General features: G+C 64.1%; 50 protein-coding genes and 1 riboswitch (1 of these 51 running past the window's edge). Of the genes, 26 read left to right on the plus strand and 24 right to left on the minus strand.

The window, feature by feature from the left end:
* Positions 1–194: 194 nt before the first annotated feature.
* Entirely contained in the window at positions 195–1112 is a 918-nt protein-coding gene (locus tag AB1286_RS08905) for a copper resistance D family protein (protein ID WP_430362929.1), read from the minus strand.
* A gap of 672 nt (positions 1113–1784) precedes the next feature.
* On the opposite strand from AB1286_RS08905, the gene AB1286_RS08910 reads away from it, so the two are divergent.
* The 3 genes from AB1286_RS08910 (at position 1785) to AB1286_RS08920 (ending at position 5729) form a co-directional block, all read left to right on the plus strand.
* Positions 1785–2516, plus strand: coding sequence for a c-type cytochrome (locus AB1286_RS08910; RefSeq protein WP_430362930.1), 732 nt, complete (start codon positions 1785–1787; stop codon positions 2514–2516).
* A gap of 20 nt (positions 2517–2536) precedes the next feature.
* A complete protein-coding gene (locus AB1286_RS08915; RefSeq protein WP_430362931.1) occupies positions 2537–3832 on the plus strand; it encodes a c-type cytochrome in 1296 nt (431 codons plus the stop codon).
* A 196-nt stretch (positions 3833–4028) separates the two neighbouring features.
* Positions 4029–5729: a DEAD/DEAH box helicase gene (locus AB1286_RS08920; RefSeq protein WP_430362932.1), complete on the plus strand. Its 1701-nt coding sequence runs from the start codon at positions 4029–4031 to the stop codon at positions 5727–5729.
* Between the two features lie 102 nt (positions 5730–5831).
* Here the strand turns inward: AB1286_RS08920 and AB1286_RS08925 are convergent, their stop codons facing one another.
* The 3 genes from AB1286_RS08925 to AB1286_RS08935 all read right to left on the minus strand — a co-directional run bounded on the left by AB1286_RS08925 (position 5832) and on the right by AB1286_RS08935 (position 9123).
* Positions 5832–6404: a hypothetical protein gene (locus AB1286_RS08925; protein ID WP_430362933.1), complete on the minus strand. Its 573-nt coding sequence runs from the start codon at positions 6402–6404 to the stop codon at positions 5832–5834.
* A complete protein-coding gene (locus tag AB1286_RS08930; protein ID WP_430365021.1) occupies positions 6388–7191 on the minus strand; it encodes a ferritin-like domain-containing protein in 804 nt (267 codons plus the stop codon). The genes AB1286_RS08925 and AB1286_RS08930 overlap by 17 nt, the downstream gene beginning before the upstream one ends.
* Before the next feature lie 294 nt (positions 7192–7485).
* Positions 7486–9123, minus strand: coding sequence for a gamma-glutamyltransferase family protein (locus AB1286_RS08935; protein WP_430362934.1), 1638 nt, complete (start codon positions 9121–9123; stop codon positions 7486–7488).
* Between the two features lie 96 nt (positions 9124–9219).
* Here AB1286_RS08935 and AB1286_RS08940 point away from each other — a divergent pair, with 96 nt between their 5' ends.
* The gene (locus AB1286_RS08940) at positions 9220–10005 is read left to right on the plus strand and encodes a DeoR/GlpR family DNA-binding transcription regulator (RefSeq protein WP_430362935.1); all 786 of its coding nucleotides are present in this window, start codon (positions 9220–9222) and stop codon (positions 10003–10005) included.
* 279 nt (positions 10006–10284) lie between these two features.
* Positions 10285–10482, plus strand: a complete 198-nt coding sequence (locus AB1286_RS08945) for a hypothetical protein (RefSeq protein WP_162878202.1) — start codon at positions 10285–10287, stop codon at positions 10480–10482.
* 94 nt (positions 10483–10576) lie between these two features.
* Here the strand turns inward: AB1286_RS08945 and AB1286_RS08950 are convergent, their stop codons facing one another.
* Positions 10577–10939, minus strand: coding sequence for a hypothetical protein (locus AB1286_RS08950; RefSeq protein ID WP_430362936.1), 363 nt, complete (start codon positions 10937–10939; stop codon positions 10577–10579).
* A gap of 198 nt (positions 10940–11137) precedes the next feature.
* Between AB1286_RS08950 and glpD the strand changes: the two genes are divergently transcribed.
* The 4 genes from glpD to AB1286_RS08970 all read left to right on the plus strand — a co-directional run bounded on the left by glpD (position 11138) and on the right by AB1286_RS08970 (position 16041).
* A complete protein-coding gene (gene glpD / locus AB1286_RS08955) occupies positions 11138–12691 on the plus strand; it encodes a glycerol-3-phosphate dehydrogenase (protein ID WP_430362937.1) in 1554 nt (517 codons plus the stop codon).
* A 107-nt stretch (positions 12692–12798) separates the two neighbouring features.
* Entirely contained in the window at positions 12799–14298 is a 1500-nt protein-coding gene (glpK, locus tag AB1286_RS08960) for a glycerol kinase GlpK (RefSeq protein ID WP_430362938.1), read from the plus strand.
* Between the two features lie 134 nt (positions 14299–14432).
* Positions 14433–15140 carry an MIP/aquaporin family protein gene (locus AB1286_RS08965; protein WP_430362939.1) on the plus strand — a complete coding sequence of 236 codons (708 nt, stop codon included), beginning with the start codon at positions 14433–14435 and terminating at the stop codon, positions 15138–15140.
* Positions 15141–15354: 214 nt separating this feature from the next.
* Positions 15355–16041 carry an HAD family hydrolase gene (locus tag AB1286_RS08970; protein ID WP_430362940.1) on the plus strand — a complete coding sequence of 229 codons (687 nt, stop codon included), beginning with the start codon at positions 15355–15357 and terminating at the stop codon, positions 16039–16041.
* Positions 16042–16091: 50 nt separating this feature from the next.
* Here the strand turns inward: AB1286_RS08970 and ribB are convergent, their stop codons facing one another.
* Positions 16092–16793, minus strand: a complete 702-nt coding sequence (gene ribB / locus AB1286_RS08975) for a 3,4-dihydroxy-2-butanone-4-phosphate synthase (RefSeq protein ID WP_430362941.1) — start codon at positions 16791–16793, stop codon at positions 16092–16094.
* 126 nt (positions 16794–16919) lie between these two features.
* A riboswitch (FMN riboswitch) is annotated at positions 16920–17092 on the minus strand.
* Positions 17093–17330: 238 nt separating this feature from the next.
* Complete coding sequence (locus AB1286_RS08980; protein ID WP_430362942.1) at positions 17331–18518, minus strand: MFS transporter; 1188 nt, start codon at positions 18516–18518, stop codon at positions 17331–17333.
* Between the two features lie 104 nt (positions 18519–18622).
* On the opposite strand from AB1286_RS08980, the gene AB1286_RS08985 reads away from it, so the two are divergent.
* From AB1286_RS08985 to AB1286_RS09005, 5 genes are all read left to right on the plus strand, one after another.
* The gene (locus AB1286_RS08985) at positions 18623–19561 is read left to right on the plus strand and encodes a LysR family transcriptional regulator (protein WP_430362943.1); all 939 of its coding nucleotides are present in this window, start codon (positions 18623–18625) and stop codon (positions 19559–19561) included.
* A 246-nt stretch (positions 19562–19807) separates the two neighbouring features.
* Positions 19808–21172: a tRNA (N6-isopentenyl adenosine(37)-C2)-methylthiotransferase MiaB gene (gene miaB / locus AB1286_RS08990; protein WP_430362944.1), complete on the plus strand. Its 1365-nt coding sequence runs from the start codon at positions 19808–19810 to the stop codon at positions 21170–21172.
* Between the two features lie 16 nt (positions 21173–21188).
* Positions 21189–22244, plus strand: coding sequence for a PhoH family protein (locus AB1286_RS08995; protein ID WP_430362945.1), 1056 nt, complete (start codon positions 21189–21191; stop codon positions 22242–22244).
* A 32-nt stretch (positions 22245–22276) separates the two neighbouring features.
* Positions 22277–22759, plus strand: coding sequence for an rRNA maturation RNase YbeY (ybeY, locus tag AB1286_RS09000; RefSeq protein WP_430362946.1), 483 nt, complete (start codon positions 22277–22279; stop codon positions 22757–22759).
* A gap of 11 nt (positions 22760–22770) precedes the next feature.
* Positions 22771–23433: a gamma-glutamylcyclotransferase gene (locus AB1286_RS09005; protein WP_430362947.1), complete on the plus strand. Its 663-nt coding sequence runs from the start codon at positions 22771–22773 to the stop codon at positions 23431–23433.
* Positions 23434–23495: 62 nt separating this feature from the next.
* Here the strand turns inward: AB1286_RS09005 and AB1286_RS09010 are convergent, their stop codons facing one another.
* A complete protein-coding gene (locus AB1286_RS09010) occupies positions 23496–24107 on the minus strand; it encodes a DUF4337 domain-containing protein (protein WP_430362948.1) in 612 nt (203 codons plus the stop codon).
* 191 nt (positions 24108–24298) lie between these two features.
* Here AB1286_RS09010 and AB1286_RS09015 point away from each other — a divergent pair, with 191 nt between their 5' ends.
* Entirely contained in the window at positions 24299–25192 is an 894-nt protein-coding gene (locus tag AB1286_RS09015; RefSeq protein WP_430362949.1) for an HlyC/CorC family transporter, read from the plus strand.
* A gap of 117 nt (positions 25193–25309) precedes the next feature.
* Entirely contained in the window at positions 25310–26989 is a 1680-nt protein-coding gene (gene lnt / locus AB1286_RS09020) for an apolipoprotein N-acyltransferase (protein WP_430362950.1), read from the plus strand.
* On the opposite strand, the gene AB1286_RS09025 is transcribed toward lnt, so the two are convergent.
* Entirely contained in the window at positions 26970–27272 is a 303-nt protein-coding gene (locus AB1286_RS09025; protein WP_430362951.1) for a type II toxin-antitoxin system RelE/ParE family toxin, read from the minus strand. The two genes, lnt and AB1286_RS09025, sit on opposite strands and share 20 nt — an antisense overlap.
* Before the next feature lie 33 nt (positions 27273–27305).
* Entirely contained in the window at positions 27306–27584 is a 279-nt protein-coding gene (gene relB, locus AB1286_RS09030) for a type II toxin-antitoxin system RelB family antitoxin (RefSeq protein ID WP_430362952.1), read from the minus strand.
* Between the two features lie 355 nt (positions 27585–27939).
* Between relB and glyQ the strand changes: the two genes are divergently transcribed.
* The 5 genes from glyQ to AB1286_RS09055 are packed head-to-tail and all read left to right on the plus strand — an operon-like array spanning position 27940 to position 33376.
* Positions 27940–28947 carry a glycine--tRNA ligase subunit alpha gene (glyQ, locus tag AB1286_RS09035; RefSeq protein ID WP_430362953.1) on the plus strand — a complete coding sequence of 336 codons (1008 nt, stop codon included), beginning with the start codon at positions 27940–27942 and terminating at the stop codon, positions 28945–28947.
* Between the two features lie 15 nt (positions 28948–28962).
* On the plus strand, positions 28963–31071 hold the full coding sequence (gene glyS / locus AB1286_RS09040) for a glycine--tRNA ligase subunit beta (protein ID WP_430362954.1): 2109 nt from the start codon (positions 28963–28965) through the stop codon (positions 31069–31071).
* Between the two features lie 22 nt (positions 31072–31093).
* Positions 31094–31651 (plus strand): D-glycero-beta-D-manno-heptose 1,7-bisphosphate 7-phosphatase, encoded by a 558-nt coding sequence (gmhB, locus tag AB1286_RS09045; protein ID WP_430362955.1) that lies wholly within the window; start codon positions 31094–31096, stop codon positions 31649–31651.
* 51 nt (positions 31652–31702) lie between these two features.
* Positions 31703–32500 carry a lysophospholipid acyltransferase family protein gene (locus AB1286_RS09050; protein WP_430365022.1) on the plus strand — a complete coding sequence of 266 codons (798 nt, stop codon included), beginning with the start codon at positions 31703–31705 and terminating at the stop codon, positions 32498–32500.
* 6 nt (positions 32501–32506) lie between these two features.
* Positions 32507–33376 (plus strand): M48 family metallopeptidase, encoded by an 870-nt coding sequence (locus tag AB1286_RS09055; RefSeq protein WP_430362956.1) that lies wholly within the window; start codon positions 32507–32509, stop codon positions 33374–33376.
* Positions 33377–33404: 28 nt separating this feature from the next.
* Here AB1286_RS09055 and gloA read toward each other — a convergent pair whose 3' ends face one another.
* Complete coding sequence (gloA, locus tag AB1286_RS09060) at positions 33405–33794, minus strand: lactoylglutathione lyase (protein WP_430362957.1); 390 nt, start codon at positions 33792–33794, stop codon at positions 33405–33407.
* Between the two features lie 203 nt (positions 33795–33997).
* Between gloA and AB1286_RS09065 the strand changes: the two genes are divergently transcribed.
* A complete protein-coding gene (locus AB1286_RS09065) occupies positions 33998–34951 on the plus strand; it encodes a DMT family transporter (RefSeq protein ID WP_430362958.1) in 954 nt (317 codons plus the stop codon).
* Positions 34952–34963: 12 nt separating this feature from the next.
* On the opposite strand, the gene rsmA is transcribed toward AB1286_RS09065, so the two are convergent.
* The 4 genes from rsmA to AB1286_RS09085 all read right to left on the minus strand — a co-directional run bounded on the left by rsmA (position 34964) and on the right by AB1286_RS09085 (position 40679).
* Entirely contained in the window at positions 34964–35785 is an 822-nt protein-coding gene (gene rsmA / locus AB1286_RS09070) for a 16S rRNA (adenine(1518)-N(6)/adenine(1519)-N(6))-dimethyltransferase RsmA (RefSeq protein ID WP_430362959.1), read from the minus strand.
* Between the two features lie 63 nt (positions 35786–35848).
* Positions 35849–36850, minus strand: coding sequence for a 4-hydroxythreonine-4-phosphate dehydrogenase PdxA (gene pdxA, locus AB1286_RS09075; RefSeq protein WP_430362960.1), 1002 nt, complete (start codon positions 36848–36850; stop codon positions 35849–35851).
* Between the two features lie 11 nt (positions 36851–36861).
* Complete coding sequence (locus AB1286_RS09080) at positions 36862–38232, minus strand: peptidylprolyl isomerase (RefSeq protein WP_430362961.1); 1371 nt, start codon at positions 38230–38232, stop codon at positions 36862–36864.
* An 83-nt stretch (positions 38233–38315) separates the two neighbouring features.
* Positions 38316–40679, minus strand: a complete 2364-nt coding sequence (locus tag AB1286_RS09085; protein WP_430362962.1) for an LPS-assembly protein LptD — start codon at positions 40677–40679, stop codon at positions 38316–38318.
* Between the two features lie 226 nt (positions 40680–40905).
* Between AB1286_RS09085 and AB1286_RS09090 the strand changes: the two genes are divergently transcribed.
* Complete coding sequence (locus AB1286_RS09090; protein WP_430362963.1) at positions 40906–41940, plus strand: aminoglycoside phosphotransferase family protein; 1035 nt, start codon at positions 40906–40908, stop codon at positions 41938–41940.
* Between the two features lie 16 nt (positions 41941–41956).
* The gene (gene murU, locus AB1286_RS09095) at positions 41957–42685 is read left to right on the plus strand and encodes an N-acetylmuramate alpha-1-phosphate uridylyltransferase MurU (RefSeq protein WP_430362964.1); all 729 of its coding nucleotides are present in this window, start codon (positions 41957–41959) and stop codon (positions 42683–42685) included.
* Positions 42686–42696: 11 nt separating this feature from the next.
* Here murU and AB1286_RS09100 read toward each other — a convergent pair whose 3' ends face one another.
* Positions 42697–44586: an ABCB family ABC transporter ATP-binding protein/permease gene (locus tag AB1286_RS09100; RefSeq protein ID WP_430362965.1), complete on the minus strand. Its 1890-nt coding sequence runs from the start codon at positions 44584–44586 to the stop codon at positions 42697–42699.
* Between the two features lie 165 nt (positions 44587–44751).
* Here AB1286_RS09100 and AB1286_RS09105 point away from each other — a divergent pair, with 165 nt between their 5' ends.
* Positions 44752–45150, plus strand: a complete 399-nt coding sequence (locus AB1286_RS09105) for an acyl-CoA thioesterase (RefSeq protein ID WP_430362966.1) — start codon at positions 44752–44754, stop codon at positions 45148–45150.
* A 42-nt stretch (positions 45151–45192) separates the two neighbouring features.
* Here the strand turns inward: AB1286_RS09105 and AB1286_RS09110 are convergent, their stop codons facing one another.
* Together AB1286_RS09110 and AB1286_RS09115 are read right to left on the minus strand one after the other, a co-directional pair.
* Positions 45193–48306, minus strand: coding sequence for a sensor domain-containing protein (locus tag AB1286_RS09110; protein ID WP_430362967.1), 3114 nt, complete (start codon positions 48304–48306; stop codon positions 45193–45195).
* 237 nt (positions 48307–48543) lie between these two features.
* The gene (locus AB1286_RS09115; RefSeq protein ID WP_430362968.1) at positions 48544–49020 is read right to left on the minus strand and encodes a nitrate reductase associated protein; all 477 of its coding nucleotides are present in this window, start codon (positions 49018–49020) and stop codon (positions 48544–48546) included.
* Positions 49021–49146: 126 nt separating this feature from the next.
* Here AB1286_RS09115 and fdhD point away from each other — a divergent pair, with 126 nt between their 5' ends.
* Entirely contained in the window at positions 49147–49989 is an 843-nt protein-coding gene (fdhD, locus tag AB1286_RS09120; RefSeq protein ID WP_430362969.1) for a formate dehydrogenase accessory sulfurtransferase FdhD, read from the plus strand.
* A 97-nt stretch (positions 49990–50086) separates the two neighbouring features.
* Here the strand turns inward: fdhD and AB1286_RS09125 are convergent, their stop codons facing one another.
* The 6 genes from AB1286_RS09125 to AB1286_RS09150 all read right to left on the minus strand — a co-directional run.
* Complete coding sequence (locus tag AB1286_RS09125; protein ID WP_430362970.1) at positions 50087–50524, minus strand: hypothetical protein; 438 nt, start codon at positions 50522–50524, stop codon at positions 50087–50089.
* A gap of 73 nt (positions 50525–50597) precedes the next feature.
* Entirely contained in the window at positions 50598–51026 is a 429-nt protein-coding gene (locus tag AB1286_RS09130) for a hypothetical protein (RefSeq protein WP_430362971.1), read from the minus strand.
* Between the two features lie 388 nt (positions 51027–51414).
* Positions 51415–52182 carry an enoyl-CoA hydratase gene (locus AB1286_RS09135; RefSeq protein WP_430362972.1) on the minus strand — a complete coding sequence of 256 codons (768 nt, stop codon included), beginning with the start codon at positions 52180–52182 and terminating at the stop codon, positions 51415–51417.
* Positions 52183–52268: 86 nt separating this feature from the next.
* On the minus strand, positions 52269–53468 hold the full coding sequence (locus tag AB1286_RS09140) for an acetyl-CoA C-acyltransferase (RefSeq protein WP_430362973.1): 1200 nt from the start codon (positions 53466–53468) through the stop codon (positions 52269–52271).
* A 16-nt stretch (positions 53469–53484) separates the two neighbouring features.
* Positions 53485–55923 carry a 3-hydroxyacyl-CoA dehydrogenase/enoyl-CoA hydratase family protein gene (locus AB1286_RS09145; protein ID WP_430362974.1) on the minus strand — a complete coding sequence of 813 codons (2439 nt, stop codon included), beginning with the start codon at positions 55921–55923 and terminating at the stop codon, positions 53485–53487.
* 135 nt (positions 55924–56058) lie between these two features.
* On the minus strand, positions 56059–57232 hold the 3' portion of the coding sequence (locus AB1286_RS09150) for an acyl-CoA dehydrogenase C-terminal domain-containing protein (protein ID WP_430362975.1). It continues 614 nt past the right edge of the window; only the last 1174 of its 1788 coding nucleotides appear in the window; its start codon lies beyond the right edge, outside the window; its stop codon occupies positions 56059–56061.

Consider the following 57232-nt stretch of genomic DNA (forward strand, 5'->3'; position numbering starts at 1 on the left):
CCACGTCCCCGAGCGCTCGCGCCCGGACCGGCCAAGGGCGCCGGCGGCAAGCCCTCTCGCGCCGCACCGCTCGCTTGGCTACGACCGCCGGCGCAAGGCGCATCGGCTCGCGGGCATGCTCGCGCGTCTCGTCGTCTCGCTACTGAAACAGTGCGGACCGCCCCTCGGCGTTACGACGGTCCCGGGGCGAGCGTTCAAAACGACGACATGTCCGCGGGCGGCATCTGCGCAAGGACCGCCGCCGCGATGAAAATGCCGATCATCACGAACGCCTCCAAGTGCAGGACGTTCTTGAACGTATGCGCATCCTCGGTCGAGGCGCTGCGACGCAGGCGCGGCAAGGCGGACGTCCGGTTCAAGGCCCCGAGCAAGACGGCCAGCAAGACGAGCGCGCCCTTTAACGTAAGCACATGGCCCCAACCGCTGCCCGAAAGCGGCTCAAGTGCGCCGCCCAGTCCGCGCAGCGCATTGAACAGGCCGGTTGCGAGCACCACCGCGAGCGCCATGCCCGCCATATAGGAGATGCGGCCGGCGACGCGAATGAAGACGCCGCGCGTCGTCGAGGAATCGAGCGCAGGCAGTACCGTCAGCCCGCCCGCGAGGGCAATCCCGCCCCAGAGCCCCGTCGCCATCAAGTGCAACGCCTGCACGGCAACCGCGAGCGACCACGGACCCGCGTCGGCCGCGTGTCCCATGGCGGCCTTACCGAGGGCCACGACCAGTGCCGCGAGCACGAACAGGGCACCGCCCGCTTTGCCGCCGCGTCCCGTCAGCGCCGCGACGCAGGCGAGCACGGCACCGCCGAACGCAATGCACCAGGCATGGCCGACTTGAGTTTGCCCGACCACCGTGGGCACCTTTGAAAGCGCGGACAGCAAGGGAAGGCCGCTCATCTCGGCGGACTGATACAGCAGCCACAGCACATCCGCCAACGGTAGGGCGAAGCAGGCCGCGACGAGCGAGGCGCGAGCGCGTTCTCGCGCGCCGCGGGCCGGCTGGCCCTCGAGCGCCAGCCAACGGTCGAGCAGCGCCGAGCCGATCGCGAATGCATAGGCGATGTCCATGAGCGCCGCGAGCGCCACCTGTCCGATCGACAATCCCGTTGCATTCATCGGCCGAGCCCCCCTCGCCGCGAGGAAAGAAGAAGCGGCATGCCGCACGCACGGCCGGATAGCGCGAAAAGAAACGTCATCGGATCGGAACGAAATCGAAAGGAAATTGAAAACGATGCTGCCGAACGAGAATTGGCGTGAAGCACGGCGTAAAGCACGCCGTAAGGCAGCAGGCGACGCGCCGCAGGCGAGAGTGTACGTGCGAAGGCCGCCGCGCGCGATGCCCGCCGCGAAAGCGCCCCGGCCATGCGCGGCACGGCGCGTGCGCAGTGAGTGACCCACGCCCCGCCGGCGCCGCGCTTACGCTGCGGTGCCACGCACGCGGCTTCGATTGCATGCGAGCGAGCCGAATTTTTCCCCGTTCCTCGCGCCGTTGTGCAAAAAGGAGACAGCGATGCCCGATCCGGGCGCTCGAGCGAAACGCGCGCCGCGACTGCTTTACGCGCGGCAAATTGTCACGCCGTCGCCCACGGACGGATTCCCGGCGGTTGCGGTAAATAGCCTCAGCCCCCCATCGATGATAGAATGCTGCGTCGCAGCGCCTGGCTCGGCCCGCGCGGCCCAGCCGGCAGCCCGCCTGCCGCGACCGCTGCAACATCGCGCATCGAACAGTCAATACCAAGCCCCAAAGCCATACCGAGCCGATCGCAGCCCGGTAGGTCCCCGATAACGATGGAGTTACGCGTGTCTTCCAGACGCATTTTTCGCCCGCTACTCGCCCTTCTCTTGATTGGCAGTGCCGGTGTCTACAGCGCGGCGCAAGCGCAGAGTCAGCCCCAGGCCCCCGACACGATGGAGCAGCGCGTGCAAGGTTGCACGGCCTGCCACGGTTCGCACGGCCAAGGTACCGACAACGACTACTTCCCGCGTCTCGCGGGCAAGCCGGCGCAGTACTTGTACAACCAGCTCGAGAACTTCCGTGAGGGCCGGCGCAAGTACCCGCCGATGAACTACCTCGTCACGTACCTCTCGGACGACTACCTGCGCCAGATCGCCACCTACTTCTCCGAGCAACGTCCGCCATACCCGACGCCGGCCAAGCCGACCGTCTCGAACGACGTGCTCGCACGCGGCAAGCAGATCGTCCTGAACGGCGACTCGGCCCACAACATTCCCGCTTGCGCGGCCTGCCACGGCAAGGGACTCACGGGTATGGAACCCGCGATTCCGGGTCTCGTCGGCCTGCATAGCGATTACATCAGCGCGCAGCTCGGCGCATGGCGCTCGGGTACGCGCCACGCGATCGCGCCCGATTGCATGCACGAAGTCGCTTCGCGCCTGACCGACGCCGACGTAACCGCCGTCGCGGCCTGGCTGTCGACGCAACCCGCCCCGTCCAATCCGGTTCCGGCTCCGGCCCGCTCGATGAAGACTCCGCTTGCCTGCGGTAGCGAACCACAGTAAGCGCGAGGAGAGACACAGTTATGAAACGCAAGTCCCTGTTCGCTCTGTCGGCGCTGGTCGTTGCCGCCGCCGCGCTCGTGCCCGTCCTCTGGTCGGGCAGCGACAATCTGCACAACGGCTCGGCCGAAGCGGCAACGCCGGCCGATCAAGCCGCGCTGATCAAGCGCGGCGAATACCTCGCCCGCGCCGGCGACTGTATCGCGTGCCACACGGTGCGCGGCGGTCAGCAATTCGCGGGCGGTCTGCCGATGGCGACGCCGTTCGGCACGCTGTACACGCCGAACATCACGCCCGACGACCAAAACGGCATCGGCAAGTGGTCTTCGGACGACTTCTACCGCGCGCTGCATACGGGCCGCTCGAAGGACGGCAGCCTGCTCTATCCGGCGTTCCCGTTCGCCAGCTACACGAAGGTCACGCGTGCCGATTCGGACGCGATCTACGCGTACCTGCGCTCGGTACCGCCGGTTGCCGTACCGAGCCGTCCGCACGAGCTGCGCTTCCCGTTCAACAACCGCAATCTGCTGATCGGCTGGCGTACGCTGTTCTTCCGTGAAGGCACGTACAAGGACGATCCGACGAAATCGGTCGAGTGGAACCGCGGTGCGTATCTCGTCGAAGGCCTCGGCCACTGCACGATGTGCCACACGTCGATCAACCTGATGGGCGGCCCGGTGAATTCGTCGGCGTTTGCAGGCGGCTTGATTCCGCTGCAAAACTGGTACGCCCCGTCGCTCACCTCGAACAAGGAAGCGGGTCTCGGCGATTGGGATACGAAAGACATCGGCGATCTGCTCAAGAACGGCGTGTCGCAGCGCGGCGCGGTGTTCGGTCCGATGGCCGAAGTCGTGCACAACAGCTTGCAGTACATGTCGGACGACGACGTTCGTGCGATGGCGACGTATCTGAAGACGATCCCGCAGAAGCACGAAGCGCCGGAGACGATGCAGTACGAAACGTCGGAGAAGTTCGGCGACGAGTTGCTGCAAACGGGTAAGAAGATCTACGCCGACGCCTGCGCGAAGTGCCACGCGGAGAACGGCTTGGGCAAGCCGCCGGCCTACCCGCCGCTCGCGAACAATCAGTCGATTCAGATGCCGTCGGCCGTCAACCCGATCCGCATGGTACTGAACGGCGGTTATCCCCCGAGCACGGTCGGCAACCCGCATCCGTACGGCATGCCGCCGTTCGCGCAATCGCTGTCGAACGAGGAAGTCGCGGCGGTCGTCACGTACATTCGGATGTCGTGGGGCAACCACGGTACGCCGGTGTCGCCGCAGCAAGTGAGCGATCTGCGCTCCGCGCCGCTCGACTAATTGCATAACCCTTCAGGGGGCGCGGCCACGCGGGCAACCGCGGCCGCGCCCTTTCTCATTTCCGGCGTCGGCCGACCTGCCGCGCCAGGACCCAAGCGGCCCACGGGCGCCACGAGCGCTCGAACTCGCACGCGCGCACGTCCAGCTTGCGCGCAAGACGAGCGGCGGCCGCCTCACCGCATTGCAAAGAAACGTTATGTCATTCGATTCCCTGGGCTTGTCCGAAGCGTTGGTGCGAGCCGTTCACGAGCTCGGCTATACGTCGCCGACGCCGATTCAGCAACAAGCCATCCCTGCCGTACTGTGCGGCGGGGATTTGCTCGCCGGCGCTCAAACGGGCACCGGTAAGACGGCCGGCTTCACGCTGCCGATCTTGCAGCGCTTGAGCACCGCGCCGGCGCCCGCGGGCGCCAGCGGCAAGCGCATGGTGCGCGCGCTCGTGCTTACGCCGACGCGCGAACTCGCCGCGCAAGTCGAAGAAAGCGTGCGCGCTTACGGCAAATATTTGAAGCTCAAATCGACCGTGCTCTTCGGCGGCGTGGGCATCAACCCGCAAATCGATGCACTGAAGCGCGGCGTGGACATCGTCGTCGCGACGCCGGGCCGCTTGCTCGACCACATGCAGCAAAAGACGATCGACGTCTCGGGCCTCGAAATTCTCGTGCTCGACGAAGCCGACCGCATGCTCGACATGGGTTTCATCCACGACATCAAACGCGTGCTCGCGCGCTTGCCCGCAAAGCGGCAAAACCTGCTGTTCTCGGCCACGTTCTCCGACGAAATCAAAGCGTTGGCCGACGGCTTGCTCGACACGCCGGCGCTCATCGAAGTCGCACGCCGCAACACGACGACCGAACTCGTCGCGCAAAAGATCCATCCGGTCGATCGCGACCGCAAGCGCGAGTTGCTCACGCATCTGATCCGTCAGCACAACTGGTTCCAAGTGCTCGTCTTCACGCGGACGAAGCACGGCGCCAACCGCCTGGCGGAGCAACTGACGAAGGATGGCATCAGCGCGCTCGCGATTCACGGCAACAAGAGCCAATCGGCGCGCACGCGGGCCCTGGCCGAATTCAAGGACGGAACGCTGCAAGTACTCGTCGCGACCGACATCGCGGCGCGCGGCATCGATATCGATCAACTGCCTCACGTCGTCAACTTCGATCTGCCCAACGTACCGGAAGACTACGTGCACCGAATCGGCCGCACGGGACGCGCGGGCGCGACGGGCGAGGCGGTGTCGCTTGTCTGCGTCGATGAAAAGCAGCTGCTCAAGGACATCGAAAAGCTGATTAAGCGGACGATCGAGCAGGAAGTGATCGCGGGCTTCGAACCGGATCCGAACGCCAAGCCCGAGCCGATCCAACAGCGTCGAGGGCAAGGCAACGCGGGCCGTCAGCCGCGGGCGACCGAGCAGTCGAAGCACAACGCCCGCACTCAGACGGGCCAACCGGCATCGCGGCCCACCGCGGCTCGCCGCGACGGACAGCCATCGAACGGGCAGCCCGGTCGCGCCGCCAAGCCGGCAGCGCAACCGGTGAAGACGTCGCAGCCCCAAGGCAAACCGCAAGGACAAGCTCAGGGCCGGGGTCAGGGCAAACCGCAGGGCCAAGCCAAGCCGCAAGGCCAGGCCAAACCGCAAGGCCAAGCCAAACCGCAGGGCCAAGGCCGTCCGCAATCGCAGGGCAAGCCGCAAGGTCGCCCCCAGCAGCCGCAGGGGCAAGGGCAACAACCCACTCGCGCAAGCGGGCAAGAGCGCGGCGAAGCACCGCGCCGCAATGCGGGCGAGGCACCGGCCGGGCAGGCGGATCGTCACCGCCGGCAAAACGACCCGGGTGCGCTGTTGGGCGGCAAGCCCCGCAGCGGCGGACCGAACCGCGGTGCACAGCGCGGCTGATCGCCGGCACCGAGCCGGAGGTTCAACGCGAAGTGCAACGGCAAGCCGCAGATAACCGGCTTGCCGACCTACCGTCTCTTAGACGATCAACCGATCAATCGATCAATCGCCCTCTAGCGACCGACGATTCGCCGCTTCGCGCAGCGCATCGACTTGGCGTTCCCATCGCGAGAACACGGACTGCCGCTCCGGCACCGTGCCCGCGAGCTCAAAGGTAATGCCGCCCGTCAGGCGCGCATACCCGACGCGCTGCGCTTCGCCCGCCTCGATCGAGGCGGCGAAGAGCGCAAGGCCGCAACCGGCTCCCGCCTCATCGCTGCGCAACGGCTCCACCGCCAACTGCACTTGGTGGAACGCCTCCTCGTGCACGAACGTGAGCGCAGCTTGTGCGCGCAGCCGTCGCGGATCGCCGCTCGAGCTCGTGAGCGTACGCGCGGCGCGCGAGCTCGGCCACAACGCGAACGCGATCGAGCGCGAGTCGGGAGCATAGAGCTCGCCGATGCCGAGCAGCGACGTACGCAGATGCCCTCCGGCATCGCACGTGATCAGCGACGCCGTAAAGCCGGCTTTGGACGTCAACGCGGTGCCGTCGAACAGCGCCCGCAACGTGCTCGGCCATTCGTCGTACGTGAGCTGATCGAGCGCGCGCGCCGCGGGCTCAGCGGAAGAAGACATGCTGAGCGACCTTCGCGAGCGGATAGTGGACGCCGGACTGAAGGCGCGCGGGAATATCGAGCGGTTTGAGCAGCATCTTCACGCACATGTCGGCCGACAAATTACGCCGCACGAGCGAATTGATTCGCGCCGCCCGTTCGCGGTTGTAAGCGGAATCGTGGACCCGTTCCGGGTACCGGATCGCGAACACATGACGCAGCGCGATCTCGGAATCCTCGCTCTTGATTTCCATCACGCGGCGCATCAGCGCGCCGAGCACGGCAAGCCGTCCATTGCCTTCGATTAAGTTGTACTTTTTGAAGTACTTGAAAAAGTGCTTGTAATGGCGCACTTCGTCGCTGCGGATATGGTCGGTGAGCTCTTTGAGCACGGGTTCGTCAGAGCATTCGTTGATGGCGCGGTACAGCGTGGCCGTGCCCGTTTCCACGACGCAACGCGCAACCATTTCGAGCGCGCGCGTCTTCTCGAACTCTTCCACGGAGCATGTCTTGGAATACTCGTCGAAGAAGTTCCGAAAAGCCGTGTCCCAATCGAATTCTGGCCAAACGTATGCGATATACGCTTTCAGCGCTCGGCCGTGCTGGAGCTCTTCCGGCTCCCATTCGCCGTTCAACCAGGCCGACACTTCCGGATCGCCCTGGAAATAGGCGGTCAGATTGCTCGTATAAAGATCGGTGCCGCTCTCGATGAAGGAAGCCGCGCACAGCAACAACAACAAGTCCTCGTTTGCCGCGGCACGCTGCCGGTCGATGCGAGTGAGGTCGATATCTTCGATGCGCCAAGGCATCACATGGCCGGAGTCGATAGTCATGACGTTGCGCTCCAAAAACCGCATCCGTTCATCCGCATTGCGCGGCATGTCCACGCGCAAAAGCCGTTGCGGATGGCGAGATGCGGTACGTTGAATGTCGTTGAACTTATATCTCCGGATCTTAGCCGGAGTCCCGCGAAACTGCTTTCACAGTGCACAGACCGTCATGAGCAAGGACGGTTCCGAAAACGCCGCGAACGGGAGAAACGAACGCATTACCGTCTATTTTGAAGATAGATTCGAATTACGAGATATTACAAATGGGCCCGCTCAGAACCCGGCCGCCAATCCGTCGCGCCGCGTGTCGCTCGCCGCGACGTACCCCCTTTCGGGCTCGTCGTGCGACAACTTCCAAATGTATTGCCCCGAACCGAAATCCATATAAGGATCGTCGATCGCCTTGATCCGATGGCCACGTGCTTCGAGCGCATGGGCGACGCCGCGATCGAACGTCGATTCGATATCGAGCGTGAAGTCGCGATTGACCTTCCAACGCGGCGCGTCGCAAGCCGCCTGCGGCTGCTGGCCGTAGTCGAGCATACGCACGATGGATTGCAGATGTCCCTGCGGTTGCATGTCGCCGCCCATCACGCCGAAGCTCATGACGGGCACTTGCCTGCCGTCGATGCGCTCGGTCACGAACGCCGGAATGATCGTGTGAAACGGCCGCTTGCCGCCCAATACGACGTTCGGCGAACGCGGATCCATCGAAAAGCCGCAGCCGCGGTTTTGCAGCGCGATGCCCGTGCCCGGCACGACCACGCCCGAGCCGAATCCCATGTAATTCGATTGGATAAAGCTCACCATCATCCCGCGCTCGTCGGCGCACGTGAGGTAGATAGTGCCGCCCGCCGGGGGCAAACCGAAGTCGAAATGCGTCGCGCGCTTGGGATCGATCAACGCGGCGCGCGACGCCAGGTAGGCTTCGTCGAGCATCTGTTCGGGCGTCACCTCCATGGCGCGAGGATCGGCCACGTAGCGGTAGACGTCGGCGAACGCAAGCTTCATGGCCTCGATTTGCAGGTGCTGCGAATCGACGGCATCGCGCGGCAATGCGCGCAGATCGAATCGTTCGAGAATCCCTAGTGCGATCAGCGCCGCAATGCCCTGGCCGTTCGGCGGAATTTCGTGGACCGTGTAGCCTCGGTACGCTTTGCCGATCGGCTCCACCCACAGCGGCCGGTACGCAGCCAGATCGTCGGCCGTCATGGCCCCGCCGCCCTCGCGCGCATAGGCGGCGATACGCTCGGCCGGCTCGCCCTCATAGAACGTTCGCGGCCCTTTCGCCGCCAATAGCCGCAACGTGTGCGCATGGTCGGGCAAACGGACGAGTTCGCTTACGAGCGGCGCGCGTCCGTGCGGCATGAACGTGCCGGCAAAACCCGGTTGATTTTGCAATTCGGGCACGGCCGCGGCCCATTTTTGCGCGACGATGCTCGCCACGGCATGGCCGCGCTCGGCGATGTCGATCGCGCTCACCATCAAATCGCCGAACGGCAAGAGGCCGAATTTCGCGTGCAGCGCCTCCCAGCCGGCAACGACGCCGGGCACCGTCACCGTATCCCAGCCACGCTTCGGTTGCCGGGCGAGGCCCCCGGCTTCGCCGTGCCGCTGCTTGAAGTACTCGGGACTCCAAGCCGCCGGCGCCACGCCCGATGCATTGAGCCCGTGCAGCTTCGTACCGTCCCAGACGAGTGCGAACGCATCGCCGCCGAGCCCGCAGGAGACGGGCTCCACAACCGTCAACGTGGCCGCTGCCGCGATTGCGGCGTCGACCGCATTGCCCCCTTGCCAGAGCACCCGCAAGCCCGCCTGGGCCGCGAGCGGGTGCGAGGTCGAGACCACGTTGCGGGCGAATACCGGCAGACGCGGGGTGGGATAGGGGTTGTGCCAGTCGAAGCGGTTCATGTCGTATTCTCGCTGTGAAAACGTTTCTTTCGTCAAAAGCGGGATGCGCGAAGGTTTTACAATAGCTTTCCTTTGACTGCCCTGCCGACGTACGCCATGAGCCGAGACCCCCGTTTGAGCTTGAACGCCCGCCAACAGGAATTGCTCGATTGGGTGCAGCGCGACGGCTTCGTGACGGTCGACGACTTGGCCTCGCACTTCGCCGTGACGCCGCAAACCATTCGGCGCGACGTGAACTGGCTTTCCGACATGAACCTGCTGCGCCGCTACCACGGCGGCGCCAGCTTGCCGACGAGCTCGGAGAACGTCTCCTATACGGCCCGTCAACGCATGTTCCATGACGAAAAGCGCCGCATTGCCACGCTCGTCGCCACGCATATTCCCGACCAGGCGTCGCTCTTCATCAACCTCGGCACCACGACCGAGGAAGTCGCGCGCGCCCTGAACCGCCACCGGGGCCTGCGCGTCATCACGAACAACCTGAACGTCGCCAACATGATGAGCGGGTATCCCGAGTGCGAGGTGCTCGTGACGGGCGGCATCGTTCGCCCCTGGGATAAAGGCATCGTAGGCGAACTGGCGATCGAGTTCATCCGTCAATTCAAGGTCGACTTCGCGATCATCGGCACCTCGAGCATCGAGCTCGACGGCACGCTGCGCGATTTCGACACCCGCGAGGTGCGTGTGGCGGAAGCGATCATCGAGCACGCGCGCACCGTCTTCCTGGCTGCCGACCATTCGAAATTCGGCCGCCCCGCCCTCGTTCGCCAAGGCCATTTGAATCAGATCGACGCGTTGTTCACCGATCAACCGGCGCCGCCCGAAATGACGGAGACGCTCGCCGCGGCCGGTACCCAAGTCTACGTCGCCGGATCCGAATGAGCGCGCGGCGCCTTATTCCATGCTGCGTCGCACGCGAAACTTAAAGTAGATTCGCGAAATTGCCCCGCCAAGGGAACCGCTTCTCCGAACGAGCGCTGTCAAACGGAAAATTTTCAGGGGACGATTTGGATATGAACGGGCGCTTGACTACACTCCAGTTCCCCGAAGCACGTGTCTGAGACGCGTGCCTAGGCGATCGCTTCCCTACTCCCGATAGGTTGAGCGCACGGTAGCCGAGTATCCGTTGCCGAGGCAATCCGATTGCCCATGGAGAGAACAATGCTGAGTCCGCATGAATTCGCCACGTTGCTACTCGTCAAGGACGCTCCGAACCAAGTCGATATGGACCGTGAAGAACTCGACGCCCTCCTCGAGCAGCAACTCGTGCGGCTCGAGAGTCTAGGTTCGGGGCACCAGCAATGGCGCCTGACCGAGTCCGGCGACTCGGCCATTCGCGCAATCAAACGCTTTTCCTAGCTCTGCCCGCTCTGCGGCTTTCCCGGGCGCGCGCGCGCGAGACATGACGCGCCTGCGCCTCGCGCAAGCGCGCGGCATGAAGCCGTGCCGGCGACTATCCTCCGCGCAATGTCGGATCGATCGGCGCGCGCCAGTCGATCGCCTTCACCCGCTGCGCATTGAAGTACTCGGCCCATGCGCGCTGCGCATCCGGCCCGCCCGCCGCACGCATGCGGTAGTGGCTCGCGATATCACGCTCGAACGCACAGTAGTCGGCCTGCGATAAGCGCCGGTGGCGATACGCCACATAGGCGTCGGTCAGCGTCGCGTAGACCGATTGCGCGTCCGCGCCATAGTCCGTATCGGCACCGCATCCCGATTGCAGCGTCGCGAAGCTCGAGCCGCTCGGCAGCACACCGGCGCAGCCCGTCAGCCACATCGTCCCCGCGCACGCCGCCGCCGTCATCCATCCACGCATCGCACACCTCTTTCGTCGTTTTCCAGATGGTAGCCGCTTCGCGGACCCGCCACACCGGCTAGCGCATGAGCAGTTCGAATCCGAAACCTAAAAGGGCCCTTTACTTTTTCGAATATGTTCGTTAGATTTCGCAAACGAACATTGATAGGTTTGCTTTATCTAGACGATAGGCGATCCGCATAATAGGGGACAGGGCAAGTGACGCAAGGCAGCCGATACGATCTGCTCGTCGTGGGCGGCGGGATCAATGGCGCGGGCATCGCACGCGACGCCGCGGGACGCGGCTTGTCCGTGCTGCTCGTCGAGCAGCACGATTTGGCCTCCCATACCTCGTCTTCGAGCACGAAGCTCATCCATGGCGGGCTCCGCTACTTGGAGTACAAGGAATTCGGGCTCGTGCGCAAGGCGTTGCAAGAGCGCGAAACGCTGCTGCGCGCGGCGCCGCACATCATGTGGCCGCTGCGGTTCGTGATGCCGCATATGCCCAACCTGCGCCCGGCCTGGCTGATTCGCGCGGGCCTGTTCCTCTACGATCATCTCGCCCGGCGGGAGCTGTTGGCCGGCTCGCGCGGCATCGACATGCGCCGCCATCCGGCCGGCGCGCCGCTCGTCGATTCGATCGCGCGCGGCTTCGTGTACTCGGACGGTTGGGTCGACGACGCTCGCTTGGTCGTACTCAATGCGCTGGACGCCTGCGAGCGCGGCGCAACCGTGCTTACCCGCACCAAGCTGACGAGCGCCGTGCGCGCGGGCGGCGAATGGCACGCGCAGTTGCAGCGCGCAGACGGTACGTCGATCAACGTCCGCGCGGGCGCGATCGCCAACGCGGCGGGCCCGTGGGTCGGGCAATTGCTGCATGACGCGCTCGGCCGCGGCGCGCATCACAGCGTGCGGCTCGTCAAAGGCAGCCACATCGTCACGCGGCGCCTGTTCGATCACGACCACGCCTATATCTTCCAAAACCCCGATAAGCGCATCATTTTCGCGATCCCCTACGAGCGCGAGTTCACGCTGATCGGCACCACGGACGTCGAATATCGCGGCGATCCGTCCGTCGTCGGCATCGACGAGGACGAAACGCGCTATCTGTGCGAATCGATCAACCGGTACTTCAAGAAAAAGATCACGCCGGCCGACGTGTGCTGGACCTACTCAGGCGTGCGCCCCTTGCTCGAAGAGGAAGGCGCCGACAACCCGTCCGCCGTCACGCGAGATTACCGGCTCGAACTCGACGCGAACGCCGGCGAAGCGCCGCTGCTCTCCGTGTTCGGCGGCAAGATCACGACGTTCCGCAAGCTCGCTGAAGAGGCCGTGGACCGCCTGGCCTCGGTCGTGCCGGTCGCCAAGGGACCCTGGACGGCACGCGTGCCGCTGCCCGGCGGCGACATCGCCCATGCGAAATTCGAACCGTTCGCGGCGAAGTTCGCAAACGAACATCCGTGGCTGCCGGCCGACGTGGCCCGGCGCTATGCACGCGCTTACGGCACGCGCGCGCGCAAGGTGCTCGGCGCGGCCACGAGCCTGGCCGAGCTTGGGCGCGAATTCGCGCCGGGCTTGTTCGAACAGGAGTTGCGCTATTTGCGCGACGTGGAGTGGGCGCGCGATGCCCAGGACGTACTCTGGCGCCGGTCGAAACTCGGCCTGCACTTGAAGCCCGACACGAAAGACGAGGTGAAGCGCGAAATCGACGCATGGTTCGCGCACACACCCGTATCGAGTTCGCCGCGCGCCTCTTCCGCACTGACGGGCTGACGCCCGGCGCTCGGACCGAGATTGGCAGTACCCGCAAGACCCGTAGTACCCCGGAGCCGCTCGTCAGACGGGCGCTGTACCTCACGACAACACATGGAGAAGAGACAATGCAGGATCAATACATCCTCGCGCTGGACCAAGGCACCACGAGTTCACGTGCGATGCTATTCGACCGCAAGGGCAACATCGTCTCGGTCGCACAAAAAGAATTCCGCCAAATCTATCCGCAGCCGGGTTGGGTCGAGCACGACCCGCAAGAGATCTGGTCGACGCAAGCAGGCGTCGCGGCCGAGGCCGTGACGCGCGCCGGCCTGAACGGCACGTCGATCGCCGCCATCGGCATCACGAACCAACGCGAAACGACGATCGTCTGGGACCGCGAAACGGGCCAGCCGATCTATAACGCGATCGTTTGGCAAGACCGCCGCACCGCCGGCCTGTGCGATCAACTGAAAGCACAAGGCCTCGAAGAGAAAGTGCGCGCGAAGACGGGCCTGCCGATCGACGCCTACTTCTCGGCCACCAAGATCCGCTGGATCTTGGACAACGTCGACGGCGCACGCGAAAAGGCCAAGCAAGGCAAGCTCGCGTTCGGCACCGTCGACAGCTGGCTCGTCTGGAACTTCACGAAACACGCCCAGCACATCACCGATGTCACGAACGCGTCGCGCACGATGCTGTTCAACATCCACACGATGCAATGGGATAACGATCTGCTCGAAGCCCTCGACATTCCGCGCAGCATGCTGCCCGAAGTGCGCGCGTCGTCGGAGATCTACGGCAATACCGTGACGACCGTCTTCGCCTCGAAGATTCCGCTCGCCGGTATCGCGGGCGATCAGCAAGCCGCACTGTTCGGCCAGATGTGCACGAAGTCGGGCATGGTCAAGAACACCTATGGCACAGGCTGCTTCTTGATGATGAACACGGGCGAAAAGCCGATCGAGTCGAAGAACAACCTCGTCACGACGCTCGCCTGGAAGATCGGCAACGAAGTGAACTACGCGCTGGAAGGCAGCATCTTCATCGCGGGCGCGGTCGTGCAATGGCTGCGCGACGGCCTCGGCATCATCAAGAGCGCCTCCGAGATCGAAGCGCTCGCAGGCAGCGTCGAGCATTGCGACGGCGTCTACCTCGTACCCGCCTTCGCGGGCCTCGGCGCGCCGCACTGGAATCCGCGCGCTCGCGGCACGCTGTTCGGCGTGACGCGCGGCACGACGAGCGCGCACATCGCGCGCGCGGCGCTCGATTCGATCGCCTATCAGTCGCTCGACGTGCTCAAGGCCATGGAAGCCGACTCGGGCATCAAGATCGGCGAGCTGCGCGTGGACGGCGGCGCCTGCGCGAACAATCTGCTCATGCAGTTCCAATCGGACTTGCTCGGCGTGTCGGCCGTGCGTCCGCGCATCAGCGAAACGACGGCGCTCGGCGCCGCCTATCTCGCGGGTCTGGCGGTGGGCTACTGGAACAACGTGGGCGAGCTCGAAAGCCAATGGCAACTCGATCGGCGCTTCACGCCGGCGATGCAGCAGGCCGACGTCCAGCAGTGCACCGCAGGCTGGCAGCGTGCGATCAACGCCGCCAAGGCTTGGGCAGACGCGAAATAACTCGGCGCGACTCGGCAAGCGCGGGCACGCGCGGCGATCCGCGCCGCGTCCGCCCCGCCCGCCGGCGTCGCCCTTTCATTGACCACTATCGACCAACGCTCGACCAACAATAGTTATCCAGGAGACACACCAACATGTCACCCCTCATCGCGGAATTCCTCGGCACGGCCCTGCTCGTGCTGCTCGGCAACGGCGCCGTCGCCAACGTGCTGCTCGCGCGCACCAAGGGCAAGGGCGCCGACCTCATCGTCATCGTCTGGGGTTGGGCGATGGCCGTATTCGTCGCCGTCTACGTGACGGCATCGTTCAGCGGCGCGCATCTGAACCCCGTCGTGACGATCAGCCTCGCGCTGGCCGGCAAGTTCGCCTGGGCTAAGGTGGCCGGCTACATCACGGCGCAGATGCTCGGCGGCATGGCCGGTGCGTTCCTCGTTTGGCTCGCGTACCGCCAGCACTTCTCGACCACGGAAGACGCCGATATCAAGCTCGCCTGCTTCTGCACGGCGCCCGCGATCCGCAGCATTCCGCAAAACGTGTTGACGGAGATGATCTGCACGTTCGTCCTGATCCTCGGCGTGCTTTATCTGGCCTCGCCGCAAGTCGGCCTCGGCGCACTCGACGCCCTGCCGGTCGGCCTGCTCGTGCTCGGCATCGGCATCTCGCTCGGCGGCCCGACGGGCTACGCGATGAGCCCCGCGCGCGATCTCGCACCGCGCATCATGCACGCCCTGCTGCCGATCCCCGGTAAGCGCGGCAGCGACTGGCGCTACGCTTGGGTGCCCGTGTTCGGTCCGCTGATGGGCGGCGCGATGGCATCGTGGGTGTACGTGCACGCACATTGAGCATGACGCGATGCGGCTTACTGCCGCATCGACCCAGAACCGGCGCGGCATCGACTCCCGCAGCGCCCGGCTAGTCGGGCCGATCGTCACAATAGTCGGACCGAATGAAGAAAAAGAGCGCCAAGGCGCCAATGACCGTATCATTGGCGTCTCATTACACAACAAAGTGCGCTACGGGGCTTGGGCCGGCCACCGAGCGCGCGCCATTTTCTTCATGTTCGACCATCTCATTTGCGACTGCGACGGCGTGCTCGTCGACAGTGAAGTGATCGCCGAGCGGGTGCTGCTACGCGCCTTGTCGGCAACTTTCCCCAGCATCGACTTCGGCGGCGTCTCCCATCTGGCTTTCGGCCAGCGTACGTCGACCTTTCTCGCCGATCTCGAGAAACGATTTCAGATTGCCATTCCCGAGGGTTTTCTCGCCGGCGTCGAGCGCGACGTAGATATAGAACTGAAGTCCGCGCTCGCGCCGGTAGCGGGCGTGCGCGATGCGCTCGCGCAGGTGCCGCTGCCCGCGGCCGTCGTCTCCAACAGCCGGCTCGCTCGCGTTGCCGCGTCGCTCTCGCGGGTCGGGCTCGCCGAGGTTTTCGGTCCCCGCGTTTTCAGCGCCGAGCAAGTCGCCCGGCCCAAGCCCCACCCCGATGTCTATCTGCATGCGGCGCGCGAATTGGGCGTCGCGCCCGAGCGATGCCTCGTCGTGGAAGACAGCGTGACGGGATTGTCCGCGGCTCGGGCCGCGGGTATGAAGACCATCGCGTTCGTCGGCGCGAGCCACGTGCCCAAAGGCTATGCGCAAGTGCTGCGCAACTTGGGCGTGACGCGCATCGTCGAACGGATGGAGCAATTGCCCGCGTTGATCGCCGCCGGATTGCGCGGCGAGTTCGGGCAAGTGCTGTCCTAGCCGCCGGCGCCCGCCCGGCGCAATCGCGCGATTGCCGCTCGCGCTTACTCTTAGGCTTCGCTCTCGCAGCAATCGCGCTCGCGCGCGGCGGCCAGCGTCTGCCGGAAGGCGACGAGCTCCTCGATCGTCAGCATCGGCAAATCGTGCTTGGCGGCGAAGCGCTCGACATCGGCGCCGCGCGTCATGGTGCCGTCCTCGTTCATGAGTTCGCACAGCACGCCCGCCGGCGACAAGCCCGCGAGCACCGCCAGATCCACCGTGCCCTCGGTGTGGCCGCGGCGCTCGAGCACACCGCCCGAGCGCGCGCGCAACGGGAAGACATGCCCGGGGCGCACGATGTCCTCGGGCACCGCCGTTTCGGCGATGGCCGCGCGAATCGTCGTCACGCGGTCGGCAGCCGAGACGCCCGTGCTCACCCCATGGCGCGCCTCGATCGAAACGGTGAAAGCGGTGCCGTGCCGGCTCTCGTTTTGCGAGACCATCGGCGGCAATTCGAGCGCGCGGATTTTTTCGTCGGGCAAGCACAAGCAAACGATGCCGCTGCACTCGCGAATCAAGAGTGCCATCGTCTCGACGCTCAAACGCTCGGCGGCGACGATGAGATCGGCCTCGTTTTCGCGGTCGTGATCGTCTTGCAAGACGACGGCGCGGCCCTCGCGCAATGCGGCCAGCGCCGCGGCGATGCGTGGCGGAACCGATGCGGAATCGAGAAAGGGAAGTTCGGCAATTGCCGTGGAAACGGGTAGAGACATGTGAAACGCTCCTCGCGAGAGAAAAATAGCGAAAAACGTTTCAGGGCATCGCAAACAGCACGAACGCCTCCCTCCTCGACGCGGCAAGGCATGCCGAGCCGAGCGAGGCGGCAAAGCGGGCAGTCTGCGCATCTTCTTTCATCCGGACTCTCACCGTCGGCTCTGGCATCGCACCAGATCTGCTGACCCCGCGCGCGGGGCGCCGCCGGGGCGGCTCTCGCTTGCGGGCGCTCGCGGGCTCGCCGGCACATGGCCGACATACCGCCGGTGGGGAATTGCACCCCGCCCTGAAGACGCACTAGATATAAAAGCCGGCTCTTACGCCGGCCCGAAGGAGCATACACGAGGCCCGAACGCGTTGCAGCCAAAGGCCCTCGCGCTCGCGCGGGCTCTAACGGCAAGAGCGCCTGCGCAGGCGCCCTTCGGAGCTAGACGGCGCTCGACACCGAGAGCAGGCTCTAGGCCCCTAAGCGCTAGGCCTCTAAGCTTTAGGCGACATCGCATCGCATCGCCGTGCCTTCGCCCCCCACATCGCGTTCAAGAGGATGACGCGCATTGCGCGGCCGCGCCCGGTGCATCCTCGCGACGCCCGTCGAGATAAGCCGCCAGGGCCGTGACCACGAGTGCCGCGACCGTGACGGCGACGGCAACCCACGGCAGCGCGTCGAGTTTCGCGCCGTGCGTCAGCGCCACGCCGCCGAGCCAAGCGCCCAAAGCATTGCCGACGTTGAACGCGCCGATATTGAGCGTCGACGCCAAGTGCGGCGCATGGCTCGCCTTTTCGACGACGCGCATTTGGAGCGGCGGAACCGTGGCGAACGCAGCGACGCCCCAAACGAAGACCGTGATCGCGGCGGCTACCGGCAGATGGCTCGTTTTTGCAAATACGGCCATGACGAGCGCCAGCGCCACGAGGATGCCCATGAGCGAGCGCATCAGCGCGCGATCGGCCAGCTTGCCGCCGACGACGTTGCCGACCGTCAAGCCCGCGCCGAACAGCACGAGGATCAACGTGACGGCGCGCGGCGAAAAGCCGCTGATCTGCTCGAGGATCGGGGCGATATAGGTGAAGACGACGAACACGCCGCCGAAGCCGAGAATGGTCATCAACAACGCGAGCCATACCTGCGGCTCTTTCAACACGCGCACTTCGCTCGCAAGCCCCACGGGGCCCGAGTCGTGCCGATTCGGCACGAGCGCTGTGATGCCCGCGAGCGAGAGCACGCCCAGGCCGGCCACGATCCAAAACGTCAAACGCCAACCCCACGCTTGTCCAACGAACGTCCCGAACGGCACGCCGAGCACGTTTGCGAGCGTGAGCCCCGTGAACATGAGTGCGATCGCGCTCGCCTGTTTTTCGCGCGGCACGAGCGATGCGGCAACGACGGCCCCGATCCCGAAGAACGATCCGTGCGCGAACGAAGTCACGACGCGCGCGATCATCAGCATGCGATAGTCCCCCGCGAGGGCGCACAGAATGTTGCCGACGACGAAAACGAGCATCAGCGCCTGCAACGCAGCTTTGCGGGGCAATTTACTCGTGAGCACCGCGAGCAAGGGCGCGCCGGCGGCGACGCCGAGGGCGTAACCCGACACGAGCAAGCCCGCCGACGGGATGGAAACGGACAAATCGCGGGCGACATCGGGCAACAGCCCCATGATGACGAACTCTGTCGTACCGATGGCGAACGCGCTCAAAGCGAGGGCGATAAGCGGGATGGGCATGGCGGCATCCGGGGGATTAAGAAGTGCGCCTATTGTCCCGAGATCGACATCGTTTGATAATTACCCCAGTCTTTGAATCATTTTCAAACGAAATCGAATAATCGATGGATCGACTCGGCGATATTCGCCTTTTCGTCGAAGCGGCGCGCTTAGGCGGCATTTCGGCGGCCGGCAGAAAGCTCGGCCTCACGCCGGCAGCGGCGAGCGCGCGTCTGGCCAAACTCGAGGCCTCCCTCTCTACCCGGCTGTTCGAGCGGACCACGCGCCGGCTTCGCCTGACCGACGAAGGCCGCCTTTACCTGCGGCACTGTATGCGCGCGTTGCAAGCGCTCGACGACGCCGATGCCGAGTTGCAGGCGGGCAGCACCGTCGTCAGAGGCAAAATCCGCATTTCGACGACGTCCGATTTCGGCCGCACCATGCTGATGAGCTGGCTCGACGAGTTCAACGAGCGCTATCCCGAGGTGACGTTCGCACTGACGCTGGCCGATTCCGTTTCCAATCTGCTGCAAGACGAGATCGACCTCGCGATCCGGTTCGGCGCGCCGCGCGAGGACACGTCGCTGATCGCGCGGCGACTCGCATCGAACCGGCGCGTGCTCGTGGCCTCGCCCGCGTATCTCGAGCAGCACGGCGAGCCCGCATCGCCGGCCGACCTGGCGCGGTTCGCCTGCATCGTCCTCACGATCGCCTCGGGGTCGCTCAACGAGTGGCGCTTCATACGGGACGAGACGGCCGAGGACTATACGGTGCCGCTCGAAACCTCTCGCGAAACGAACGACGGCGCCATCACGCGCATCTGGGCGATCGACGGGCATGGTATCGCCTTGAAGTCGCTGTGGGACATCGACGCCGACTTACGCGCCGGCCGCCTGCGCGTCGTCCTGCCCGAGTGGCGGTATGCGCCGGACTCGTCGCTACATGCGCTGTTTCACCGCAATCGCTATCGCCCGCCGCGCGTGCGCGCGCTGCTCGATTTTCTGATCGAGCGGTTCGCGCAAGTCGAGCGCGACTGGCCGGCTTTGCCGGGGCTTCGGCTCTAACCGGCGGCGCCTCCGCCCCCGCCCGGCACGCTGCGCGAGTGCGAACGCCCATGCGGCTATAATGTCGGGTTATGCGGCTGGGATTTCATCCCGCTTCGCGCCCCTTTTGCGCGAACGATTCGGGACAATTCGGGACATTCGCCGGCCGCGGCCCCGACATCCGTGCCTCCAATGCGGCGCCTGTTGTCGGCTTCCACGAATCGATCTACCGCGCCCCCAGGTCAACCACTGCGAACGGCGAGCTTCATGACCAAGAAAGTTTATGTAAAAACCTTTGGCTGCCAGATGAACGAGTACGACTCCGACAAGATGGTCGACGTACTCGGCGCGGCCGAAGGACTCGTCAAGACGGATTCCCCCGAAGACGCTGACGTCATCCTCTTCAATACCTGCTCCGTGCGCGAAAAGGCGCAAGAGAAGGTCTTCTCCGATCTAGGCCGCGTACGCGAGCTGAAAGAAGCGAGGCCCGATCTGCTGATCGGCGTCGGCGGTTGCGTGGCGAGCCAGGAAGGCGCCGCGATCGTCGCCCGCGCGCCGTACGTCGATCTCGTCTTCGGCCCGCAGACGCTGCACCGTCTGCCGCAGATGATCGACGCGCGCCGTGCGAGCGGCCGGTCGCAAGTCGACATCTCGTTTCCCGAGATCGAAAAGTTCGACCATCTGCCGCCCGCGCGAATCGACGGACCGAGCGCGTTCGTGTCGATCATGGAAGGGTGCAGCAAATATTGCAGCTACTGCGTTGTGCCCTACACGCGCGGCGACGAAGTCTCGCGCCCGCTCGACGACGTCCTCACCGAAATCGCCGGGCTGGCCGATCAGGGCGTGCGCGAGGTGACGTTGCTCGGCCAAAACGTGAACGCCTATCGCGGCGCGTTGACGGCCGGCGCCGGCGAAATCGCCGATTTCGCGACGCTGATCGAATATGTCGCCGACATTCCCGGCATCGAGCGAATCCGCTATACGACGTCGCACCCGAAGGAATTCACGCAGCGCCTCATCGACGTCTACGCGAAAGTCGACAAGCTCGTCTCGCATTTGCACCTGCCCGTGCAGCACGGCTCCGATCGTATTCTGATGGCGATGAAGCGCGGCTATACGGTGCTCGAGTACAAATCGGTGATCCGCCGCCTGCGCGCCATTCGCCCGGACCTCTCGCTCTCGACGGACATCATCGTCGGCTTCCCCGGCGAGACGCAAGACGACTTCGACAAGACGATGGCGCTCGTGCACGAGATGAGCTACGACACGAGCTTCTCGTTCATCTACAGTCCCCGCCCCGGCACGCCGGCCGCGAATCTGCCCGACGACACGCCGCGCGAGGTCAAGCTCGAGCGCTTGCAACGTCTGCAAGCGACGATCGACGCCAACGTGGTGCGCATTAGCGAATCGATGGTCGGCAACGTCGAGCGCATCTTGGTCGAGCGCCCCGCGCGCAAGGATCCGACCGAACTCGCGGGCCGTACGGCGAACAATCGAGTCGTGAACTTCCCGGCTCCCGTCGCCTCGCATGCTCGGCTGATCGGCCAAATGATCGACGTGCGCATCACGCGCGCTTATCCGCATTCGCTGCGCGGCGAGCTCGTACTCGCCTCGCAGCCGGAACTCGCTTAAGGAACCCACTTTCGCCTTGAAGACCGCACCGTCCCTGGAATTCACCGCGCCGCGCGAAGACAACACGCGCCTTGCCAACCTGTGCGGGCCGCTCGACGAAAACTTGCGGCAAATCGAGCAGGCGCTCGACGTAACGTTGCAGCGGCGCGGCCATCGCATCTCGATCCGCGGACGCGGTGCGAAACTCGCGCTCGGCGCGCTCGAAACGTTCTACAACCGTGCACGCGATCCATTGTCGGTCGACGACATCCAACTCGCGCTCGTCGAAGCGCGTCATCCGGCCAACCGGGGCGCGGCGCAAGACGAAGCCGCATCGGGCCGCTACGATCCCGACCATCCGTTCGACGAACCGGCCGGCCTCGATGACGAAAACGTCGAGGAGTTGGGGCCGAAGCTCTACACGCGTCGCGCCGATTTACGCGGGCGCACGCCTGCGCAGCGCGAATACTTGAAGCAGATCGTCTCGCACGACGTGACATTCGGCGTCGGGCCGGCGGGTACCGGCAAGACCTATCTCGCGGTGGCCTGCGCCGTGGACGCGCTCGAACGCGACCAGGTCAAGCGCATCGTGCTGACACGACCGGCCGTCGAGGCAGGCGAGCGCCTCGGCTTCTTGCCCGGCGACCTCGCGCAAAAGGTGGATCCGTACCTGCGCCCGCTTTACGACGCGCTTTACGATCTGCTCGGCTTCGACAAGACCGCGAAGATGTTCGAGCGGCAAATGATCGAAATCGCACCGCTCGCTTATATGCGCGGGCGCACGCTGAATCACGCGTTCATCATCCTCGACGAGGCGCAGAACACGACGCCCGAGCAGATGAAGATGTTCCTCACGCGTATCGGCTTCGGCTCGAAGGCCGTCGTCACCGGCGATACGACGCAGGTCGACTTGCCGCGCGGCGCCAAGAGCGGTTTGATCGAAGCGCAGCAGGTGCTCTCGAACGTCCGTGGGATCGCGCTCACACGCTTTACGAGCGCGGACGTGGTGCGCCATCCGCTCGTGGCCCGAATCGTCGAGGCGTACGACAAGCACACGAAAAAAGACGACGTCGTGCCGATCGACGGACGATGACGACTCGTCGCAGCGAAAAACCGAATCAGCGAATGAACGAGAAGACCCCCGCGCCGAAACTGAAACTGACGTTGCAGTTTCCCGCCGCCAAGGCTTTCCCCGAACATAAGGCGGCGGTGTCGCGCGCCAACGTGGCGAGTTGGATCAAGGCCGCGCTAATGGCCGACGGCGAGTTGACGGTGCGCCTCGTCGATGCCGACGAAGGCCGCGTTCTGAACCGCACCTATCGCGGCAAGGATTACGCCACGAACGTTTTGACGTTCGCCTATGCGGAGAGCGAGGACGATCCGGTCAGCGGCGACCTCGTCCTTTGCTGTCCCGTCATCGAGCGCGAGGCGGCCGAGCAAGGCAAGCCGCTCGTCGCCCACTATGCCCACATGATCGTGCACGGCACGCTTCATGCACAAGGCTACGACCACGAGGAAGACGACGAAGCGCAGGAAATGGAAGCGCTCGAGACGCAAATCCTCGCGCGGCTCGGTTTTGCCGATCCGTATGGAGATCGCTCCCGCTAACGGCCCCCACGATGTCCGAAACGCCCCTGCTCCCCGCCGCCATGACGCCCGAGTGTCCCGTTTGCCCCGGATACCCGCCCATGCTCGGCGAGGCGAGACTGCTGGACGATGCGGAGTTGGCCGAATCGCTCGCACGGACCATGAGCCGCTGGGACGGCGCGAGCGACCTTTGGCTCTTCGGATATGGCTCGTTGATCTGGAATCCGGGCATGCCGGCGGCGGAGACGGTTCGCGCTCGCGTGCGCGGCTATCACCGCGGGCTCTATCTGTGGTCGCGCGTGAATCGCGGCACGCCCGAGCAGCCCGGACTCGTATTGGCGCTCGATCGCGGCGGCTCGTGTACCGGCATGGCATTCCGGCTGGAAGGCGAAGGCGCCGGCCCGCATTTAGAGGCGCTTTGGCGGCGCGAGATGCCAATGGGCTCTTATCGACCCGCTTGGCTACCCTGCTGGCTCGCGGACGGACGCCGCATCGAAGCGCTCGCGTTCGTCATGCGGCGCGACGTGCCGACTTATACGGGCAAACTCTCGGACGACATAATCAAGGCAGTGCTCGGCTGCGCGCGAGGCCGTTACGGCACGACGCTCGATTACGTCTGTCGCACCGTACAAGCGTTGCGCGAGTGCGGCATGCCCGACCGCGCGCTCGAAGCGCTGCTCAGGCGTTGCGTTTAACGCTGCATCCGCCGATGATGAACGAGGCCGCGCGGCCCCGCTCAACTCACCCCTCCATCGCATCAATATCCCGCAAACGCCGCCAGGCCGACCAGGGCACCCAGCCCGGCCACGCCGAGCGCGGCGCCGAGCAGCCAGCGGCGACGCGTAAGTAGCGTAATCGCGGCGAGCGAAATGGCGATTTGCGTCAGCGTCGTCGCTTGTGCCCAGCGATGGTGCAGATGCAATTGCCGCTCGCTCGCGGCGTCGGCCTGCGCGACGGACTTCTCGAGCGCTTCCGCTTGCGCTCGGATCGCCGTCTTCTGTTGCGTGTATTTGGCGACATCGGCGGCGAACTTGCCGCTCGCCTTCGGATCGGCCGCCGTCAGCGCGGCGCCCAATTCGGCGAGATTTTGCTTCTCGCCCTTGGCCTGGTAGTAGCTCCATTGGTTGGCCGCTTCCGTCTTGCGAATCGCCGCCTCGTTCTTGTAAAAGAGCGCGAGCCCTTCGGTGGAACCGCCTTGATACGAGAAAACGGCGCCGACCGTCGCAAGGATCGCCGTCATCACGGCAATTCGCCCCGCGAACGGATCGGCCGGCGCATGGCCGCCACTCTCATGATGGTGGCCGTGCTCGTGGCCCGCATGCTCGAGCGCTTCTTCGTGCGGTCCGCGCACTTCGAACTCTTCCGACATATTTCTTTCGCGCAAACAGTGTAAAAACGGTGACAGGGTCGCATCGTACGCACCGCGCGGCGCCCGCTGCGGCGCGTACGATACATGCCGCGCACTTTAGCAGGCCGCTCGGCAATGATGGTCCTGCTTTTGCGTGGTGTATCCTTTACTCTTTCGTTGACCACGCGTCCAGCCGTCCCGGACGCATCGCCATGAACGACGCCTATCCCAGTCGACGCCATACCGACAAGCCTACCGAAAAACGCTCGCTGCTCGAGCGCCTGACCGACTTCATCTCGCCCGAGCCCGAATCGCGGGCCGAATTGCTCGAAATCCTGCAAGACGCGCACGAGCGCAACTTGATCGACGCCGATTCGCTCTCGATGATCGAGGGCGTGTTCCAAGTGTCCGATCTTTGCGCACGCGACATCATGGTGCCGCGCGCGCAGATGGATGCCATCGACATCGAGTGCAGCCCCGAGGAATTCATCCCGTTCGTGCTCGAGAAAGCGCACTCGCGCTACCCCGTCTACGAGGGCAACCGCGACAACATCATCGGCGTGTTGCTCGCAAAAGATCTGCTGCGCTATTACGCGGAGGAATCGTTCGACGTGCGCGGCATGCTGCGCCCGGCCGTTTTCATTCCCGAGGCGAAGCGGCTGAATGTGCTGCTGCACGATTTCCGCATGAATCGCAATCATATTGCGATCGTCGTCGACGAATACGGCGGCGTGGCCGGACTCATCACGATCGAGGACGTGCTGGAGCAAATCGTCGGCGATATCGAGGACGAATACGACTTCGACGAGGAAAGCGGCAACATCATCGCCTCGCCGGACGGTCGCTACCGCGTGCGCGCGTTGACCGAGATCGAGCAGTTCAACGAGACGTTCGGCACGCAGTTTTCCGACGAGGAGGTCGATACGATCGGCGGCCTCGTGACGCATCATTTCGGCCGTGTGCCGCATCGCGGCGAGCGCGTGCGCATCGACGACCTGATCTTCGAGATCCTGCGCGGCGACGCTCGCCAGGTGCATGTACTGCTCGTGCGGCGCGATCCGCTCGCGGGCCAACGCGAACGCGACGCGCAACACGTTCAGACTTAACCGGGACGCGGCGGCCCGTTCGCTTCGGCCACGCATGCGCGTTTTGCGCCGTGCCGGCGGACGCTCGCACGCCCAGCGTCCGGCCCTCGTTCAATGCATTTCCCAAGCCGCGTATCCATGGCCGAATCGATCACCTCACGCCTGCGCGGCAACACCGCCGCATCGACCACCACCTCGGGACCCGGTGCGCTTTCGCGCTGGCACTACGTCGTCGCGCTCGCACTGGGCGCGCTGAACACGCTCTCGTTCGCGCCGACGCCGCACGGCGGCTGGCTCGAAATCGGCATCTTCACGTTGCTGTATGCGTGGCTCACGCGTACGACCGGATGGAAGAGCGCCGCGTTGACCGGCGGCGCATTCGGCTTCGGCAATCTCGTCACCGGCGTGTGGTGGCTCTACGTGAGCATGCATCACTACGGCGAGATGCCGGCGCCGCTCGCGATCGCAGCGCTCGTGCTGTTTTCGCTCTATCTGGCGCTCTATCCCGCCTTCTCGGCCGGGCTCTGGTCGTTTTGCGCGGGCCACGCGAACCACGGCGCGCGTGAGGATCGACCGTTTTCGCCGACCTGGCACGGCGCCTTCGCATTCGCCAGCGCTTGGGCGCTCGGCGAATGGCTGCGCGGCACCGTGTTCACGGGCTTCCCGTGGCTTGCGAGCGGTTATGCGCAGGTGGACGGACCGCTCGCGGGCTTCGCGGCGATCGGCGGTGTCTATGGGGTGGGCTGGATGTTGGCGCTCACTTGCGCGCTGATCGTTCAGAGCCTTTCGGCTTGGTTCTCGGCTGCACGACGGCGCGCGGCGATCGTGCTTCCGGCTTTGGCGGCGATCGTCGTCATGGGATCGGGCGCTGCGCTCACGCACGTCGCTTGGACGCTGCCCGGCAATGCGCCGCTTACCGTTCGGCTGCTGCAAGGCAACGTCAAACAGGAGATGAAGTTCGACGAGGACGGCGTGCGCGCTGCACTCGATTTATACGAGCGGATGATCACCTCGCACGCGGCGGACCTCATCGTCACGCCCGAAACCGCGATCCCGATGCTGCCGCAGCAATTTCCGGAGACGTTTGGAAGCGCGCTGCGGCGGTTCGTGGACGACACGGGTTCGTCGCTGCTAATCGGCGCATTCGGTGCGTCGATCGGACCCGACGGGCGATACACGGACGAAACGAACAGCTTCTTCGGCGTAACGCCGGGGTCGCGTCAGCTCTACCGCTACGACAAACACCATCTCGTGCCGTTCGGCGAATTCGTTCCCTGGGGCTTTCACTGGTTCGTTCAGCTCATGAACATCCCGCTCGGCGATCTCGCACGCGGCAAGCCGGTTCAGCACCCGTTCATGGTCCACAACCAACCGGTCGACGTGGACATTTGCTACGAGGACATCTTCGGCGAGGAGATCGCGCGTACCCTGCGCGAGGCCCCGGTACCGGCGGGCATTCTCGTGAATGCATCGAATCTCGCCTGGTTCGGCGACACGATCGCACTCGATCAACACTTGCAGATGGCGCGCATGCGCACATTGGAAACCGGCAGACCGATGCTCGCGGCCACCAACACGGGGGCCACCGCGATCATCGACGCGCGAGGCCGCGTAAGCGCGCGCCTACAGGCTTTCACAGCCGGTCAGATTGAAGCGACGGTGCAAGGAATGACGGGGCGCACGCCTTATATCACCGTGGGGAACAATCTCGTGCTGGCGGTTTCGCTGGTGTTGATCGCGCTGGGGTTCGCATACGGTCCGGGCCGCGTTCGGTCGGGCCGCGTTCGGTCGGGCCGTGTCACGTCGGAACATAAATAGTCCGAGATTGCGGATACTGTTGGCGAGAATGTGCCACCGCTAGGATCTCGATCTTCGTCGATTGCACACGGTAGACGACGTAGTTGGGGTGCACGACAATCTCGCGCGTACCGGGTACGCGCTCGCTTCGTCGAAACAAGTAAGGTTGCCTTGCCAGCGGAGCAATAGCCGCATCGATTAGCGTCTTAAAGCGGCGGGCTGCGGCCGGGTTTTCTTTCGCGATGAAACCGACGATCTCAACGAGATCATTACGCGCGTCGATGCGCCACTCAATAGCCAGCACCGGTGATCCGCCGCAAGTGCTCTGACGCCTGCGTCAAGACCGGTTAGCGGCTGATCTGGATTCGGCTAGCTGAATGATGGTGTCGATCTCCACCATCACATCATCGTGGGCAATGCCTTGGCGCTCGTCGTCCATCGAAACCTGTACCTTCGCACGAAGCCAACGGTCATACGCCACGGCCTCTTCGGCCATGGTGTGCCACGATTCGGTAGGAGATGACTTCTCGCTCATGACGCGTAGATTACACCGAGGCAAGATACCCGTCGTTCCCGAAGTGTCCTTCTTGCGTAACTGATTGATGCAGCCACTCATCGTTTGGTCTCCCGTCGGTTTCGATGTCCTACGGACGTTGCTCGCGAAAAGCTGCGCGAGCACCGTAGGACCCTAACGAGAAAATATCGAATAGCAACGAATGTTGGGCGGGTAGCACGGAAAATCAGACCAATCCGGCACAAGACCATCCACCCTGTACGAACCGACGTTGCCTGCGCCCCATCCCCCGCAACGGCCGCAAGGCAGCCTCAATCCGGTAAAATCTAGCGTTTTCACCGCGCGAGCGGCGGCCGTCGCCGCGGCCCGCGCATCGGCCGCCCGGACGGGAGCCCCGATTCCGCCGGTTTTCCGGCATCGCAGCGGCCCATACGCCGCCTGCCTCGAAAGGCACGACATGCTCACGTTTCAGCAAATCATCCTGACGCTGCAATCCTATTGGGACAAACAGGGTTGCGCGCTGCTTCAACCGATCGACATGGAAGTCGGCGCCGGCACGTCGCACGTGCACACGTTCTTGCGCGCCATCGGGCCCGAGCCTTGGCGCGCGGCGTACGTTCAACCGTCGCGGCGCCCGAAAGACGGCCGCTACGGCGACAACCCGAACCGCCTCCAGCACTACTATCAATACCAAGTGGTGCTCAAGCCCGCCCCCGAAAACATCCTCGATCTGTACCTCGGCTCGCTCGCGGCGCTCGGCTTCGATCTGAAGCAAAACGACGTGCGCTTCGTCGAAGACGACTGGGAGAACCCCACGCTCGGCGCCTGGGGCCTCGGCTGGGAAGTCTGGCTCAACGGCATGGAAGTCACGCAGTTCACCTACTTTCAGCAAGTGGGCGGCCTCGATTGCAAGCCCGTGCTCGGCGAAATCACCTACGGGCTCGAACGCCTGGCGATGTACTTGCAAAAGGTCGAGAACGTCTACGACCTCGTCTGGACGGAATGGGAAGAAATGGGCCCGAACGGCCCAGAAATGCGGCGCCTGACCTACGGCGACGTCTACCACCAGAACGAAGTCGAGCAATCGACCTACAACTTCGAACACGCCAACGTCGATTTGCTGTTCACGCTGTTCAACAGCTACGAGACCGAAGCGAAGCGCATGATCGAAACGCAGCTCGCGCTGCCCGGGTACGAACTCGTGCTCAAAGCCGCCCATACGTTCAACTTGCTCGACGCGCGCGGCGCGATTTCCGTGACGGAGCGCGCAGCCTACATCGGCCGGATTCGCGCGCTGTCGAGGCTCGTCGCGCAGGCCTATTACGATTCGCGCGAAAAACTCGGCTTCCCGATGCTCGGCAACCCCGTGCACGGCGTCCCCGGCTTGACCACGGACGAGCAGGACGCCGCCATGCCGGCATGGGCGCCGCCGCTGAAGGTCGAGCGCAAGATCGACCAGCAATGACGAGACTTTAAGAACATGACTCAAGCTCACCAAGCCACCCTGCTCGTCGAACTGCTCACCGAGGAATTGCCGCCGAAGGCGCTTGCCCGGCTCTCCGATGCGTTCGCGCAAAGTCTCGTCGAACGGCTCGCCGCGCGCGACCTCATCGACGGCGAGCCGTCGTTCGAACGCTTCGCCACGCCGCGGCGCCTCGCCGTGCTCGTCAAGAACGTGCGCGAGCTCGCGCCCGAGAAGCACGTGCGCGAAAAAGTGCTGCCCGTATCGGTCGCCCTCGATGCGAACGGCCAGCCCACCGCCCCGCTCGCGAAGAAGCTCGCCGCGCTCGGTTTTCCCGATATCGCGATCGCCGATTTGGAGCGCGCCTCCGACGGTAAAGCCGAGGCATTCTTTCTGCGCTACGCCGCGCCGGGCGCAACGCTCGCCGACGGCCTGCAAGCGGCGCTCGACGACGTCCTCGCCCTCGGCAAGCTGCCGATCCCGAAGGTCATGACGTATCAGCGTCCCGACGGCGCGGGCGTACAGTTCGTGCGCCCCGTGCAGCGTCTCACGGTGCTGCACGGCGATAACGTCGTGCCCGTGACGGCATTCGGCATCGACGCCGGCGATACGACGCTCGGCCATCGCTTCATGTCCGACGGATTGGTCGGGCTCTTGCACGCCGACGAATACGCCGAGACGTTGCGCACTAAAGGCCGCGTGATGGCGAGCTTCGACGCGCGCCGCGCAAGCATCGTCGACCAATTGAACGCCCACGCGCAAGGCGATCGCGTCGTCATGCCCGATGCGCTGCTCGACGAAGTGACCGCGCTCGTCGAATGGCCCGTCGTCTACGAATGCCGGTTCGACGATCAGTTCCTGCAAGTGCCGCAGGAATGCCTGATTCTGACGATGCAGACGAACCAGAAATACTTCGCGCTGACCGATGACGCCGGCAAGCTGCGCTCGCGCTTTCTCATCGTCTCGAACATCGCGACGGAGACGCCGGACGAAATCGTCGAAGGCAACGAGCGTGTCGTTCGCCCGCGTCTGGCCGATGCCAAGTTCTTTTTCGAGCAAGACAAGAAGAAGCCGCTGGCCGATCGCGTCCCGCTGCTCGCGAACGTCGTCTATCACAACAAGCTCGGCTCGCAACTCGAGCGCGTTCAGCGCCTCGAAGCGCTCGCGCGCGTCGTCGCGCCGTTCGTGTCGGCCGATCCGGCGCTGGCCGCCCGCGCCGCACGGCTCGCCAAGGCCGACTTGCTGACCGACATGGTCGGCGAATTCCCCGAGCTGCAAGGCACGATGGGGACGTACTACGCCCGCCACGACGGCGAGGCCGAGGAAGTCGCGCTCGCTTGCACCGAACACTATCAACCGCGCTTCTCGGGCGACGCGCTGCCCAGCACGGCCGTCGGCACGGCGGTCGCGCTCGCGGACAAGCTCGAAACGCTCGTCGGCATCTGGGGCATCGGCCTCGTGCCGACCGGCGAAAAAGATCCGTTCGCGCTGCGCCGCCATGCGCTCGGCGTGCTGCGCATCTTGATCGAAAAACAGTTGCCGGTGGATCTGGTCGCGCTGCTGCGCGAGGCCGTGGGCTGCTTCGGCGGCACGCCGCAAGTGGCCGACTGCACGGACGCGCTCTACGCCTTCTTCATGGACCGCCTGCGCGGCCTGCTGCGCGAGCGAGGCCATGCGGCGAGCGAAATCGAAGCGGTGCTGAGTTTGCAGCCGAGCAAGCTCGACGATATCGTCGCGCGGCTCGACGCCGTGCGCGAATTCTCGACGCTACCTGAAGCCGGCGCGCTCGCCGCCGCGAACAAGCGCATCACGAATATCCTGAAGAAGTCGGAAGCGGAAGCGAGCGCGGCGGCCGTGCAAACCGCGCTGCTCGTCGAACCGGCGGAACGTTCGCTGAACGACGAACTGAAGAAGGTCGCGCCGGCAGTGCAGACGCAACTCGAGCAACGCGACTATACGCGCGCGCTATCGGCGCTCGCGGCGCTGCGCGATCCCGTCGATACGTTCTTCAACGACGTCATGGTGAATGCCGAGGACAACGCGCTGCGCACGAATCGGCTCGCGCTCTTGGCCGAGTTGCACGCGCAGATGAACTGCGTGGCCGACATCTCGAAGCTGGCGGCTTAATCGAGGCGAACGAGACGCGCATATGACTTCCGCCAAGAAGCTCGTCATCCTCGATCGCGACGGCGTCATCAACGTCGATTCGGATGCGTTCATCAAATCGCCCGACGAATGGATCCCGATTCCCGGCAGCCTCGAGGCAATTGCGCGGCTCAATCAGGCCGGCTATCGCGTGGCCGTCGCCTCGAACCAGTCCGGCATCGGCCGGGGCCTGTTCGACATGGCCACGCTGAACGCCATGCACGTGAAAATGCATCGTGCGGCCGCCGTCGTCGGCGGCCGCATCGATGCGGTATTTTTCTGCCCGCATACGGCGGAAGATCATTGCGAGTGCCGCAAGCCGAAGCCGGGCATGTTGCAAATGATCGTGGACCGCTTCGAGATCGATCCGGCCGCGACGCCTGTCGTCGGCGATGCCTTGCGCGATCTGCAAGCCGGCGCGGCGCTCGGCTTTCCGACCCACCTCGTACTGACGGGCAAAGGCAAGAAGACGCTCGCGGCCGGGGGGCTGCCCGAGGGTACGAAGGTGTACGACGATCTGAAAGCGTTCGTGCTGTCGTTCCTCGCGGATCAGCACGACTAAGTGCGCGCGAGCGCGCTCGACGCAACAAGATCGAAGACACTGATGCCACTCATCCGCTTTATCCGCTCACTGCTGCTGTTCGTTTATTTCATCGCCTTTACGGTTCCGTACGCGACGGCGTGCTTCATCGCCTTCCCGTTCATGAACGCGGACCGGCGTTACTGGATGGCCGTGGGCTGGTGCCGCGCAACGCTCGCCGTCGTTCGGTATTTGAACGGCATCCGCTATCGCATCGAAGGCTGGGAGAACCTGCCCGACGGTCCCGCCGTTCTGCTTTCGAAGCACCAGTCGGCCTGGGAAACGCTGGCGTTTCCGGCCATCATGCCGCGCCCGCTGTGCTACGTCTTCAAGCGCGAGCTGCTCTACGTGCCCTTCTTCGGCTGGGCCCTCGGCATGCTGAAGATGGTTCACATCGATCGCAAGGAAGGCAAGTACGCGTTCGCCTCGGTCGTCAAGCAAGGGCGGCGGCGCATGGGCGAAGGCGCATGGGTGATCATGTTCCCGGAAGGCACGCGCACGCCCGTCGGCAAGCAAGGCAAGTACAAGACGGGCGGCACGCGTTTCGCCATCGATGCCGGGGCGCCCGTCGTGCCGATCGCACACAATGCCGGCCATGTATGGCCGCGCAACTCGTTCATGAAATACGAGGGAACGGTGACGGTGTCGATCGGCAAACCGATCGATTCGACCGGCCTTACGCCCGACGAGCTCAATACGCGCGTCGAAGCATGGATCGAAACGGAAATGCGCCGAATCGATGCCGGCTCCTATGACGATGCCGCTCGATCCGCCGGGAGCGGGCAGGATAAGCGCGGCGCGTCCGATCGAGCCGATACCGCGCGCAGCTGAGCCCCGATGCCCAAATCCGCCCCGCCCCCGCAACCGACTGCGCTCGAGAGCCCGCAGCTCGATCTGCCGCTGTTCGCGGACGTGGCCGACGAGGGCGTCGGCGCGGCACCGCCCCCATCGGCTCCACCGAGAGCAGACGCGACGCCGAGCGGCGTGAAGCTGCGACGGTTGACGTTGAATGGGCGCACGCTCGAATACGCGCTGAAGCGCTCGGCGCGGCGCACCATCGGATTTTCGATCGACGGCAGCGGCTTGGCGATTACGGCGCCGCGCTGGGTCACCTTGGCCGACATCGAAACGGCGATCGCCGCCAAGGAGCGCTGGATTTTCACGAAGCTCGCGGAATGGCAGACACGCACCGAGCAGCGAGCCTTGCCGCGCATCGAATGGCGCGACGGCGCGCAGATTCCGTACCTCGGCAAGCCGGTGCGCATCGCACTCGGCTCGGCGAACGCGGGACTGGCCTTCGATGCGCAGGCGGGCGCGTTGGCATTGGCGCTGCCCACGCATGCCGACGCACAACAAATCAAAGACCGCGTGCAAGGCTGGCTACAGACGGAAGCCAAGCGCGTCTTCGGCGAGCGGCTCGCCTACTATGCCGAAAAGCTCGGCGTCGCCTATAAGGGCTATGCGCTGTCCTCGGCTGCGACACGCTGGGGCAGTTGTTCGAGCGATGGACGCATCCGCCTGAATTGGCGGCTCATTCACTTCCCGCTATCGATCGTCGATTACGTCGTGGCTCACGAACTCGCGCATTTGCGCGAGATGAACCACAGCCCGCGCTTTTGGCAAACGGTGGAGTCGATCTTCCCGGAATTTCGCGAAGCGCGGCATACGCTCAAGCATCATCCGCCCGAACTGCTGCCGACGCTCTAAGCGTGCGCCGGCGCTGCGCGATGCCGGCTTACTGCGTTTTCTTCTGGATGAACTCGATCTTGTAGCCGTCCGGGTCTTCGACGAATGCGATGACCGTCGTACCGTGCTTCATGGGCCCCGCTTCGCGCGTGACGTTCCCGCCCTGCGCCTTGATCTTTTCGCAGGCGGCATAGGCGTCGTCGACTTCGAGGGCGATATGGCCATAGCCGGCGCCGAGATCGTAAGTCTTCGTGTCCCAGTTGTGCGTCAACTCGATGACGGCGCCTTCGCTTTCGTCGGTATAACCGACAAACGCAAGCGTAAACCGTCCCTCGGGATAATCTTGGCGGCGCAGCAGCTTCATGCCGAGCAATTCGGTGTAGAACGTCAGCGAACGGTCGAGATCGCCCACTCGCAGCATGGTGTGCAGCAATCGCATGGTGTACTCCGATTTCGTCAAAAACATCGAATCTACCAAGAAAGCGGTGAAGCCGCTCGCCCCGCCGCCCGTAGGGTTACTTCGTGCAATCGAAGCGATCCTGTCTCCGATTTGGTATGGTACGCAAGCTCGTATATGCGAATCGCGTCGCCGATGACCTGCGACGCACCCGCGCATCCCGCCTCTATATCGATAAAACTCAGATGAACACCGCCGCAGCAATCGCCAGACCGGCGCCGGTGCGCCGCGCCCCGGACACGTTCGCCATCGGATTGATGGTGCTGCTTTGCGCCATTTGGGGCCTACAGCAAGTCGCGATCAAATCGACGAACGGCGCGCTCGGACCCATGCTGCAAGCGGGCTTGCGTTCCACGATCGCCGCCGTGCTGGTATGGGGCTGGGCACGCCTGCGCGGCACCCCGCTCGTTCGGCGCGACGGCACGCTCGGCGCCGGTTTGCTGGCCGGCGTGCTATTCGCCGGCGAATTCGTCTGCATCTTTGCAGGGCTTACTTTGACGAGCGCGTCGCGCATGGCGGTCTTTCTCTATACCGCACCCTGCTTCACGGCGCTTGGGCTGCACCTATTCGTCCCCGGCGAGCGGATGCGCCGCCTGCAATGGTACGGCGTGGCGCTTGCGTTCGCGGGGATCGCGCTGGCATTCGCCGACGGTTTCACTCGATCTCCGGCGCCGGGCACATCGGCCGTCGCCGGCGTGCTCGGCGACGCCCTGGGCGTGCTGGGCGGCATCATGTGGGCATCGACGACCGTCGTCGTGCGCGCCACCTCGCTCTCGCATACGAGCGCTAGCAAGACGCTGTTTTACCAGCTTACGGTGTCGGCGGTCATCTTGCTCGCGCTTGCGTTCGCGCTCGGCGAGCCCCGCCACGTCCATGTCACCCCGCTCGCCTTGGCGAGCCTCGGCTATCAGGCCGTCGCGGTCGCGTTCGTCAGCTATTTGACGTGGTTTTGGCTGCTTACGCGCTATACGGCCTCGCGCCTTTCGGTCTTTTCGTTTCTCACGCCGCTATTCGGCGTGGCGTTCGGCGTCGTCCTGCTCGGCGAATCGTTCAGCAGCCGCTTCGTGCTCGCGGCCGCGCTCGTACTCGCCGGCATCGTGCTCGTGAACGCACCGTCGCGGCCGGCGAGCGCGGACTAGGGCAGGCGTTCGTTATGCGGGGCGCTTGCCGAGCGTCTGCGCCACGCGCACGTATTCGTCGACGGGAACATCCTCGGCGCGGCGCGCCAAATCGAAACCCATGCCCTCGAAATCGACTCGGTCGCGATAGGCCGCAAGCGTATTGCGCAGCATCTTGCGCCGCTGCGAGAACGCGGCGGTCACGAGTTCGCCGAACACGGCCATATCGACGGGGGCCAACTCTTGCGTCGTGTATGGGATCATCCGCACGATCGCCGAATCGACTTTGGGCGGCGGTTGAAACGATTCGGGCGGCACATCGAGTTGCTTATCGATCGAATACCGGTACTGAAGCATGACCGATAAGCGGCTGAATGCCTTCGTGCCCGGCTCGGCCACCATCCGCTCCACGACCTCGTTTTGCAGCATGAAGTGCTGGTCGACGACGATCGGCGCGAACGACATCAAATGAAACAGCAGCGGGCTCGAGATGTTGTACGGCAAATTGCCGACGATCCGCAGCGTAGGCCGCTCGTGCGTATCCACGAGCGAAGCGAAGTCGAACGCCAACGCGTCGCCCTCGTGCAGCGCCAACCGCTCACCGAACTTGTCGCGCAAGCGCGCGATGAGATCGCGATCGAGTTCGACCGCGTGCAGCGGCGCCTCGGGCGTCGCCAAGCGCTCAACGAGCGGCTCGGTCAACGCGCCGAGACCGGGCCCGATCTCGACCATCCGCTGCCCGCGCTCGGGTGCAATCAGCGCGACGATCGAATCGATGATGCCGTGGTCTACGAGAAAATTTTGACCGAACCGCTTACGCGCGAAATGGCCCTGATGCTGTCTGCTGGTGGACATCGAATTCGTGAAAAAACCGAAAGGAACGAAAAAAGGCCGCGCGAGCGAGCCCGCGGCGATCGATCAGCCGGCGCGCCGGTTGCGCGCCATCGTCACCGCCGTATCGATAGCGGCGATCATACTGCCCGCATCGGCGCGGCCGGTGCCGGCGAGATCGAGTGCGGTGCCGTGATCGACGGACGTACGGATGATCGGCAGCCCTAGCGTGATATTGACGCCTTCGCCGAAGGTCGCGTACTTCAGCACCGGCAACCCTTGATCGTGGAACATGGCCAGCACGCAATCGGCGCCGTCGAGGTAGCGCGGTTGGAACAGCGTGTCAGCCGGATACGGGCCGCGTGCGTCGATGCCGCGCTCGGCCGCCCGCGCGAGCGCGGGCGCGATGACGTCGATCTCTTCGCGCCCCAAGTAGCCGTTTTCGCCCGCGTGCGGGTTCAGTCCGGTCACGAGGATACGCGGCACGGGCAAACCGAAATCGCGCCGCAGATCGTGATCGATGATGACGATCGTCTCGACGAGGCTGTCGATGCTCAGCGCACCGGGCACGTCTTTGAGCGGCAAGTGCGTCGTCGCCAACGCGACGCGCAGCGGACGCGCGCCCGTGCCGGCGAGCATCATGACGACACGAGCGGTGTTCGTGCGCTGCGCGAGATATTCGGTATGCCCGGTGAACGGCACGCCGGCATCGTTGATCGTGCTTTTTTGCAGCGGAGCGGTCACGATTGCGTCGAACGCACCGCTTAGGGCGCCCTCGATGGCGTCGTCGAGCAAGCCGAGCACATAACGGCCGTTCGCCGCATCGAGCCGGCCCGCTTCCGACGCGACCGCCAGCGGCCGGTGCCCGATACTGACATGCCCCGCCGCGAGCAGCGCCGCCCAATCGACGCCCACAGCGCCCGCGCGTGCCTTGAGCAACGCGGCATCGCCGAGCACCGTGAAGTTCACGCCGGGCCAATGCGCGAGCGCGCCCGCCAGCGCCGCAGCCGTCAACTCGGGCCCGACACCGGCCGGCTCACCTGTGGTGATCGCGATGTTCAATGGGGCAACGGTTGCGGCGCTCGTCATCGTCTATCGGCTCACGGCTGGGCAGCCGCAACGGGGATTTTGTATTGCACGTAGGCCGAATCGCGCAATTGACGCAACCAATCCGAGTACGCCTGCTCAGCCTTACGCTGGCCGATCGCCTGCCGCGCCAAGTCCATTTGCTGCTGAATCGAGCCCTCGGCCTCGCGCCGGCCCTCCACCTGAATCAAGTGATAGCCGTATTCGCTGCGAACGGGCTCGCTGATTTCGCCGTCCTTCAGATCGTTCATGGCGCGCTCGAACTCGGGCACCGTCTCGCCGGGACTGATCCAGCCGAGATCGCCGCCTTGCGAGGCCGATCCGTCTTGCGAATAGGTACGCGCGAACTGCGCGAAGTCGCCGCCCGCCTCGATCTGTTGGCGGATATCGAGCAGCTTTTGCCGTGCGGCCGCTTCCGATTGCGCGTCGGCAACGCGAATCAGAATGTGCCGCACGTGCGTTTGCACGAGCTTCGGCGCATCGGCCGCGGAACCGCCGATACCGATGCGTCGATCGACGAGACGGACAACTTCGAAGCCGTCGCCGGTGCGCACCACCTCGGGAGCAAGCTCGCCCGGACGCAGTTGCGCCGCGGCTTTCACGAACGCGTCGGGCAAGTTGCCGGGCGCCTTGAAGCCCAGGTCGCCGCCTTGCTTGGCGTCGGCCGCCTGCGAGTTGTCTTTCGCGAGCGACTCGAATTTGCTGCCGCTCTTCGCCTGCTGCAAGATCGCCTCGGCCTTCTTTTGCGCGGCGGCGACCACGTCCGGCGCCGCATCGGCCGGCACCTTGACGAGAATGTGTTCGATGCGCAGATCTTGCTGCGCCCGTGCGCCCGGTCCGCGCTGGCTCGCGATGTAGTTCGCCACTTCGGCGTCGGACACCGTCACCTTGCTGTCGACCTCTTTCTCGCGCAGCTTCGAGAGCGTCAGTTCGTTGCGGGCGTCGCGCGTAAACACCGACCAGGACACGCCTTCGGCCTCGATCCGCGAGCGGTAGACGTCGAGCGGCAGGTTGTTGGCGGCCGCCAGGCGTTGCAGCGTCTTTTGGATGTCGGCGTCGCCCACCTCGATGCCGTCTTCCTTCGCCTTTTCGATCTGAATGCGCTCGAGCACCATTTGCTCGAGCACTTGCGAACGCAGTTGGTCCTGCGGAGGAACCGGCGCGTGCTGCTGCTGGAGCCGCCGTACGATGAGGCCGGCACGCTCGTCGAGCTCACGGACGGTGATCACGTCGTCGTTGACGACGGCGGCGACGGAATCGACCGTCTGACCGGCGGACTGTTTTGTACTCAACGCCTGCGCCACGGCCGGGGCTGCCGGCGCAAGAGCGGCGACGGCCACAGAGGCCGCGAGCGTTGCCAAGCGAAGCTTATTCACGATTGCCACAGATGCTCCAAATATCTTGGGCCGCTTTTCGCGCCCCTTTTGTCCGCGCTTGAGCCGAAAAGCTCTACGCGTTGCTCGTCCGCTCACTCGTAATTGGTGAACCGCGCCAGCGGCGGCGGCGCGGGCGGCGGCGGCTGATAGCCCGCCACGCCGGCGCGGAATGCCCCCACGAGCCCGTTGTCGACGTTCGAGAAGCCCTTGAGCGTCAACTGCGCCAGCACACGGGTTGACGAAGTGTACTGTCCCGTCGAATTGATACCGTTCGCGAAGCGCTGCGCACCGATCCCCAGGACCCAGCAATCGGCATCGTACTGGAAGCCGACGAGGCCGTCGACGAGGCGATGCCCCGACAGATCGTAGTTGAACCGGCCCACCGCATACAGCCGGTGCGTGATCGGCCACTCCGACGAAATCAGGATCTGGTTGATCGGCTGATTGCTCAGCGTCTTATTCGCACGCGTATACCGATAGGCCACGTTGATGACCTTGCGGTCGTCCGGGCTGTACCCGAAACCGATGCTCGAGCGCACGAGCTGATCGTCGTCGGCATTATATTGGAACGCCGTTTCCGACGAAAAACCCGCGCCCAGCTTCAGCGACGCCCCCGCGAGCAAGTCCGAATGACCGGTCGCCGGGGTGGGCGTCGACGAATCGAGCGAGACGCGCTGATCCGTGAAGTAATACTGCTGCGCGAGCACGAAGCGCGCCCGTTCGTCGCCCGTTGCCGGGTTGATGAACCGGGTCGTCAGCGCGGCCGTTAGACGGTTCGCGTCCGCGATGCGGTCGTTGCCGACGAACGTATTGGGCGTAAAGATCTCGGCCAGGCCGAAATCCGATTCGGCCGTATCGAACAGCGGCGCGAAAGCCTGATTGCGGTACGGCGTATAGACGTAGTAGAGCCGCGGCTCGAGCGTCTGGATATAGTCGTCGCCGAACAAACGCATCGAGCGGTCGAACACGAGCCCGGTATCGAAGCTGAACGTCGGGACCGACTCGGTGAACGACTTGGGCTGCCCCGCCGGCGCGGAACTCGAGATATTGCTCAGGTCGTACGACGCGAAGTGCCACTGCACCTTAGGCACGACGAAATAGCCCGGTCCGACGATCCCGTACGACACGTACGGGTTGAACATCACCCGATCGCCCTCGGTCGCATCCGACGAGGTGATACGGAAGCGCGTGTAGTCGGCCTCGGCGCCGAAGTCGAACCCGCCGACGTTGTACTGCGCGTACTTGACGTTCAACTGCGGCTCACGACCGTACGGCGGCGTCGAGCCTTGCAGCGTCTGCCAGTGCTGCTCGCGCGCGAGCACGGACCAAGGGCCGTTCGAGTACGTGATGCCGGCTTCCTGCTGGAACAGGAGCTGGGTGCCGATCAGGAACTGGTTCGTGGCCGTGGCCAGATCTTGGGCGTAGCTGCTGTCCGATACCCGGTTGTACGACACGTACGCGCCGAATCCATGACCGAGGTTCTGACTGTGCTGCCAATAAACGGCGTAGCGGTTTTCGTGCTTGATCGCGTCGTTCGGCAGGAACTCGGCGGTCAGCGTACCCGCGTACGTCGGCGACAAATACCGGAACATCGCCTGCGTTTGCACCCCGCGCCGCGAAATGATGCGCGGCGTCAGCGTCAAATCGCGATTGGGTGCAATGTTGAAGTAGTACGGCACCGAGACTTCGAAACCGTTGGTCGACCCCATGGAAAACTGCGGCGGCAGCAACCCGCTGTGTCGGTCGCTCGTGAGCGGAAACGATAGCCATGGGCTAGCGAAAATCGGCACGCCCTGGAAAAAGAGCACGCCGTTATGCGCGACGCCTTGTTCCTCGCCGGTATCGAAGTCGAACCGGCTACCCCGGATGTACCACGACGGATTCGCGCATTGGCAAGCCGTGTAGGTGCCGCTCGTGAATTCCGAGCGCTCGTCGTCGAGCAGATCGACCCGCTCGGCGCTACCCGAGCCGCCGTTCGAGTTGAAGTGGTACTTCGGCTCCGGCATGTAGCCCTGGCTCGCCTCCACCTTCAGATGGGCTTCCGGCCCCGCGAACAGCACACCGTTTTCGATCACGCGCACGTTACCGTACGCATCGGCCATATCGGTGTCTTGGTCGTAGTGGAAGGCATCGGCTTTCACGACCGCGACACCGCGCCGAAGCTCGGCGGTACCCTTGACCGCGACGCCTTGGTCGGCCGTGCCGTCGGCTGCGTTGCCCGTCACGAACGTGGCGGGCGCGCTGCCCGGACGCAACGGGTGTTCTTGCAACTGCGGATCGAGCCGCAAGCCCCATGGCGCATCGATCGGCTGCGGCTGTGCGGCCGCGCCGGACAATTGCGCATGCGAGATAGCGGGCAGAAGGCCCGGCACGGCGATCAATGCCGCGGCGAGCCGCCTCATGCGCGGCAGCTTATCGCCGGGAATATTCGTTAAAAAAGGCTGTCTGGGCGGCATCTATGGTTTTGCGAATCGGCTCGGCGGCGGGCTGTGCGCCCGTCGCACGTTATTCCGTCCCGGGCGCGAACAAGCGGCGTGTCGCGGCACGAGCCAGCGACGAACGCGCGCATGCGCGCAGGCGAGCGGTCGAACGGAACCGTGCGAAAGCCGACACGGGAACAGGGCGCAACGTAAAAAGTCGTCGGGTATTATATGGCAAGACGTTTTGCCCTCAGTTGACACAATGACCGATTCCCCCGCCGATACCCGGCGCGACGCCCTCGCCGCCTGGCTCGGCACGTTCGCGCACCGCTATGGCCTAGCGCTTCCCACCCTTGCCCCGGCCTCCGCCGACGCCAGCTTTCGCCGCTATTTCCGGCTTGCGGCGGCGGCAGAGCACGGCGCCTCGCTGATCGCCGTCGACGCGCCCCCGCCCGAGAAATGTCGAGAGTTCGTACAAATCGCCGAGATGCTGGCCGATGCCGGCCTGCACGCGCCGCGCGTGCTCGAATACGATCTCGACGCCGGCTTCATGCTCGTCACCGATCTCGGCACGCGCACCTATATCGGCGAAATGGACCCGAGCGACACCGCGCGGGCGAAACCGCTGATGCGCGACGCAATCGGCGCGCTGATCCGCTGGCAATCGAGCTCGCGCGAAGGCGTGCTGCCGCCGTTCGACGAGGCTTTCCTGCGGCGCGAGATGGAATTGATGCCCGAGTGGTACGTGACCCGGCATCTGGGCCGCGAGGTCGACGAAAACATGCGCGGCGTGCTCGATCGCACCTACGCGCTGCTGATCGCCAGCGCCCGCGCGCAACCGCAAGCGTTCATGCTGCGCGATTTCATGCCGCGCAATTTGATGGTCTGCGAGCCCAACCCGGGCGTGCTCGATTTTCAAGATGCCGTGTACGGGCCCATTACCTATGATGTCGCTTCGCTACTGCGCGATGCGTTCATTAGTTGGGACGAGGAGTTCGAACTCGACTGCTTCGCCTACTATTGGGAACGCGCCAAAAAAGCGGGGTTGCCCGTCGACCCCGATTTCGGCGAGTTCTATCGGCAAATCGAATGGATGGGGTTGCAGCGGCACATCAAGATCCTCGGCCTGTTCGCAAGGCTGCATTACCGGGACGGCAAAGCACGCTATCTGAACGATCTGCCGCGGTTCGTCGGCTATGCGCGCAAGGTTGCGCAGCGCTACCGGCCGTTGGCTCCGTTCGCGCGCTTGCTCGACGAATTCGACAGCACCTCGACGCAAGTCGGCTATACGTTCTGAAAAGGCGGCACGCTCGATGGCATATGCGCTCACAACGGCCATGATCTTCGCCGCGGGCCGCGGCGAGCGGATGCGTCCGCTCACCGATACGCGGCCCAAGCCGCTGCTCGAGGTCGGCGGCAAGCCGCTCATCGTTTGGCAGATAGAACGTCTCGCTCAGTCCGGCATCACCACCATCGTCGTCAATCATGCTTGGCTCGGCGCGCAAATCGAGCAGACGCTCGGCGACGGCGAGCGCTACGGCGTACGCCTCGTCTATTCGGCCGAACGCGAAGCGCTCGAGACGGCAGGCGGCATCGCCCAAGCGCGCGCACTGCTCGAATCGAACGGTGCGCCTTGCATCTTCGCGGCGGTCAGCGGGGATGTGTTCTGCGAGTACGACTACGCGCGCCTGCACGAACCGGCCGCGCATCTTGCCGCGTCGGCCGAACCGCGGATGCACCTCGTCATGGTGCCGAATCCGCCGTTTCATCCGCAGGGCGACTTCGCGCTCGATGCGGCGGGCGGCCTTGCACTCGACGGCACGCGCCGCTACACGTTCGGCAACATCGGCCTGTACGACACGCGGATGTTCGAGTCGCTCGCCCCGGGCGAGCGCCGCGCGCTGACGCCGTACTACCGCGACACGATCCGCGCCGGGCTTGCGAGCGGCGAGCTTTACGAAGGACGTTGGGAGAACGTCGGCACGCCCGCCCAACTGCATGCGCTCGACACAGCGCTGCGCGAGGCGCGCTCGAGCCGTTGACGGCACCCGGTTTAGGCGCCTTCGCCATGCACGGCGCCGTGGGCCGGCTCGCGCATGGCGGCGCGCTGCTGTAGCGCCCACATCTGCGCGAACGCGCCCCCCGCTTCGAGCAATTGCGCGTGCGTGCCGCGTTCGACGATGCGCCCGTGCTCCATGACGATGATCTGCTCGGCATGCACGACCGTCGAAAGCCGATGCGCGATGACGAGCGTCGTGCGCCCGCGCGCGATCTGATCGAGTTCTTGCTGGATCGCCCGCTCCGAATGCGAATCGAGCGCCGACGTCGCTTCGTCGAAAATCAAGATCGGCGGGTTCTTGAGCAGCGTGCGGGCAATCGCGACGCGCTGCTTTTCGCCGCCCGAGAGCTTGAGCCCGCGCTCGCCCACGGGCGTATCGTAGCCTTTGGGCAAGCCTTCGATGAAATCGTGGATATGGGCTGCGCGCGCGGCCGCGATCACTTCGTCGCGCGTCGCGTCAGGGCGTCCGTACGCGATGTTGTAGTAGATCGTATCGTTGAAGAGCACCGTGTCTTGCGGAACGATGCCGATCGAGGCACGCAGCGAATCTTGCGTGACGTCCCGAATGTCCTGACCGTCGATCGTAATGGCCCCGCCCGCTTCCCGATCGAGATCGTAAAAGCGAAACAGCAAGCGCGCGAGCGTCGATTTGCCCGAACCGCTCGGCCCCACGACGGCCGTCGTGGTACCGGCCGCGATCGAAAACGTAACGCCTTGCAAGATGACGCGCGAACTCTCGTAGCCGAAGCGCACGTGTTCGAAACGCACTTCGCCGCCGCGTACGGCCAAAGGCAACGCGCCGGGCGCGTCGGGCACCTCGCGGGCGGCGCCGAGCAACGTGAACATCCGATCCATGTCGGTCAGGCTCTGCTTCAACTCGCGATAGATCACGCCGAGGAAATTGAGCGGGATATACAACTGCAACATGAACGTGTTGATGAGGACGAGATCGCCCAGCGTGAGCCGTCCCGCCATGACGCCTTGCGTCGCCCGCCATAAGATGAACACGAGCGCCGTGCCGATGATCGCTTGCTGACCGAAATTGAGCAGCGACAACGAGTTCTGCGATCGGATCGCCGCGGCGCGATAGCGCTTCAAGTTTTCGTCGTAGCGCCGGGTTTCCCACTCTTCGTTACCGAAGTACTTGACCGTTTCGTAGTTCAGCAGCGAATCGATCGCGCGCGAGTTCGCCCGCGAATCGAGCTCGTTCATGGTCCGGCGGAAATGCGTGCGCCATTCGGTGACCTTGACGGTAAACACGATGTAGGCGACCAAGGCCACGAAGGCGACGAGCGCGTAGTAGGCCTCGTATTTGACGATAAAAAAACCGAGCACGAGGCCCACTTCGACGAGCGTGGGCAAGATGCTGTAGAGCGAGTACGAGATCAACTGCGAGATGCCGCGCGTGCCGCGCTCGATGTCGCGCGACATGCCGCCCGTTTGCCGGTCCAGATGAAAGCGCAGCGAAAGCGAGTGCAGATGGCGGAACACTTTCAACGCGATCTGACGCACCGCGCTTTCGGTCACCTTCGAGAACAGAATTTCGCGCAGCTCGGTGAACAGCGACGTCGAGAGCCGGACGAGCGCGTAAGCGATGACGAGCAAGCCCATGCCGCCCGCCAGCACGATCGCGCTGTCGTGCTCGGCGCGCCCTAGCGCCGTCAACTGGCGCATCGACGACAAACCGTCGACGATATGCTTCATCACGATCGGCACGCCGAGGTTGGCGAGTTTGGCGCCGAGAAGACACGACAGCGCGAGCGCGACACGCCCCTTGTAATCGGCGAGGTAAGGCAGCAGCGAGCGAATCGTCTGCCAGTCTCTGCGCGCCGCGCCGGGGGCGGGAGCGGGCGCGGGTTCTGTCGATGAGCTATAGCGGCGCATGTGTGCAAGCTTGAACGAAGCCGCGGCGGCGGCGGGGCGGGCGGCCTACGCGGCAAGGCGGCGCGTGCGCCGCGCCGCCATTTACCCGTACAATTTCGAAGGCCAACCTATCGATGTCGTGTATTGTCGCAGGCTCGGCTCATTGTCGCAGAACAGGTAACTTCGATGACTATCTCCCCCCCGCTGCTTCCCCAGAAAAACTGCGCCCTGCGCGTCGTGCCGCAACCGTCCGACGCCAACGTTCACGGCGACGTGTTCGGTGGCTGGATCATGGCCCAGGTCGACATCGCCGGCTCGATTCCCGCCAGCCGCCGTGCCAACGGCCGCGTCGCGACGATCGCCGTCAATTCGTTCGTCTTCAAACAGCCCGTGTTCGTCGGCGACCTGCTCAGCTTCTACGCCGACATCGTAAAGACGGGAACGACCTCGATTACCGTCTCGGTCGAAGTGTTCGCTCAGCGGATGAGCCTTACCGAAGAGCTTGTGAAGGTCACGGAAGCGACGCTCACGTACGTCGCGACCGATAAAGACCGCCGTCCGCGCAAGCTGCCCGACGTCGGCTGACTGACGCGCGCCCGCCAAGCGGGCGCACCGCCTGCTTCGCGCTCAGTGAGCAACCGCGTCGGGGCGCGCGCGTTGCAGCAGCGCGGGAATGGCGTCGTGCGGCATCGGGCGCGCGAAGAAGTAGCCCTGCATCTCCGTGCACGCGCGCTCTTTCAGGAAGTCCAGTTGCGCGGCGGTCTCGACGCCCTCCGCGATCACCTGCAATTGCAGCGAATGCGCGAGCGCGATGATCGCCGAGGTGATCGTTTCGTCGTCGCTCGAGGCGCCGATGTCGGAGACGAACGAACGGTCGATTTTCAGACGATCGACGGGGAAGCGCTTCAAATAGCTCAAGCTCGAATAGCCGGTGCCGAAATCGTCGATGGCAAGGCCGATGCCGAGCGCGTGTAGCTCGGACAGCATCGTCACGGCCTCCTCGGCGTTGCGCATGATCGTGCTTTCGGTCAATTCGAGTTCCAGATACTGCGGCTCGAGGCCCGTTTCCTCGAGGATCGACATGACGAGTTTGGCGATGTCGCGCTGCTGAAACTGGCGCGCCGACAAGTTCACCGAGACGCGCGCGGGCGGCAATCCCTCGTTTTGCCATGCCTTGTTTTGCCGGCATGCCTCGCGCAAGACCCACTCCGAGAGCGGTCCGATCAGCCCGCTTTCCTCGGCGACGGGGATGAACGCCGACGGCGGCACGAGCCCCACTTCGGGATCGAGCCAGCGTACGAGCGCTTCCATACCGACGATCTGCCCTGTTTGAATGTCCACCTGCGGCTGGTAGTGCAGCAAGAATTCGCCGTCGCGCAACGCGCGACGCAGACGTCGCTCGAGATTGAGCCGGGCGCCGACGCTCGTATTCATCTCCGGCTGATAGAACTGGAACGTGTTGCGCCCCATGTCTTTGGCGCGATACATCGCCAAGTCGGCTTTTTTCAGCAGGGTTTCGACGTCCTCGCCGTCCTGCGGATACAAGCTCGCCCCCATGCTGCACCCGACGTAAAGCTCGGTGCCGTCGAGCCAGACGGGTTCCGAGATCGTCGCCCGCACGCGCTCCATCCAGCCGATCAGCGTCTTTTCGTCGACGGCATCGGTCAGCACGATCACAAACTCGTCGCCGCCGTGACGCGCGACCGTATCGCTCGGCCTCGCGCTACGCGCAAGCCGCTCGGCCACGACGCCGAGCAGACGGTCGCCCACGCTATGGCCCAAGCTGTCGTTGACGTTCTTGAAGCCGTCCAGATCGATGAAGACGACCGCAAGCGGCTTACCGCGCGCGATCGCCTGGTTCAACCGCTCGCGCAGCAGATTGCGGTTCGGCAGCCGCGTGAGACCGTCGTAGTTCGCTTGGTACTCGAGCTGCTCCTGATAACGAATCAGATCCGTAACGTCGTTGATCACGCCGATATGGTGCGTAGTATTGCCGTCGGGATCGGGCACCGGCGCGATAAAGAGCTGATTCCAGAACAGCGCCCCGTCTTTGCGGTAGTTGCGCAAGACGGCGCTCACCTCGCGGTTCGCGGCAAGTCCCTCCCGAATCGCGACCAGTCCTTCTTGATCGTGGTCGTCGCGTTGCAGGAACCGGCAATCCTGACCGACGATTTCCGCCGGATCGTAGCCGGTGATGCGCTTAAACGCGGGGTTGGCATATTCGATGAGATGGCCGCTGCCGGAGGCCGCCGTAATCAAGATCGCGTTGACGCTCGCGTCGAGCGCCCGGCTTTGCAGACGCAAGGCGAGATCGGACCGCTTGCGGTCGGTCACGTCCATATAGGAGCCGAGCACGCCGATGACCGTACCGTCGCCGTTGGTGAGCGGGATCTTGCTCGTGATGCCGGCGCGATGCACCCCGTCGATCAGCGTCTCGAACTCGTAATTCATTTTCGGCACGCCGGTCTGGATCACGTCGAGATCGGCGCGGCGCAGCGACTCGGCCAGCGCGTTCCAGGGCATATCGTCATCGGTCTTGCCGATGACCTGCTCCGTGTACGCCAGACCCGCGTCGCGCGCGAACGCCATGTTGCACCCGAGATAGCGCGACTCGCGATCCTTCCAGAAGATGCGCTGGGGGATGTTGTCGATGACGGTCTCGAGCATCTGATTGGACCGCTGCGCCTCCGCTTCGACCTTGATTTGCTCCGTCACGTCGTCGGCCAGGACGAACACCGCCGGGCGGCCCATGAACGTCAATGCATGATTGGTGATGTCGGCGCTCAATTGCGTACCGTCGCGGCGGCGTTGCCGCCAAACGCCGGCCGATACGCGCCCTCGGCGCGGCGCCGCGTATCCGCGCACGAGATATGACTCAAGCCGAGCGATCTCGTCGGGCGAATACAGATCGCGAATCGTCATGCCGAAAAATTCGCCTTCGCCGTAGCCGTATTGCTGGACAGCCGCGGCGTTCACGGCGAGAAAACCCAGCGTTTCGCGGTCGTATATCCACATCGGCACCGGATGGGCATCGAACAGCTCGCGAAAGCGCTCGTCGCTGCGCCGCATCGCCCGCGCCACGCGAATTTTCGCGCGGGCGGCACTCTCGCGTACGCCGAACGTATAGATCAGCATCCCGCACCCTGCCACCATCGTAACGATGAGCAGCAACGTGGCGAGACGGGTCGAGTGCTCGGAAGCCGACAACGAAGATTCCAGTGCCTCGTCCTCGCGCTCGCGCAGTTTCGCGATCGAGGCGTCGACGACATCGAGCGCCGAGCCGACATGCATATAGACCGGCGCGACCCAAGCGCGCTCCGCGACGCTTGCGGCTGGCTCGCCCGTTTGCCCTGCCGCGCGGACCAAGGCGGAATGCGTCTGTGCCTCCAACGTATCGGCCAACGCCAACAGCGCTTCGAGATCGCCCCGCATCGCCGCGTCGCTCGCCAGCGCCCCGCGCAGGCGTGCTTTCCCGTTCGCGAGCGCAATCTCGCGATCGCGGACGAACGCGTCGCCAACCGGCTCGCCCGAGCGCGAGAAACGCCCCAGTGCCGCCAGGCCGGACCCGAGCGTCGCCCGGTACACGTCGAGATCGCGCTTGACGCTCATGGAGCGGGCCGTGCGCGAATCGGTCGCCCGCTCGCTACGGATTTGCCCGTAAGCGACGAACGCGTTTGCGCCGATCACAGCCGCGGCGACCGCGACGTTAATCAGCAGCCGTTTCGATAAAAAGGAACGCATTGGATGTCGAAAGCCGATCGAGTCTAGTGCCCAGGGTTGAGCGTTCCCAGGTTTCAGGGCACTCAGGATGGGGCGGCGCGGCGTGGGAGTGCGATGCGCCCGTGCGACCCTTCTTGCTGGGATCGATGCGAGCCTTTCCGTGCCATCTCATGGATAACGGCAGCGCTTACGGCGGGTTGAGGGTGGCGCGAAAAAAATTTTGCGAGGACGCCGGACCTCGGCGGGAGCCGCGCCGGCTCAGCTCATGAGGCCGAACTCTCGCATCGCAGGGACAAAATCGTGGCTCGCTTCCGGTTTGCGCGTCAGTTTCGTCAGGACATAGCGCTTAAAGGGATCGAGCGCGGCCCAGCGCTCCAGCGTCACGGCGGTCCCAGCCACCTCCCGGCTGTGGTTCAGCACGCCTTCGGGCACGGCGGCCGTGCCGCGCCAAACCGGATCCTGCTCGGGGGTGAACCACTCCGGTTCGACGTTCGCGTGCGTGCGCATCATTTCGAACAGCGCATGATCGAAGTTCGGCTCGATTCGCGCATCCTCGTCGACCGGAAACCGGGCCAGCAGCGCGCGGTCCGCATGCGGCAGCAGTTGCCACTGCGCGAGCGAAATGCGAAGGCCGAAGCGATCGAGATTGAAGCGGACCGACATCGGCATGTAGGTGAGGTCCTCCGACGAGACCAACTCGAAATCGAACAGCAACGGCGTGTCATGCAATCCCATGGCGGTGTCCTTTGGCGCGCATGCGCCGGCGCAAAGCGGGCACGCGGCGCCCGCTTGGGGTATTTTAGAACCTAATACGTGAAACGCCGGCCCGTGAGCGGCTGCGCGAGTTATCGACGAGGAACGATGTTGAACGACCCGTTGGACGGCGCCGACGAGCGCGGCGTCATTGAGCAAACCGTGCGCCGCCACCGCGACGGCGAAATCGAATCCGCGCTCGACCAAGTGGGCCAGGAATGGCCCGTGGCGCTCGTCTTCAACGGTATTTCGCATGCGGTCATGATGTGTACGCCGCGCGAGTTGGAGGCATTCGCCGTCGGCTTTTCGATCTCCGAAGGGATCGTCGAGCGGGGCAGCGACATCCGCGATATCGAAGTGACGTTTCATCGAGGCGGCGCAACGCTGCCTTACGCGCAGGTCGAACTCACGATCGTGCAGCAAGCCTTCGCCGCGCTGAAAGAGCGCCGGCGCGCACTGGCGGGCCGTACGGGTTGCGGCGTCTGCGGCATCGAGAGCATCGACCTGCTCGACCTCTCGCCCGAGCGTGTCCCGGCGAGCGGCTTCTTGGACCGGCTCGCGCCCGGTGCGATCGCCCGCGCCGCGCGTGAGCTGCCGTCGCATCAAGCGTTGACGCGGCTGACGGGAGGCCTTCATGCGGCCGCGTGGTGCGATGCCGACGGCGCGATCGTGGTGGCCTTCGAGGATGTGGGCCGGCACAACGCGCTCGACAAATTGATCGGCCGTATGGTGCTCGATCGCGTCGATACGACGAACGGTTTCGTTTTTCTATCGAGCCGAGCGAGCTACGAACTCGTGCGCAAGGCGGCACGTGTCGGCATTCCGATGGTGGCGACGATATCGGCACCCTCCTCGCTTGCCATCGCGATAGCGCGACAAGCCGGCATTCGGCTCGTCAGTTTTTGCAGGGAAACGAGCTTCGTCGAGTATTGCGACGAACTCGGCAAATAGTGCGATAGGCCTTGAATGTCGATATCGAGGCGGATGAGACCGGCAACGCGCAGGGTCCGTTTGGGGCGACGAGACCGCGTGTCGTCAAGCTCTCATCTCAAGTAATGGCAGGGCCGAGACTGATCGCATCCAACACCGCACGCGGAACAAAGACCGTTTTATTTAGATCAAAAGAATACTCGCCCCCAACCGGATAAACTGCTATCGAGCACAGGAGGTTATCCACGAGCAAATAAAAGATGTCGTCCTCGTTCGCATTGACGAATATCGCCCCCGGCGTGATCGGATTTCCCGGAATAAAGCTGCCGACGAGCACATCGTTGACGATGACATCGTTCATCGAACTGAATAAATTATAGTATGTTTGAGAATCAGGAAACGGTCTAGGGATACCATTCAGAATCAAATAAATCGTATTGCTCCTGCTGCTCTTGACCCGTTTTCTGTAGTATTTCGGATCGACTGCCTCTCCCCCGAAGGCATTGCGATCAGCCGATATGGGCGCGATGCCTTCCGGCAGAGATACACTATCCATGTTCATCATATCCCCAGTCAACATAACTTCAGGCGCAAGAGCGCGAACGACGAGTGCTTGCCTCGCACCGATCTCAAGGCAGAGATTCGATCCGAGCGGCGTTGACGATCACGTCGGGAAGCTTTAGGATTTTTGTCGAATCGAACGAAAACTTACTGAATGCATTGGCGTTCGGTATGAAATAAAACCGACCATTCGTAGCTAGGTAAACACTGGAGCTCGATTGAGCTTGTACCAGGCTCGCGCCCGACGTGAGATCGGGTCCCGGCGATTCAAGGTCGTTCGAGATTTGCACACCGTCCCAAGACGCGAAGAGGTTGGTATATGTCTTGGAATCGGGCACCTTGCGGGGACTCTCGCCCATCCACAAATAAACAGGCGCACCCTTGCTGCGCTGCAATCTTTTCCCTTCATTGGGGTTGTTGGATATCAGCGAATCGCAAGATTGCTCGCCCGATGCAATAGCCTGATTCTCCGGTGCAGAGATTGGCTGGTCGCCCATAGCCCTACTCCATATGAGATTCGAACATGAGTTAGTTATTCGAGCCGAAACAGGACAACTCGAAACGCGATTCATTGCTCAATTGTTTTAGAGAAAGCATAGACCAAATCGATGCCGTGAGAACGAACGTAAGGGCAACGATCGAAAGGTGCGCTCAACATTTGAGCATGGCTTGTGAGGTCCGCGGCCGATCGAGGAAGCGTCGCATCGATCGAATGCCGATCAATCTCAACATTTAGGCGATGCGATGGAGAGTGCCGATACGCGGAAGGTGGGCGAGCGACGAAGCGCAGCAAGAAACCGTGGAGGCGACCTTCGGCGGCAAAGCGATGCGTTTCCCGCTAAGGGCGTACCGCACGGGCACGGAACCCAGCGGTACGCGGCGTCTTTAACCGAACTGCCTGAAGTCCGGCTTACGCTTCTGGAAGAATGCCATCATCGCTTCGCGGGCTTCCGGCGCGAGCAGCATCTTGCCGAAATGCACGACCTCTTCCTTCATTCGATCGGCGATTTCCTGATCGTGCGCGCGCTTCATCAACATCTTGGTCACGCGCAGCGACGATGCGGGCAACGCCGCGAGTTTGACGGCTTGCGCATAGGCGAATGCGTCCACCTCGCCGGCAGGCAGCAGACGATTGACGATGCCCATCCGGTGCGCTTCTTGGGCGTCGAACGCCTCGCCGAGCATCAGCTTTTCGGCGGCGAGCGCGTAGCCCGCGAGGCGCGGCAAGAGCAGGCTGGATGCCGCCTCCGGGCACAACCCCAATTGCGAAAACGGCAGCGAGAACGTAGCCGACTCGGCGGCATAGACCATATCGCAATGCATGAGCAGCGTTGTGCCGATCCCGACGGCGACGCCGCAGACCGATGCCACGATCGGCTTTTGCGCGCTGCTGATGCGCGCGAGGAACTGCAACACGGGCGCATCCGCGCTTGTCGGCGGCGACTTCATGAAGTCTTCCAAATCGTTGCCGGCGCTGAAGGCCTGCTCGCCGCCGCGAATCAAAATCGCGCGTACGGACGCGTCCTCGTTCGCATCGGCCAGCGCGTCCGCCATGGTCTGATACATCGCCGCCGTGATTGCGTTTTTCTTTTCGGGCCGATTCAAAGCAATCGACATGACGCCTTCGGCACTACGCTCAATCACAATTTCCATCGTCTCTCTCCAAAGGAAAAACGGTTCGCGGCGCCGGAGGGTCGCTCCGGCGCGTACGAACCGTCATTGCCGGGTCACGGCGGGATTTACAGCCGTTCGATGATGCCCGCTGCGCCCATGCCGGTGCCGACGCACATCGTCACCATGCCGTACTTCAGGTTGCGGCGACGCAGCCCGTGCACAACCGTAGCCGCACGGATCGCCCCCGTCGCGCCGAGCGGGTGGCCCAACGCAATCGCGCCGCCGAGCGGGTTGACCTTGGCCGGGTCGAGCCCGAGTTCGCGCACCACCGCCAGCGATTGCGCCGCGAACGCCTCGTTCAACTCGATCCAATCGAGATCGTCCTGCGTGAGGCCCGCCGCCTTGAGCGCCGCCGGAATTGCTTCCTTCGGGCCGATACCCATCACTTCGGGCGGCACGCCGCGCACGGCAAAGCTCACGAAACGCGCGAGCGGCGTTAAGTTGAACTGCTTCAGGATCTTCTCGGACACGACGATCAGCGCACCGGCGCCGTCCGACGTTTGCGAGCTGTTGCCGGCCGTGACCGAGCCCTTGTTCGCGAACACTGCCCGCAGCTTGCCGAGGCCTTCGAGCGTCGTATCGAGACGGGGGCCTTCGTCGAGCGCGATCTCGCGCGTCTTCGTCTTCACCTCGCCCGTGGCGAGATCCGGCGTGCGTTCGACGATCGTGTACGGCGAGATCTCGTCCTTAAACTCACCGGATTGCTGCGCGGCGATCGCCTTTTGATGCGACTCGAGCGAAAAGCGATCCTGATCCTCGCGGCTCACCTTCCAGCGCTCCGCCACGCGCTCGGCCGTCAGGCCCATGCCGTAGGCGATGCCGAAGTTTTCGTCGTTGTCGAAGATGTGCGGCGACATCGACGGCGTGTTGCCCATCATCGGCACCATGCTCATCGATTCGCAACCGCCCGCGATCATCGCATCGGCCTCGCCGACGCGAATGCGGTCGGCCGCCATCGCGAGCGCGGTCACGCCCGACGCGCAGAAGCGATTGACGGTCACGCCGCCCACCGACTGCGGCAGCCCTGCCAGCAGCGCACCGATCCGCGCGACGTTCAGGCCTTGCTCGGCTTCGGGGATCGCACAGCCGACGATCGCGTCTTCGATCACCTTCGTATCGAGGCCGGGCACTTGCGCCACGGCCGACTTGATCGCGTGCACCAGCAACTCGTCCGGGCGCGTGCTCTTGAATACGCCGCGCGGCGCTTTGCCGATCGGCGTGCGGCTTGCGGCGACAATGTATGCGTCTTGCAATTGTTTGCTCATTTGGAGCTCCTGCCCGTTAGTTGCGCACCGGCTTGCCGGTTTGCAGCATGCCCATGATTCGCTCTTGCGTCTTTTGCGTGCCGAGCAGATCGACGAATGCCCGGCGCTCGAGCGCGAGCAGCCATTCTTCGTCGACGAGACTGCCCGCTTCGACGTCGCCGCCGCAAACGGCTTCGGCGATGCGCGAGGCGATCAGGAAATCGTGCGCGCTGATGAAGTTGCCGTCGCGCATGTTCACGAGCTGCGCCTTGATCGTGGAAATCGCCGAGCGACCCGCGACCGGAACTTGGCGGACCGGCAGCGGCGGACGATAGCCCGCGGCCGCCAGCGCGCGCGCTTCCTTCTTGGCGGTATCGAGCAACTCGAACACGTTGAACACGATCGTGTCCGACGGCTTCAAATAACCCATTGCACGCGCTTCGATTGCGGACGCCGAGACCTTCGCCATGGCCGCGTTTTCGAACGACTTCGTGAGGAACTTCAACAGCTCGCCGTTCGATGCGCCGATCGCGCTAGCCGCATCGGCGGCGCGCAGCGCGGCTTCCTTCAGGCCGCCGCCCGCCGGCACGAGACCGACGCCGACTTCCACGAGGCCGACATAGCTTTCGATATGCGCAACGCGCTTCGCGCTGTGAAGCATCAGCTCGCAACCGCCGCCGAGCGCGATGCCCGAGACCGCCGCCACGACGGGCACGTTCGCGTATTTCACGCGCAGCATGCCTTGCTGGAACTTCTTGACGAACGGCTCGATGCCCTTGGCGCCGCCCATCATGAAGGCGGGCATCGCTTCTTCGAGGTTGGCGCCGGCCGAGAACGGGCCGCCCGGCGTACCGAGCTTGAGCGACGTCGGCTGCCAGACCACGACACCCTTGTACGACTTCTCGGCGAGTTCGATCGCTTGCGCCAGGCCGTCCAGCACGCCCGGGCCGATCGTATTCATCTTGGATTTGAACGAGACGATCACGACGTCGTCTTCACCGGCGCGGTCATCCACCCATGCGCGGACCGAATCGGTCTCGAACAGCGTCTTGCCGTAAGCCTTGGGATCGACACCGGCTTCGCCGAAGAGCGGCGCCCGGAATACCTGCTTGCCGTAGACGGGCAAGTTCGAGCGCGGCTCGAACTTGGCTGCCGCGGGCGACCACGAGCCTTCGGCCGTATGCACGCCGCCCTTTTCGGCGACGGCACCTTCGAACACCCACGACGGCAGCGGCGCGTTAGAGAGCGCTTTGCCCGCCGCGATATCTTCTTGGACCCACTCCGCCACTTGCTTCCAGCCGGCCGCTTGCCAGCCCTCGAACGGACCCTCGTTCCAGCCGAAGCCCCAACGAATGGCGAGGTCCACGTCGCGCGCGTTGTCGGCGATCGACTCGAGGTGCACCGCGATGTAGTGGAACACGTCGCGGAAGATCGACCACAGGAACTGCGCTTGGGGGTGCTCCGATTCGCGCAACAGCTTCAGACGCTCGGCGGCCGGACGCTTCAGAATGCGGCCCACCAATTCGTCGGCTTTCGCACCGCCGTCGACGTACTCGCCCGTCTTCGCGTCGAGCACCTTGATCGCTTTGCCGTCCTTCTTATAGAAACCGCCACCCGTCTTTTGACCGAGCGCGCCCTTGGCGACGAGAGCGGCCAGCACGGCCGGCGTCTCGTACACGGGGAAGAACGGATCGTCGGCGAGGTTGTCCTGCATCGTCTTGATGACGTGCGCCATCGTGTCAAGACCGACGACGTCGGCCGTACGGAACGTCGCCGATTTGGCGCGGCCCAGACGCGAGCCCGTCAGATCGTCGACTTCGTCGAAACGCAGCCCGAACTTAGCCGCTTCGGTGATGACGGCCAGAATCGAGAAGATACCGACGCGGTTGGCGATGAAGTTCGGCGTATCCTTCGCGCGCACGACGCCCTTGCCGACGACGCTCGTCAGGAACGTTTCGAGATCGTCGACAATGTGCGGCTGCGTATGCGTCGTCGGAATCAGTTCGACGAGATGCATATAGCGCGGCGGATTGAAGAAGTGCACGCCGCAGAAGCGCGACTTCAGTTCGTCGGAGAATCCTTCGGACAACTTAGTAATCGACAAGCCCGACGTGTTCGTCGCGAAAATCGCATTCGGCGCGATATGCGGCGCGACCTTCTTGTACAAGTCGTGTTTCCAGTCCATCCGCTCGGCGATCGCCTCGATAACGAGATCGCACTGCTCGAGCTTGGCGATGTCGTCTTCGTAGTTCGCCGGCTCGATGTAGCGGGCATCGTCCTTCGCGCCGAACGGCGCGGGCGACAGCTTCTTCAAATTCTCGATCGCCTTCAAAGCGATCGCGTTCTTCGGGCCTTCCTTAGCCGGAAGATCGAACAGCAGCACCGGCACCTTGGCGTTGATCAGGTGCGCGGCGATCTGCGCGCCCATCACGCCGGCGCCGAGCACGGCCACCTTGCGAATGATCAGATTGCTCACGTCTTTCCTCCCTCGGAGTCATGCGTTTTGGCGGGCTCGATGGCTGCGCGTCGCACGCGGCGACGCGGGTCGAGCCGCGGTGAATCGGAGAGCGCGGCGCGTCTTTTGCGCGCGCCGCGCGGCGGAAGCGCCGGCTTAGAACAGCGCCTCGTCGACTTCCATCAACGTCTTCGAACCCGCGCGGGCTTCGCGGATCGTCTTAGCCGTTTCGGGCAAGAGCTTCGCGAAGTAAAAACGCGCCGTGGCGAGCTTCGACTTGTAGAACGGGTCGCCCGACGCCTCGTTGTCGAGGGCGATGCGCGCCATGCGTGCCCAGAAGTACGAAAACACCAGATGGCCGACCGTGCGCAGATACGGCACTGCCGCCGCGCCCACTTCGTCCTGGTTCGCCATCGCCTTCATGCCGATTTCCATCGTGAGCTTCTGCACCTTGTCGCCGATGTCGGCGAGCGGGTTCACGAACTCTTGCATTTCGGGCTTCACGCCTTCGGCTTCGACGAAGTCGGTCACGAGCTTGCCGAACTTACGCAGCTTCGCACCCATGTCGCCGAGGACCTTGCGGCCGAGCAAGTCCAGCGACTGCACGGCGTTCGTGCCTTCGTAGATCATGTTGATGCGAGCATCGCGCACGTACTGCTCCATGCCCCATTCCTTGATGAAGCCATGGCCGCCGAAGATCTGCATCGCATGGTTCGTGCACTCGAACGCGTTATCCGAGAGGAACGCCTTCAGGATCGGCGTGAGCAGCGCGACCAGATCGGCTGCTTCCTTGCGCTCGGCTTCGTCTTCGTGCGAAAGCTCTTTGTCGATCTGCACGGCCGACCAGTACGAGAACGCGCGCGCACCTTCGGCGTAAGCCTTTTGCGCGAGCAGCATGCGGCGTACGTCCGGATGCACGATGATCGGATCGGCAGCCTTTTCGGGTGCCTTCGGGCCCGTCAGCGAACGCATTTGCAGGCGTTCCTTCGCGTAGACGAGCGAGTTTTGATAGGCGACTTCCGTGAGGCCGAGGCTTTGCATGCCCACGCCCAGACGCGCCGCGTTCATCATCACGAACATCGCCTGCAAGCCGCGGTTCGGCTCGCCGACGAGCCAGCCCTTGGCGTTGTCGAGGTTCATCACGCAGGTGGCGTTCGCGTGAATGCCCATCTTATGCTCGATCGAGCCGCACTTGATGCCGTTGCGCTCGCCCGGCTCGCCTGCGTCGTTCGGCAGGAACTTCGGCACGACGAACAGCGAGATACCCTTCGTGCCCGGGGGCGCATCGGGCAAACGTGCGAGCACGAGGTGGACGATGTTCTCGGACAGA

The organism is Trinickia sp. NRRL B-1857 (genome assembly GCF_050470685.1).
GTDB lineage: Bacteria > Pseudomonadota > Gammaproteobacteria > Burkholderiales > Burkholderiaceae > Trinickia.

Excerpts from the sequence above, each read along its gene's own strand:
- rsmA (WP_430362959.1), bottom strand. The coding sequence starts at position 35,785 with ATGTCCACCAGCAGACAGCATCAGGGCCATTTCGCGCGTAAGCGGTTC.
- AB1286_RS08940 (WP_430362935.1), top strand. The coding sequence starts at position 9,220 with ATGAGCCGAGACCCCCGTTTGAGCTTGAACGCCCGCCAACAGGAATTG.
- relB (WP_430362952.1), bottom strand. The coding sequence starts at position 27,584 with ATGAGTGGCTGCATCAATCAGTTACGCAAGAAGGACACTTCGGGAACG.
- AB1286_RS08965 (WP_430362939.1), top strand. The coding sequence starts at position 14,433 with ATGTCACCCCTCATCGCGGAATTCCTCGGCACGGCCCTGCTCGTGCTG.
- AB1286_RS08925 (WP_430362933.1), bottom strand. The coding sequence starts at position 6,404 with ATGTCTTCTTCCGCTGAGCCCGCGGCGCGCGCGCTCGATCAGCTCACG.
- AB1286_RS08980 (WP_430362942.1), bottom strand. The coding sequence starts at position 18,518 with ATGCCCATCCCGCTTATCGCCCTCGCTTTGAGCGCGTTCGCCATCGGT.
- AB1286_RS08930 (WP_430365021.1), bottom strand. The coding sequence starts at position 7,191 with ATGCCTTGGCGCATCGAAGATATCGACCTCACTCGCATCGACCGGCAG.
- AB1286_RS09130 (WP_430362971.1), bottom strand. The coding sequence starts at position 51,026 with ATGGGCGACCAGCCAATCTCTGCACCGGAGAATCAGGCTATTGCATCG.
- ybeY (WP_430362946.1), top strand. The coding sequence starts at position 22,277 with ATGAACGAGAAGACCCCCGCGCCGAAACTGAAACTGACGTTGCAGTTT.
- glyS (WP_430362954.1), top strand. The coding sequence starts at position 28,963 with ATGACTCAAGCTCACCAAGCCACCCTGCTCGTCGAACTGCTCACCGAG.
- AB1286_RS09065 (WP_430362958.1), top strand. The coding sequence starts at position 33,998 with ATGAACACCGCCGCAGCAATCGCCAGACCGGCGCCGGTGCGCCGCGCC.
- AB1286_RS09090 (WP_430362963.1), top strand. The coding sequence starts at position 40,906 with ATGACCGATTCCCCCGCCGATACCCGGCGCGACGCCCTCGCCGCCTGG.
- gloA (WP_430362957.1), bottom strand. The coding sequence starts at position 33,794 with ATGCGATTGCTGCACACCATGCTGCGAGTGGGCGATCTCGACCGTTCG.
- AB1286_RS09005 (WP_430362947.1), top strand. The coding sequence starts at position 22,771 with ATGTCCGAAACGCCCCTGCTCCCCGCCGCCATGACGCCCGAGTGTCCC.
- AB1286_RS09015 (WP_430362949.1), top strand. The coding sequence starts at position 24,299 with ATGAACGACGCCTATCCCAGTCGACGCCATACCGACAAGCCTACCGAA.
- glyQ (WP_430362953.1), top strand. The coding sequence starts at position 27,940 with ATGCTCACGTTTCAGCAAATCATCCTGACGCTGCAATCCTATTGGGAC.
- AB1286_RS09110 (WP_430362967.1), bottom strand. The coding sequence starts at position 48,306 with ATGCGTTCCTTTTTATCGAAACGGCTGCTGATTAACGTCGCGGTCGCC.
- AB1286_RS08905 (WP_430362929.1), bottom strand. The coding sequence starts at position 1,112 with ATGAATGCAACGGGATTGTCGATCGGACAGGTGGCGCTCGCGGCGCTC.
- ribB (WP_430362941.1), bottom strand. The coding sequence starts at position 16,793 with ATGTCTCTACCCGTTTCCACGGCAATTGCCGAACTTCCCTTTCTCGAT.
- AB1286_RS08935 (WP_430362934.1), bottom strand. The coding sequence starts at position 9,123 with ATGAACCGCTTCGACTGGCACAACCCCTATCCCACCCCGCGTCTGCCG.
- AB1286_RS08985 (WP_430362943.1), top strand. The coding sequence starts at position 18,623 with ATGGATCGACTCGGCGATATTCGCCTTTTCGTCGAAGCGGCGCGCTTA.
- AB1286_RS09140 (WP_430362973.1), bottom strand. The coding sequence starts at position 53,468 with ATGAGCAAACAATTGCAAGACGCATACATTGTCGCCGCAAGCCGCACG.
- AB1286_RS08910 (WP_430362930.1), top strand. The coding sequence starts at position 1,785 with ATGGAGTTACGCGTGTCTTCCAGACGCATTTTTCGCCCGCTACTCGCC.
- fdhD (WP_430362969.1), top strand. The coding sequence starts at position 49,147 with ATGTTGAACGACCCGTTGGACGGCGCCGACGAGCGCGGCGTCATTGAG.
- AB1286_RS08970 (WP_430362940.1), top strand. The coding sequence starts at position 15,355 with ATGTTCGACCATCTCATTTGCGACTGCGACGGCGTGCTCGTCGACAGT.
- AB1286_RS09135 (WP_430362972.1), bottom strand. The coding sequence starts at position 52,182 with ATGGAAATTGTGATTGAGCGTAGTGCCGAAGGCGTCATGTCGATTGCT.
- gmhB (WP_430362955.1), top strand. The coding sequence starts at position 31,094 with ATGACTTCCGCCAAGAAGCTCGTCATCCTCGATCGCGACGGCGTCATC.
- glpK (WP_430362938.1), top strand. The coding sequence starts at position 12,799 with ATGCAGGATCAATACATCCTCGCGCTGGACCAAGGCACCACGAGTTCA.
- miaB (WP_430362944.1), top strand. The coding sequence starts at position 19,808 with ATGACCAAGAAAGTTTATGTAAAAACCTTTGGCTGCCAGATGAACGAG.
- AB1286_RS09055 (WP_430362956.1), top strand. The coding sequence starts at position 32,507 with ATGCCCAAATCCGCCCCGCCCCCGCAACCGACTGCGCTCGAGAGCCCG.
- pdxA (WP_430362960.1), bottom strand. The coding sequence starts at position 36,850 with ATGACGAGCGCCGCAACCGTTGCCCCATTGAACATCGCGATCACCACA.
- AB1286_RS09010 (WP_430362948.1), bottom strand. The coding sequence starts at position 24,107 with ATGTCGGAAGAGTTCGAAGTGCGCGGACCGCACGAAGAAGCGCTCGAG.
- AB1286_RS09085 (WP_430362962.1), bottom strand. The coding sequence starts at position 40,679 with ATGCCGCCCAGACAGCCTTTTTTAACGAATATTCCCGGCGATAAGCTG.
- AB1286_RS09105 (WP_430362966.1), top strand. The coding sequence starts at position 44,752 with ATGACTATCTCCCCCCCGCTGCTTCCCCAGAAAAACTGCGCCCTGCGC.
- AB1286_RS08920 (WP_430362932.1), top strand. The coding sequence starts at position 4,029 with ATGTCATTCGATTCCCTGGGCTTGTCCGAAGCGTTGGTGCGAGCCGTT.
- AB1286_RS09100 (WP_430362965.1), bottom strand. The coding sequence starts at position 44,586 with ATGCGCCGCTATAGCTCATCGACAGAACCCGCGCCCGCTCCCGCCCCC.
- AB1286_RS08950 (WP_430362936.1), bottom strand. The coding sequence starts at position 10,939 with ATGCGTGGATGGATGACGGCGGCGGCGTGCGCGGGGACGATGTGGCTG.
- AB1286_RS08945 (WP_162878202.1), top strand. The coding sequence starts at position 10,285 with ATGCTGAGTCCGCATGAATTCGCCACGTTGCTACTCGTCAAGGACGCT.
- AB1286_RS08915 (WP_430362931.1), top strand. The coding sequence starts at position 2,537 with ATGAAACGCAAGTCCCTGTTCGCTCTGTCGGCGCTGGTCGTTGCCGCC.
- murU (WP_430362964.1), top strand. The coding sequence starts at position 41,957 with ATGGCATATGCGCTCACAACGGCCATGATCTTCGCCGCGGGCCGCGGC.
- AB1286_RS09115 (WP_430362968.1), bottom strand. The coding sequence starts at position 49,020 with ATGGGATTGCATGACACGCCGTTGCTGTTCGATTTCGAGTTGGTCTCG.
- AB1286_RS09125 (WP_430362970.1), bottom strand. The coding sequence starts at position 50,524 with ATGGATAGTGTATCTCTGCCGGAAGGCATCGCGCCCATATCGGCTGAT.
- lnt (WP_430362950.1), top strand. The coding sequence starts at position 25,310 with ATGGCCGAATCGATCACCTCACGCCTGCGCGGCAACACCGCCGCATCG.